General features: G+C 46.2%; 33 protein-coding genes. 20 read left to right on the top strand and 13 right to left on the bottom strand.

The features are described 5' to 3' along the window. From H509_RS28100 to H509_RS0123820, 8 genes are all read left to right on the top strand, one after another. On the top strand, positions 1 to 393 hold a 393-nt coding region (locus tag H509_RS28100), incomplete at its 5' end, for a DUF6385 domain-containing protein (RefSeq protein WP_245596243.1). 100 nt (positions 394 to 493) lie between these two features. Beyond that, positions 494 to 2,701 carry a TPR domain-containing glycosyltransferase gene (locus H509_RS0123850; protein ID WP_028547270.1) on the top strand — a complete coding sequence of 736 codons (2,208 nt, stop codon included), beginning with the start codon at positions 494 to 496 and terminating at the stop codon, positions 2,699 to 2,701. Further along, complete coding sequence (locus H509_RS0123845; protein ID WP_157277939.1) at positions 2,655 to 4,181, top strand: glycosyltransferase; 1,527 nt, start codon at positions 2,655 to 2,657, stop codon at positions 4,179 to 4,181. The genes H509_RS0123850 and H509_RS0123845 overlap by 47 nt, the downstream gene beginning before the upstream one ends. Beyond that, positions 4,174 to 5,757 (top strand): glycosyltransferase, encoded by a 1,584-nt coding sequence (locus tag H509_RS0123840; protein ID WP_028547268.1) that lies wholly within the window; start codon positions 4,174 to 4,176, stop codon positions 5,755 to 5,757. Before H509_RS0123845 ends, H509_RS0123840 begins: the two co-directional genes overlap by 8 nt. A gap of 286 nt (positions 5,758 to 6,043) precedes the next feature. Continuing rightward, positions 6,044 to 6,511, top strand: coding sequence for a MarR family winged helix-turn-helix transcriptional regulator (locus H509_RS0123835; protein WP_051287557.1), 468 nt, complete (start codon positions 6,044 to 6,046; stop codon positions 6,509 to 6,511). Between the two features lie 121 nt (positions 6,512 to 6,632). Next, positions 6,633 to 7,031: a DoxX family protein gene (locus H509_RS0123830; RefSeq protein ID WP_028547266.1), complete on the top strand. Its 399-nt coding sequence runs from the start codon at positions 6,633 to 6,635 to the stop codon at positions 7,029 to 7,031. A 330-nt stretch (positions 7,032 to 7,361) separates the two neighbouring features. Then, entirely contained in the window at positions 7,362 to 9,056 is a 1,695-nt protein-coding gene (locus H509_RS0123825) for a phospho-sugar mutase (RefSeq protein WP_084159371.1), read from the top strand. Positions 9,057 to 9,352: 296 nt separating this feature from the next. Then, positions 9,353 to 10,432, top strand: a complete 1,080-nt coding sequence (locus H509_RS0123820; protein ID WP_028547264.1) for a M42 family metallopeptidase — start codon at positions 9,353 to 9,355, stop codon at positions 10,430 to 10,432. A 202-nt stretch (positions 10,433 to 10,634) separates the two neighbouring features. Here the strand turns inward: H509_RS0123820 and H509_RS0123815 are convergent, their stop codons facing one another. From H509_RS0123815 to H509_RS0123805, 3 genes are all read right to left on the bottom strand, one after another. Next, the gene (locus H509_RS0123815; protein ID WP_028547263.1) at positions 10,635 to 11,825 is read right to left on the bottom strand and encodes an MFS transporter; all 1,191 of its coding nucleotides are present in this window, start codon (positions 11,823 to 11,825) and stop codon (positions 10,635 to 10,637) included. A 272-nt stretch (positions 11,826 to 12,097) separates the two neighbouring features. Further along, positions 12,098 to 12,739: an NAD(P)-dependent oxidoreductase gene (locus H509_RS0123810; protein ID WP_028547262.1), complete on the bottom strand. Its 642-nt coding sequence runs from the start codon at positions 12,737 to 12,739 to the stop codon at positions 12,098 to 12,100. A gap of 324 nt (positions 12,740 to 13,063) precedes the next feature. Next, positions 13,064 to 13,855 (bottom strand): AAA family ATPase, encoded by a 792-nt coding sequence (locus H509_RS0123805; protein WP_245596242.1) that lies wholly within the window; start codon positions 13,853 to 13,855, stop codon positions 13,064 to 13,066. 160 nt (positions 13,856 to 14,015) lie between these two features. On the opposite strand from H509_RS0123805, the gene msrA reads away from it, so the two are divergent. The 3 genes from msrA to H509_RS0123790 all read left to right on the top strand — a co-directional run bounded on the left by msrA (position 14,016) and on the right by H509_RS0123790 (position 16,455). Further along, on the top strand, positions 14,016 to 14,567 hold the full coding sequence (msrA, locus tag H509_RS0123800; protein WP_211234378.1) for a peptide-methionine (S)-S-oxide reductase MsrA: 552 nt from the start codon (positions 14,016 to 14,018) through the stop codon (positions 14,565 to 14,567). Between the two features lie 227 nt (positions 14,568 to 14,794). Further along, positions 14,795 to 15,847 carry an NADH:flavin oxidoreductase/NADH oxidase gene (locus H509_RS0123795; protein ID WP_028547259.1) on the top strand — a complete coding sequence of 351 codons (1,053 nt, stop codon included), beginning with the start codon at positions 14,795 to 14,797 and terminating at the stop codon, positions 15,845 to 15,847. A 182-nt stretch (positions 15,848 to 16,029) separates the two neighbouring features. Beyond that, on the top strand, positions 16,030 to 16,455 hold the full coding sequence (locus H509_RS0123790) for a MarR family winged helix-turn-helix transcriptional regulator (RefSeq protein WP_028547258.1): 426 nt from the start codon (positions 16,030 to 16,032) through the stop codon (positions 16,453 to 16,455). A gap of 282 nt (positions 16,456 to 16,737) precedes the next feature. Here H509_RS0123790 and H509_RS0123785 read toward each other — a convergent pair whose 3' ends face one another. The 4 genes from H509_RS0123785 to H509_RS26530 all read right to left on the bottom strand — a co-directional run bounded on the left by H509_RS0123785 (position 16,738) and on the right by H509_RS26530 (position 21,431). Further along, positions 16,738 to 17,715 carry a diaminopimelate dehydrogenase gene (locus H509_RS0123785; RefSeq protein ID WP_028547257.1) on the bottom strand — a complete coding sequence of 326 codons (978 nt, stop codon included), beginning with the start codon at positions 17,713 to 17,715 and terminating at the stop codon, positions 16,738 to 16,740. A 373-nt stretch (positions 17,716 to 18,088) separates the two neighbouring features. Continuing rightward, on the bottom strand, positions 18,089 to 19,384 hold the full coding sequence (gene hcp / locus H509_RS0123780; RefSeq protein ID WP_028547256.1) for a hydroxylamine reductase: 1,296 nt from the start codon (positions 19,382 to 19,384) through the stop codon (positions 18,089 to 18,091). 75 nt (positions 19,385 to 19,459) lie between these two features. Then, positions 19,460 to 20,446, bottom strand: coding sequence for a LacI family DNA-binding transcriptional regulator (locus H509_RS0123775; protein ID WP_028547255.1), 987 nt, complete (start codon positions 20,444 to 20,446; stop codon positions 19,460 to 19,462). Between the two features lie 253 nt (positions 20,447 to 20,699). Then, positions 20,700 to 21,431, bottom strand: a complete 732-nt coding sequence (locus H509_RS26530; RefSeq protein ID WP_051287556.1) for an N-acetylmuramoyl-L-alanine amidase — start codon at positions 21,429 to 21,431, stop codon at positions 20,700 to 20,702. 350 nt (positions 21,432 to 21,781) lie between these two features. Between H509_RS26530 and H509_RS0123765 the strand changes: the two genes are divergently transcribed. After that, the gene (locus H509_RS0123765) at positions 21,782 to 22,393 is read left to right on the top strand and encodes a hypothetical protein (protein WP_028547254.1); all 612 of its coding nucleotides are present in this window, start codon (positions 21,782 to 21,784) and stop codon (positions 22,391 to 22,393) included. Positions 22,394 to 22,502: 109 nt separating this feature from the next. On the opposite strand, the gene H509_RS0123760 is transcribed toward H509_RS0123765, so the two are convergent. After that, a complete protein-coding gene (locus H509_RS0123760; protein WP_028547253.1) occupies positions 22,503 to 22,988 on the bottom strand; it encodes a GAF domain-containing protein in 486 nt (161 codons plus the stop codon). Between the two features lie 245 nt (positions 22,989 to 23,233). On the opposite strand from H509_RS0123760, the gene H509_RS0123755 reads away from it, so the two are divergent. Together H509_RS0123755 and namA are read left to right on the top strand one after the other, a co-directional pair. Next, positions 23,234 to 24,172 carry an alpha/beta hydrolase gene (locus H509_RS0123755; protein WP_028547252.1) on the top strand — a complete coding sequence of 313 codons (939 nt, stop codon included), beginning with the start codon at positions 23,234 to 23,236 and terminating at the stop codon, positions 24,170 to 24,172. A 136-nt stretch (positions 24,173 to 24,308) separates the two neighbouring features. After that, positions 24,309 to 25,319 (top strand): NADPH dehydrogenase NamA, encoded by a 1,011-nt coding sequence (gene namA, locus H509_RS0123750; RefSeq protein WP_028547251.1) that lies wholly within the window; start codon positions 24,309 to 24,311, stop codon positions 25,317 to 25,319. A 150-nt stretch (positions 25,320 to 25,469) separates the two neighbouring features. Here the strand turns inward: namA and H509_RS27005 are convergent, their stop codons facing one another. Further along, a complete protein-coding gene (locus tag H509_RS27005) occupies positions 25,470 to 29,474 on the bottom strand; it encodes an S-layer homology domain-containing protein (RefSeq protein WP_051287555.1) in 4,005 nt (1,334 codons plus the stop codon). 384 nt (positions 29,475 to 29,858) lie between these two features. Here H509_RS27005 and H509_RS0123740 point away from each other — a divergent pair, with 384 nt between their 5' ends. The 3 genes from H509_RS0123740 (at position 29,859) to H509_RS0123730 (ending at position 31,887) form a co-directional block, all read left to right on the top strand. Beyond that, complete coding sequence (locus tag H509_RS0123740; RefSeq protein WP_028547250.1) at positions 29,859 to 30,758, top strand: manganese catalase family protein; 900 nt, start codon at positions 29,859 to 29,861, stop codon at positions 30,756 to 30,758. 375 nt (positions 30,759 to 31,133) lie between these two features. Further along, positions 31,134 to 31,319 carry a hypothetical protein gene (locus tag H509_RS0123735; protein WP_028547249.1) on the top strand — a complete coding sequence of 62 codons (186 nt, stop codon included), beginning with the start codon at positions 31,134 to 31,136 and terminating at the stop codon, positions 31,317 to 31,319. Positions 31,320 to 31,389: 70 nt separating this feature from the next. After that, entirely contained in the window at positions 31,390 to 31,887 is a 498-nt protein-coding gene (locus H509_RS0123730; RefSeq protein ID WP_028547248.1) for a VanZ family protein, read from the top strand. 166 nt (positions 31,888 to 32,053) lie between these two features. Here H509_RS0123730 and H509_RS0123720 read toward each other — a convergent pair whose 3' ends face one another. After that, a complete protein-coding gene (locus H509_RS0123720; RefSeq protein WP_028547247.1) occupies positions 32,054 to 33,235 on the bottom strand; it encodes a hypothetical protein in 1,182 nt (393 codons plus the stop codon). A gap of 171 nt (positions 33,236 to 33,406) precedes the next feature. Then, on the bottom strand, positions 33,407 to 33,736 hold the full coding sequence (locus tag H509_RS0123715) for a hypothetical protein (RefSeq protein ID WP_245596241.1): 330 nt from the start codon (positions 33,734 to 33,736) through the stop codon (positions 33,407 to 33,409). 803 nt (positions 33,737 to 34,539) lie between these two features. Between H509_RS0123715 and H509_RS0123710 the strand changes: the two genes are divergently transcribed. The 3 genes from H509_RS0123710 (at position 34,540) to H509_RS0123700 (ending at position 40,103) form a co-directional block, all read left to right on the top strand. Further along, positions 34,540 to 36,894, top strand: a complete 2,355-nt coding sequence (locus tag H509_RS0123710) for a ribonucleoside-diphosphate reductase subunit alpha (RefSeq protein ID WP_028547245.1) — start codon at positions 34,540 to 34,542, stop codon at positions 36,892 to 36,894. 122 nt (positions 36,895 to 37,016) lie between these two features. Then, positions 37,017 to 38,069: a ribonucleotide-diphosphate reductase subunit beta gene (locus tag H509_RS0123705; protein WP_028547244.1), complete on the top strand. Its 1,053-nt coding sequence runs from the start codon at positions 37,017 to 37,019 to the stop codon at positions 38,067 to 38,069. Positions 38,070 to 38,225: 156 nt separating this feature from the next. Beyond that, entirely contained in the window at positions 38,226 to 40,103 is a 1,878-nt protein-coding gene (locus H509_RS0123700) for a bifunctional metallophosphatase/5'-nucleotidase (protein ID WP_028547243.1), read from the top strand. Positions 40,104 to 40,262: 159 nt separating this feature from the next. On the opposite strand, the gene H509_RS26520 is transcribed toward H509_RS0123700, so the two are convergent. Continuing rightward, positions 40,263 to 41,750 carry a methyl-accepting chemotaxis protein gene (locus tag H509_RS26520; RefSeq protein WP_036698752.1) on the bottom strand — a complete coding sequence of 496 codons (1,488 nt, stop codon included), beginning with the start codon at positions 41,748 to 41,750 and terminating at the stop codon, positions 40,263 to 40,265. A 38-nt stretch (positions 41,751 to 41,788) separates the two neighbouring features. Next, a complete protein-coding gene (locus H509_RS0123690) occupies positions 41,789 to 42,352 on the bottom strand; it encodes a hypothetical protein (protein ID WP_028547242.1) in 564 nt (187 codons plus the stop codon). Positions 42,353 to 42,493 lie beyond the last annotated feature (141 nt).

Below are 42,493 nucleotides of genomic sequence, written 5' to 3'. Positions count from 1 at the left end.
ACCATCTCTAGCGTGCTCGGCGCTACGATTACTGCTGGTACTTTATCGAGTGTTACTTCCATCTCCCAAAAAAGCTTTGTAGAACAATCCACCTCAAACGTGCAAGTAGGAGCCACATCATTCACTCCCCTCCCTGCTATCACCACAAGTAATCTGGGCGTATACTCCTTCTTTGTATACAACCGCCAGGGCGGCTCAATCACAACCGTTGTGGAAGTCAGTGCAGATGGAACACACTATTACAGCGATACCAACGGAGCTACCATTGCAGCCGGAGCAACAGATGTCATCGTACCAGCAAGGTTCCTAAAATATACGCGTCTGTCCTATCGGTCAACCTTGTTAGCTGCACCCGCTACAATTGACGTCTTTTTTAACGCACAAGGCACTTAATATTCAATTTGGGCATACGATATATCAATATCATTGGCATAAGCACATGACCATCATGTGCTTATTTTCATTTTACAAATCATAAAGACGAGGTGATTCGATGTTTCTTCGTCGCCCAAAGTGCGCTAGTCGCCTTGGCGTGCTCATACTGGCTAAAGATGAAGCTCCATACATCGGTGCGTGTATCGCAAGCACGATCGGAGCAGACGAATTATTAGTAGCAGATACAGGATCAACAGACGGCACGCAACAAATCGCACAAGATCACGGAGCATATGTCCTTTCTGTTGAATGGCACAGTGATTTTGCCCGCGCGAGAAATGAAGCCCTCTCACATATGACTTCTGAATGGGTACTAGTCATTGACGCAGACGAGAGATTAACCACCCCAATCCATGAGGTAAAAGAATGGATTAATCACTCGCACATAGAAGCATACACAGTGATCATCCATAACCAATTAAGTGAACAGCATGAATGGCACACACTACAGCATCGCACCATCCGCCTGTTCCGCAGACGACCAGAATATCAATACGAAGGCAAAATTCATGAAGATGTCGGCCCTGCCATTTTACATCATTCAGGGCCCGCATCCATCGGCAACAGTACAGTTCAAATTCATCATCTAGGTACAATAGCGTCACATATACACGCCAAACAGAAGTTAAAACGAAATTATGACATTTTGGTCAACTCTTTAGAAAAGCCGTATGAATTATCTGACCCTTTTGTCTTATACGGTCTGGGGGTAAATTCCACTCAACGCGGAGAGTTGGTTGAAGCCTCACAGTGGTTTGAGATGGCTAGGAGAATTGTACCTCCACTTGCTGCCTATCGACCCACGTTGATCCGGGATGCCGCTAAAGTGCTGCTAGCTCGCAACCTCCCCCATTTGGCTGAGGAGTGGACACGCGACGGATTAGAGTCTTTTCATGATTACGCCGACCTTCATCTCGTTCACGGGCAATCATTAGAGCAACAAGGATTGTGGGATGAAGCATTACAAGCTTATACCAGTGCTAGTAAAGCCACATCTGATCAATATGTGTCAGAAGCAGGGGCAAGCACATATCTTGCACTTACAGCGATGGGAAATGCCCTGCAAGCTCTCGGTCGGCATCAAGAGGCTGCTCAGCAATACGACGCCGCACTACGTACACGCTCCCATTATAAACCAGCTTTACTAGGGCTAAGCGCATCATTATCTGATATGGAGGTCACAGAAGAAGAGATCGTCGCCCATCTTGAGAATGAATGGGGCGAGATCCATTTCCCAGAAGCTTCCACACTGGCACATGTATATGCAGAGGCTGGATACGTCAGCGCACTTTCAAAGTTATGCTCGGCTCATCTCTTTGCACCAGACGCCATACGAGGATTGGCCACGGCGTGGCTTCATATGGGTAGATATGCGGAAGCACATGAGCTTTTACGTCATCTGCTTCATGCCGCACGAGTTCATCCAGAAGACCAGCATAGGCTGGTGTCTCTACATGCGATATGCGCTTGGCAGGCATATATTCAAGGAACCATTCAAGTACCCTATCGCGACAAATGGGACCCTGTTACCTCCGAAGCATACGACTGGTTGATTAGTCTAGCCAATGTTTATTCGGACGTCCGCACAGCGAGTACCAGTTCTATCCTTCAACCAGCAGCCGTCGCTGTCGCAGATCGATCGGAAGTAGAACCTCCTTACACGAATGGAGATGAAGCTTTATATGAACTCGATCCAATTCAAGGTTGTTCACTAGAGGCAGAACAATTACTATCCGAATGGGTTAATCTTCTAGGAAGTGAAGGCTTGGTCGGCCCACTGCGCCAATGGATTCAGTATCAGGCACCGTGGGACGTATGCTGTGCCAAGGCACTATTCCAAGCCGGTGATCCTTACACAGCAGTGCACTATTTATTGGAAGCAATGAATGAACAACGATTGGATGCAGAAGGAGCTATAATCGTCGGTGAAATGTTAATGAATGCAGAGCAATGGCGCGAGGCTGTTGATCTGCTCGAGGGGGCTCGTCGACTACAAGAGCAGAGCGAATCATCTGGCGCAAATACGATTCGGCGTGACCGTATGCTAGCACTAGCTTATTTAAAGCTAAGCGAAAACCACCTGATGCAAGCCGTATCACTCGAACCGGATTCCGCTGCTTGGAAGGAACAGCTACAGGCGCTGCAAAGCTCTATTGCTGCCGTTCAACGCATTCCTTGGCAAACGGAGCGAACTACGCTGCAAAGGAGGAATATGCGCCTTGTCACCAAAACCTCTGTTATCGGTGTGCATGATCGTCAAAAATGAGGAGCGTCTGCTGCCCGATTGCCTGCTAAGCATCGCTGATGTCGCCGATGAGGTCATTATTATTGATACTGGCTCAACAGATGACACCATTGCAATCGCTGAACGATATGAAGCCAAAGTGTCGCTTCATCCGTGGTCCAACCATTTTGCTGATGCTCGTAATGCTGCACTGCAACAAGCTTCAGGTGAATGGATCTTGTCGCTTGATGCCGATGAACGGCTTGTCCCAGAAGACCAGGTCGCTCTCAAGCAATTGCTACAGCAAGCCGATTGCACGAGCGAGGGCTGGTTTCTGCAAGTAGAGCACACCTTATCAGAAGACCCGAAGGCAATTCCAGTCAGTGTAAACCCGCTGCTGCGCGTGTTTCGCAACCGCCCTGAATATCGCTTCGAAGGTGCTATACACGAGCAAATCGCGCCTGTTATTTTGCGCGAACGTCCGCAAGCCGTGTTGGGCTTCAGCGTTATAAGGTTACGGCATATCGGTTATCAGCCGGATATAGTCCGCGATAAGCGCAAGATAGAGCGTAATGCTGAACTATTGGAGCAAACGCTAGCTCGTGAAGGCCGAGAGCCATTTCACCTGTTTAATTTGGCAGTAGAACGCATCAGGCAGGGGAAGATGGATCAAGCGCTCATGCTGCTGCGCGAGGCCCGTGCTATTACACCCATTACTGCAACCTTTGCCCATCTCATGGTAAAATATGAAGCCCTATCATGTGCAGCGCTAGGTCTATATGAAGACGCCATACAGCTTTGTGCGGCAGGTATTAAGCATTATCCAGACTATACAGATCTCCACTTCGCAAAGGCGATATATCATGATGCCGCTGGCGACCGCGGGGCAGCCCTTCGAGCTATGCGTGAAGCAGCACGTCTAGGCCCCCCGCCACCTCATTATCATACCGAGGGTGGAGTTGGCACCTATCGTGCCTCCGCGCAGCTTGCAGCATGGGCACTAGAGTCGCGGGCTTGGGATGACGCAGACGCCGCGTATCGCGCTTCTCTGGACGATACGCGGTGTCCCGCATCGGTATGGCTTGCTTGGCAGCGGATGCGGGTGATCTCCGAGATCGCACCCGCTGCTGACGCCTCGCACACAGCATGGCTTACGGCTCAAACCCAATCGCGACAGCTTACACTTCAGGATGCACAAATGCGGACGCTAGCGAGCAACGAACAAGTGGAGGCAGCTACATGCCCCCTCTTTTCAGAGTCCGCCGCTTCACATCAAACAATGTCGCCATTGAACTTTTTGCCGGGTCAGGAGGATACGCCACACCCGCCTCCCTTAACAGGTCATGCTGCCATTGCTTATGCAGAAGAAGCGCTTCACCTCATGCACCAGGCTGACATGGCATTAGCCCGTATGCAACAGCAGCCCTGCGCATCTGCGGCCGCGAAGCTAAACCGCTTAGTGATACCGATTGGAACATTGGCACTAACGATTGCCGAACAGGAGGCACGGCCACATGAATAACGAAGTGCATCATCCCGTGCATAGCCACACTGCACATTCGTTACAAAAAGGCCAATGCTACACCTTACAAGATTCGAGCCAAAAAAATAGAATCGATCATGTCCCCCCCCACGCACACACAGCATTCATTGAGACTAAGGGTCACCATACTACACCAACTCCATATCCTATTGCAGCAACCCCTATTTCACAGACGATGCCTGTTGAGAAGTGTATGCCACATACTTCTCTGCTTCCGATTACACTTTGCCTGATTGTCCGTGACGAAGCCGATGTTATCGGCCGTTGTTTAGCCTCAGCCGTACCGTTAGTAAGGGAGATCATCGTCGTCGACACTGGCTCGACAGACGATACTCCCCATATCGCAGCAGCATACGGCGCTGCGGTACACTACTTTACTTGGGCAGATGATTTTGCTGCCGCCCGCAATGCCAGCATCGTCCTTGCGCATCAACCGTGGATACTCGTACTGGATGCAGATGAAATCATGGACCCTGTATCGTGGCAAGCTGAAAGCGTATTGCCGCTTCTGCTCCAAGACAGGGTCCACGCTTATTACGTCCGCTGCGTTCACCTTGCAGAGCGCTGGCACATCGGTCAGCCCCGACCGGATGCATTAGCCGTCGACATGGCTTGTCGTCTATTTCGTCAAGATCCGCGCTTTCGCTTTCAAGGATGCATTCACGAGGAGATTGCCGCTTCTGTACAGGCGGCTTACCCTGACGGGCTACAGTGGGCCCCCTTAACGTTGTGGCACGATGGATATGCACCAGAAGTGCTTCGTCTCAAGCACAAAAGCGATCGTAATCGTCAGCTTCTGTTAAAACAGCTGGAAAAATACCCTGATGAACCTTTATGGTGGTACGCCTATGGCACGGAATTATTTCAGGACGAGCAATATAAGGAATGCTTGCCTTGGCTTATGCGCACATTATCAATCCTGACAGAACCAGAACCATTCGATATGCCAGGCTACATGTCTGATGTATGTCTTAAATCTGTCTACGCTCTACAAATGACAGGCCAACTGGACCAAGCGCTTGAATTGGCGCACCTCGGCAATGAGCTCTATCCGAACTTCCCTGATTTACTGGAGCTTCACGCTTATTTGCTAGGAGCCTTAAACAGGTTCGAGGAAGCCTACAAATGCGCCCAGAAAGCGACATGCTGCGGCAGTATAGAACATTTATACACCACTACAGAAGGGGCTGGAGGGTGGCGTTCTCACTGGACCGCGGCTTGTATGGCTGAACACCTTCACCGCTCGGGGTTGGCCGCAAAACACTACGAGGCAGCCGCAAAAGACTCTAAGCAACCTGCTTTACGCATGATGTTAACCGCTGCGTCAGCTGCACACCGATACGATTTCCATGCTGCAATACAATACATGCTCCTTGCGCTCAACACAACCGCGGCTTCCCCCTTTTCTGCTTTTGCCGCTCATGTGCATGCTGCACTTTCCATGCTCTACTCGATGCTGCAACGACAGTTGGTTGGTCAGTCGCACACAGATACACAACACAAGCTGACTATGGGAATTCAAATGGCACCCTACATTCGTCCTTTTATTAAATAAACACCCCATACTATTTGCCGCTATTAACCACCATGAAGATGACATACAACTCGATGCTCCCCTTAACCAAACAAAAATGAGGATTCACACCTTGGCAAAGTGTTGACATCCTCATTTTGTTATGCTATATTTATCTCAATTTCAAGATGTTATTTTTCGAGAATATGAATTCAGTTTCTAATGCAGACTACATTCTAACGATGTCGGTATTTTTCGCGCCGACTCTCCATGTTCGTATCATCTGCTGTAATATCAATATCCTTAATCATCAAGGTGGTGAACAACGATGAATAATAATACGCGGTTTGATGTATATGCACCTGAGATCCAACGCTCGCTAAAGTTGTTTGTTGTCCTGTCGCGCGCTTCTCGTTCATTAATGGATTTGGCGCAGCTTGACATCAAGCGATATGGCTTGAACCCTTCTGAATTTGCTGTGCTAGAGCTGCTGTTCCACAAAGGGCCTACTCCGATCCAGCAAATCGGCAGTCGCATTCTATTGGCCAGTGGTACGATGACCTATGTCATTGATAAACTTGCAGCCAAGGGGCTAATTGTAAGGCAGTCCTGTGAGAGTGATCGACGTGTTATTTATGTGCAATTAACACCAGATGGCGAAGCCCTGATGGAGCGTATCTTCCCAGAACATGCGCAAGTACTGCACGACGCGATCGGCACACTATCAACAGATGAACAAGAGAAGCTGGTTGAATTGTTAAAGAAAGTCGGCAAAGGTTCCGTTTCCCCTTCCTAGCTCATCTAGGATTGGGATTCGGGTTTTGCCTCTCTTATATCTCGATATCAAGATATATTAATTATAGTTATTTTTCACACTTCCCCCGCCTGTCGGGACGATCAAAGGAGAAGAGATGAATATGCTAGCAGATTACGGACTATTATTTATTCGTGTCATATTAGGGTTAACGATGATGGGCCACGGAGCTCAAAAATTGTTTGGCTGGTTCGGAGGCCACGGTCTTAAAGGTACCGGGGGCTGGTTGGAATCAATCGGCATTCGCCCCGGTGTACTGATGGCTTTTATAGCTGGAGCGGGTGAACTATTAGGTGGATTGTTATTTGGCCTTGGCCTGTTCACTTGGATTGGAACGCTTCTTATTGTAGGTACTATGGTGGTTGCAATCGGATCTGTACATGGCAAAAACGGGTACTGGGTCACGCAAAATGGGTACGAATACAATTTGATGCTAATCGTCATCGCCATTGCAGTTGCAATGATCGGTGCAGGCAGCATCTCGCTGGACGCGATTCTCTAATTTAGTTAGTTGTAACTTCGGTGAACGTCGCATCCAATGAATAGCTAACCCCAGGTCTCCTCATCCGATCTGGGGTTAGCTATTTGTTCTAAAGAGACCTAAAACCAAGTGCTGCCTATACTAGCAGCCTAATCAAACAATTAAGGACGAATAGCGCATGTAATTAGCTCATACGCTGATTTTAGAGGTCCCTAGCCTGTAGAGGGTTTCATTTTGTCACATGCATCTAGCTACAAAATCGCTTACAATAAGACTTATGTAAAGTTTCGGCATTTCATATTGCCGTCTAAGGAGGATATTACATTGGCAACAGAACGTCATGCTCAACAAATGTACGAGATGTGGCTGAACGATCCACTCGTGGACACAACCACAAAAGAAGAATTGCGTGCGATCGCAGATCAGGAACGGGAGATCATCGATCGTTTCTATACAGACTTAGAGTTCGGCACAGGTGGCCTGCGTGGTGTTATCGGTGCAGGAACCAATCGCATCAATGTATATACCGTCGGGAAAGCAACTCAAGGCTTGGCTCAGTATTTAAAGGAACAAAGCAACACTCCTGCTGTAGCAATCGCCTATGACTCTCGTCATTTCTCACCAGAGTTTGCATTAGAGGCTGCGCTTGTACTAGCGGGCAATGGCGTGAAAGCGTACGTGTTCGAAAGTCTACGACCAACGCCAGAGCTGTCTTTTGCGGTTCGTCGCCTGCAAGCGAGTGCGGGGATCGTTGTGACGGCAAGTCATAATCCGCCAGAATATAACGGATACAAAGTATATGGCCCAGACGGTGGACAAATTACGTCCGACACAGCCAAGCGTGTCATCGGTGAGATTCGCGGCATCTCTTCTCTAGCTGAAGTGAAAAAGCTATCCCGCGCTGAAGCGGAGGCTCAAGGTCTGCTTGTATGGCTTGGGGAAGACATGGACGAGGCTTATGTTTCCGCCGTGGCAGCTGTCAGCCTTAACCCAGACGTTATCCGTGCCACAAGCGATTCATTCCGTGTACTTTATACACCACTGCACGGTACAGGCAACCTCCCTGTTCGTCGTGTACTGGAACGTGTTGGCTTCCAGCAGGTGAACGTCGTCGCTGAACAAGAGCAGCCTGACGGCAGCTTCCCAACTGTAAAGTCACCCAATCCGGAAGAGCGTGATGCGTTCCGAATCGCAATTGAACAAGCAAAAGCATGGGATGCCGATATTATCATGGGTACAGATCCGGATGCAGACCGCATGGGTGCTGTTGTAAAGGATGCCAATGGGGAATATGTGGTACTAACGGGCAATCAATCAGGTGCGATTATGGTGCACTATATGTTAGATAGCATGAAACAAGCTGGCACACTACCTGCTAACGGTGCAGTAATTAAAACGATTGTGACTAGCGAATTAGGCGCATCTATCGCAGCCTCATATGGGATGACCGTGATGAACACGTTAACGGGCTTTAAATATATCGGTGAGAAAATGACACAGTTTGATGCAACTGGCGAGCATACTTTCATTTTTGGATATGAAGAAAGTTATGGATATCTGGCAGGCAACTACGCTCGCGATAAGGATGCGGTCATCGCAGCGATGCTGATCTGTGAAGCCGGCGCTTATTATAAATCCAAAGGATTAACCCTGTACGATGTGTTGCAGCAGTTGTATGCACAACACGGACATTACCTTGAGGGCTTGCAAACCCGCACGCTCAAAGGGATGGAAGGTGTCGCCATTATCCGTGGCATTATGGAAGATTGGCGCACAAATGCCCCTGCTGAAGCAGGCGGTATTCGGTTCACGAAGACAGAGGACTTCTCGCTTGGTCTCTATGACCTACCTAAAGAAAACGTATTGAAGTTCCATCTCGAAGACGGAAGCTGGTTCTGCTTGCGTCCTTCCGGCACCGAACCGAAAATCAAAATGTATTTTGCGGTAAAAGGTACAGACGGCAAGGATGCAGCCAATCGACTTGAGCGCGTAACCGCAGATGTAATGGCCCATATTGATGCTTACGTTGAAGCTCATCAGGCATAAACACGAACTAGGAGTCTTAACTTTATATGGCGTGCAAGGTGTTGTATCGTCAACCAAGAAGCCTCCTCACGATAAGCTGACATCTATATTCAACAGATGTCAGCTTATTTTATTTGCTGTAGCGCTCATGAAGATGAGGGCTGCTCGTAAACAGACATCGTCGTTCTTTCGTAGCCCAAGCAGATGACGTGCTTCGCTTGCTTCCTTATCCCAATAAGTTCATACTAGTTGTATACGTTATACCTAATTAACATCAGATCCAACTCACAATACCTGTCTGCAAAGGAGCTACTGTCATGCAACAAGAGACGTTAGATTTATTTCGCAAGTTAACTGAATTTCCCGCGGCTTCCGGCTTTGAAAGAGAACTGCGCGGTCTGGTGAAAGAAGAAATCTCCAAGTACACAAATGAGATCATCCATGACAATCTCGGTGGTGTATTTGGTGTTGTCCGTGGCAATGAAGAAGGTCCACGTGTCATGGTAACGGGACATCTGGATGAAGTCGGCTTTATGACTACCCAAATTACAGATACAGGTATGCTGAAGTTTACAACGTTAGGCGGCTGGTGGGGACAAGTCATCTTGGCGCAGCAAGTGGACGTAATTACACCTAACGGTCCTATTCGTGGTGTCGTCGGCTCCATCCCTAAGCATCTGCTTGATGAAGCTACCGCGAACAAACCTGTTGACCCGAAGGTTATGTACATAGATGTAGGTGCTGATAACCGTGAAGAGGCTGAAGCAGCAGGCATTCGCCCAGGACAGCAGATCGTGCCGGTATGCCCGTTCACGCCGATGATCAATCCTAAGAAAATTATGGCCAAAGCCTGGGACAATCGTTACGGTGTTGGCCTTGCCCTGGAATTGCTAAAAGAGGTCCATCGTCAGAAGATCGAGCTGCCCAACATTCTGTTTGCCGGTGCAACCGTACAAGAGGAAGTTGGCTTACGCGGGGCGCGCACAGCGGCCAACCTGATCCAACCTGACATCTTCTATGGTCTCGATTGCAGCGCAGCCAACGATATGACAGGTGATCGTAATTCGTTTGGCCATTTGGGCAAAGGGGCTTTGCTGCGCATCTTTGATCCGACTATGATCACACACCGCGGCTTGGTGGAATTCGTACAGGATATTGCAGATACACACAAAATCCCGTACCAGTACTTTGTATCTCCTGGCGGAACAGATGCTGGCCAAATTCACGTCAGCGGCAATGGCGTACCTTCGACCATTATCGGTGTCGTAGGTCGTTATATTCATACACCTGCCTCCATCGTCCATACAGACGACATTGATGCTGCCAAAGAATTGCTCGTTCAGCTTGTAAAGCATACCGATCGCACAACCTATAACACAATTATCGAGCGTTCATAAGCATTCGTTTTTGGAACGAGATCCCATAACGATCAAGCTTATACGCTCTTGGAACCTAACTATCCCCTAGCTGCGTGCGGACTTCGATTCCTTGCACGGCTAGGGGATTTTGATAGACAAGGAACCGATACGAGCCTTGGCCGTCTTATTCATGTCACTAATCGATAAACGCGCGCCTAGTGGACGCTAGCGACGTGTGGGCTCAGACCTGAAGCGCTTGCCGACGTACTTTCCATTTTTCCCATCCGATTACACCTCCAATCACTCCTAACGACAGCGTCACTAATGCTAGCGGAATAATAAAGATCGTCGGACTATACCCTGCTATAAACAACGGGAACATGTAGCCTATAAACGTAGCAGACTGTGAAATAAAAACGTACAGACTGGAGCCGAATCCCGTTCGATGCTTAAACATCCGCTGTACGTAGCCCATCGCAACTCCGTACAATACGGACACAAAAAAGGAGTAGAGCGGCTGGACAAGGAAGAACAAAAATAGAGACGAGGAAAACGCGTAAGTTGTGTAAGCAAGAAGTGCGCCGATACCACCAAACCAGATCACGTTTCGACTCCCATAACGAGCAGACCAATACCCTGCCAAAGTCATAAATAGCAGTTCAAACACCGCCTGGACACTCCAAATATAGGACATCAGCTCTGGTTTTCCAAATAGATCCTTAACCACAAGTGGCAAATATAATCCACGAATCGCATCCGCGCACGAGAGCAGAAGTAAAGCAAACAGCATAATAAGTGAAAAGGCTTCGCCTCCCGAACCGCCCTCCACCTCTGCAACTGCCTCATGCTCCTTGTACAAGAGCAATAAGAGCAGCAGCATCCCGTATCCGGCCATGTTTCCCCAGAGCACGCCCTTAAAGCCTGCAAGCAAGTAAAGGTTAGCCCCTAACAATAATCCTATAAAAAAGCCTACGCTAAGCCCTGCACGCAGCCAGATCTGCCCAATCTCTACAATCTCAGGTGCTAACCGCTGAAAATGATTTCGTGACATAGCAAAAAGTTGACCCATAATGAGCCCTGATGGGGCAGAAGCCATACACATCCCTGCTAAAGCTGTGCCGTAGGTGGTCGCCTTCATATACAGGATAAGTCCAATCAGGCACAGCGCAGCGGCTATAAGCGCCAATCGCTTCTTATGCTTTATTCTGTCGCTGATGAGTCCGACCAATATCGTCATGGTCATGTTAATGGCTAGCGAGATCGAGAAGATGGATACAATCTGCCCTTTTGACAAGCCAAGGCTGTCGCTTAAATAAACCGAATTCATCGGCGCCAAAATACCTAGACCAATTCCATAACAAAATAGAGCGAGCAGTAAGCTGCTCGCACCTTGTACATGTAAAAACTTTCTCATATCCGACAGCACATTCATACCTACCATACTCCTTTATTAGGAATACAACGTCCTACAGACGTCTTCCTCCTATTCAGATTGCGGTTGCCAACCATCGTTATACTCATGATTTGAAAATTTTTACTCTTTAGGACAAATCATAGTAGTCGTGATCGGTTTGGTCAAGCACAACCTTTCAGATGACATCCCGCCTGTAACACAAAAACAGACATCCGTGATCGTTCATTACGGATGTCTGTTTAGATGATGAGTATGCGCTCAACTATTTCATTATTTATATATACTCTCTATTACTCAGCTTCGGAACTTACCGTGAAACGTTGGTTTACATGCTTTGGATTCTCGATCTCATCCAATACCGCAATCGCATAATCAGCGTAGCTTACATAACTTTGTCCACCAGCGTTAATTAACAAGTTGTCTGCACCCAACTGATAGGCGCCTGTTCTCTTGCCTTGCGGATCAAAAAACGCAGATGGACTAATAAACGTCCATTGAATTCCTGTAGAGTGTTGAAGATCGCTTAAGTTTTTGCCTTGATTTTGTGCAGTAGCCAAATACTCAGCTGGGAACTCAGGCGTATCCATTACACGTAATGTTTTCGCTTCATCTACGAATAAGCTGCCTGCACCACCAACTACGATTAAACGAGTAGCAGGAGCACCTTTTAATGCCTCAATCAATACACGACCAGCCTCTACATGAAGATGTTCGTTGCCTGGAGCTGCACCGAATGCATTCACCACAACATCAAATCCTTTAACATCATCAGACGTAAGCTGGAATACGTCTTTTTCCAATACCGCAACTGTATTGTTAGTCAATTTTGTTGCATTTCTAACAATGGCCGTCACGTTATGCTGTCTGTTGATAGCTTCTTTTAAAATAAAATCTCCTGCTTTACCTGTAGCTCCGATAATTGCTATTTTCATCATGGTTCCCTCCAAAAATTATGAGTTAAGTATTCCCTGAACAGGGCTAAATATGTGAATCACACGGCCCTATCCTATTAAATGAGTGAAATGAAACTGTGCTGCACTATGCTGGCGCGCTTGTTTTCGAATTGTAATCAAAACAGTTACAACATAGCCAAAAAAAATACATACTCATCTACAAGTGCAATTGAATGGCTAATCTGCAAGTACAAATTGCAAGTTTATTGCCCGATGTAATCATTATAGTTACAACACAAACAAGAGTCAAGTCCTTTTCTCGAAAAGGCTTGTCTGCTTCTGTACAAACAATTCCGTCTGAACTCATTCCCCCTCTCGCAGTAATTGACGCAGCATACCTTCACGATCATTCATAAAACCGCGTGTAACCACATAATGGTCTATATCTTCAAGCACAGTCTGTCGCATACCCGTTTGATCCAGCATATAAATGTCAGCCCCCGGATAAGACATCAGGATAGGCGAATGTGTAGCGATAATAAACTGGGATTGTTGCTGCACCAATTCATGTATACGAGCAAGGAGCGACATTTGACGGATCGGTGATAACGCAGCTTCCGGCTCGTCCAGCATGTAAATACCGTGTCCACCAAAACGATGCACAAAGGTTGAAAAGAAGGCTTCGCCGTGAGACTGTTCATGCAGCGATTTCCCTCCATAGGACATGTTGATTAGCGGCATTGCCACTTCTTCTACTTTATCCTCATCCAATAAATCGATCTGTGATGCGACGTTGTAGTAGCTCTCCGCGCGGAAGAAATAGCCGTCTTTCGCTTTCTTGACACCCCTCGCAATTCTCAAATAATGATGTAAATCAGAGTGTGAAGATCGGGTTGCAAACTTTATATTTGTGGAGCCACCCTCTGGATTAAATCCGTATGCTACAGCAATTCCTTCAAGCAAAGTAGATTTACCTGACCCATTTTCCCCAACTAGGAACGTAACGGGCTTTGTAAATGACAGCTTGTCAAAAGTTCGGACTGCATCCAGATTAAAGGGGTATACGTCGAATCGCGGTACCGCTTCGCGCTTTAATTCGACATGTTTAATATATGCGGTGTTGGAAAAGTCGGAGTCCACACGTCTCTTGTTCACCACTTCATCACCTCTTACATCTCATTAAATGGGTGCAGCAACTCAACATGTTCATTTGCAAAATACAAATACGATGCTTCACAGAACAGGCTCGTCCGCTGTACACTATTGTTATTTATATACGATGACATTTGCCATAAAGTAACGAAGGAGGCTACCGATGACGAATCAAGCCCAATTATCCTCTTCCTCTTTGCAGCTTGCTACCTTTGCAGGGGGCTGCTTCTGGTGTATGGTAAAGCCATTTGACCAATGGGAGGGAGTACATGCTGTTATATCCGGTTATACCGGAGGCCATGTGAAAAACCCAAGCTATGAGCAAGTAAAATCCCAAACAACTGGACATATAGAGGCCGTCCAGATCACATTTGATCCAAGCCTTATTTCGTATGAGCGCATTTTGGAGGTGTTCTGGGCGCAAATTGATCCAACTGATGCGCACGGCCAATTTCAGGACCGGGGCGAGTCTTACACAACAGCTATATTTGTCCATCATGAGGAACAACGACAACAAGCTGAACGATCCAAACGGTATTTAGCGGAGAGCGGACGCTTTGACAAGCCGATCGTAACTCCGATTCGGGATGCAGTTCCATTTTACCCAGCTGAGGACTATCATCAGAACTATTACCAGAAAGAACCTGACCATTACAAGCAGGACCGTGCTGCATCGGGAAGAGACAAATTTTTGGATATGTATTGGCAGTCATAACCATAATCTACCCTCGACGTGTAAAATATCTCTCCCTCCGCTCCTAAATCGAGGGAGGGATATTTTTATTTGCAGTTGCGAAAGCACGCACTGCTCGAAAAAAGTGTTGACAGAAAAGACTTCATTTATTAAATTATATGCATGAGCATGCATTTATTTATTTGGACATGTTGTTCATCCTATTTAAACGTGCCAATTACAAATCGTATATAAAGAGGAGATAAGTCATGACGGATTTATTTACCCCCTATACCCTAAAAGACTTGAAGCTGAAAAATCGTGTCGTTATGCCCCCTATGTGCCAATACTCTGTTAGCAATAAAGATGGGATCGCTACAGATTGGCATTATATGCATTATGTGAGTCGGGCTGTCGGAGGAGCCGGATTGATTATTATCGAAATGACGGATGTTGAACCCGATGGCCGCATCTCTGATTTTGACCTTGGGATCTGGTCTGATGAACAAATTCCTGCGTTAGCTAGAATCGTTGAGGGTTGTCATGCTTATGGAGCCAAGGTGGGCATTCAAATTGCCCATGCAGGACGTAAAGCTGAAGATGCAGCGGTTCCAGTAGCGCCATCAGCAATACCGTTTGACGCCAATGCTACCCCGCCAAGAGAGCTAACGAATGCAGAAGTGAAAGCAATGATCGAGAAATTCCGTCAAGGCGTAGCACGAGCGGTCAAGGCGGGGGTTGATGTTATTGAGCTTCACGGTGCACACGGCTATCTTATTCATCAGTTCCACTCTCCTTTAACCAATCTTAGAACGGACGAGTATGGACAAGATTTAACCCGCTTTGGCTCCGAAGTCATACGTGCTGCCAAAAGCCAAATGCCTGCTGGTATGCCTCTCATCATGCGTATTTCTGCCAAGGAATATGTAGAAGGTGGATACGGACTTACTGACAGCCTAAAGTTCAGCAAAGCCTATAAAGAAGCGGGAGTAGACATCTTTCATGTGAGTACAGGCGGTGAGGGACCTATTGGAGTCGGACCTATCGCTACAGGTGAGAAGCCCGGGTCCCATGCAGCTTATCAAGTACCGTTAGCAAGCGCAATTAAGCACAATCTCGATGTTCCCGTGATAGCGGTTGGCAGGTTGGATGAACCCATTCTTGCCGATGCGGTACTTGGTAATGAAGAGGCAGACCTTGTTGCGATTGGACGGGGGATGTTAAGAAATCCTTACTGGGCATTGGAGGCTGCCGCGCAGCTCCATAAAGAAACAGACATTCCTAAACCATATATGTTTAGCTTTCCAAGAACATCAAAATAAAATCATTAGATCATTTTTCAAAGACCAGCAGGGATAGCTCAGCTGGTCTCTTTTTACACTAGCTTGCTGTTATATCGGTACAGCTTTGAATCAGACAACTTTGCTTATTAGTGCTATAATGCTGAAAGAATAATTAAAATTCATTAGGATTGGTAACTTACACTCAGGAGTGAAATTGCGGGATGGAAAAGTCGCATAACAATGACCTTATATCGAATTGGTTAACCTTGACTCAAATACAAATAAACGTAGCCAATCAACTGGAAGCAAGTTTACAACAGAAGTATCAGTTGTCTTTAAATGAATTTTATTTGCTTTTGTTTTTGTCAGAAGCGCCAGAAAAAAAATTGAAATTGCAACAATTGGAGTCAATGGTCGGTTTAAGCCAAAGCGCGGTATCCAGACTTGTGAGCCGATTTGAAGCGAAGGGCTGCGGAGCCTTAAAAAGAATTGCCTGCCACAATGATCGCAGAAGTATCTACACTTCTTTGACCTCAATTGGCCAAGATAAGCTCGACAAGGCAAAAGTGACCTTTGAGGAAGTATTAGTAACGGTTTTCCCTGAAAATCAAATAAAGCAGCTGCTACAGCATATGCCTTATGCCTAACAGACCTTAATCCAACTACGATGGCATTTAGCGGCCTTGAATCCCCTAGACTGACCATAACCCAAACCACTTTATACGAAGTGGTTTATTTGTTTTTCATAGCGGCGCTTCGTTACGTAAGGAGTTAGGAAATAAACCGCCCTATATACATGCGCCTAAAAAGAAACACCTCCCTGTCATCGTAAGAACGATTCAAGGAGGTGTCAGCAGGATAGGCTAATCCGTTTCTATATGAGCAACTCGAAACGAGTCGTTCCCATTATGTTGTACGCTTAGATTAACTTACAGCAATCCTTGTCTCAGTTCTGCTGCCGATTTCGGTGACAACAGCCCAAACGGGATATCAAACACGGTACGCGCCCCGTTCTCGCCCCGTTGTGCCAGACGATAAGCTGCACGTGCATAAGCTACCAGTACGCTGGATGTAAACTCTGGATTGCTACCTAAATTCAAGCCAAACTCCATAATCTGCTTAGTGCCTTCGCCTGTAATCCCGCTGCGGAATACGAGTCCGCCATGAGGTATGGCGCTGTGATTGGCACGCAGTTCTTCTTCGGAAATGAAGTGTACAATCGTATCATAATCCGCAAAATAGTTCGGCATCGTCTTAATTTCTTGCTCAATACGTGCTTGATCTGCTCCGGCTTCAGCTACGACAAAGCACTCGCGCAAATGCTTGTCACGCGTCGTCAAAGTTGGATTGTCCCCGCGACGCACTTGAGCTACCGCCTCGTCAGAAGGAATTGTGTACTGCACGCCTGCTTGCACACCTTCGATACGACGGATCGCATCCGAGTGTCCTTGGCTTACGCCACGGCCCCAGAATGTATATTCATTGCCTTCAGGAAGCACAGCTTCAAAAAGAAGACGGTTCAAGGAGAACAAGCCTGGGTCCCAACCTGTAGAGATGACCGAAACATGTCCACTTGCTTCGGCTGCACGGTTCACGCTGTCAAAATATTCAGGGATACGGGCATGTGTATCAAAGCTGTCTACCGTATGGAAAAGCTCCGCTAATTGAGGGCCTTGCTCTGGAAGGTCTGTTGCCGAACCTCCACACAATAACATAACATCGATACGATCCTTATAAGAATGAGCTTCGCTTAAAGCCACTACCGGTACACTAGCTTGTACCGTTTCCGGTTGGCGTCGCGTAAAGACGGCCACAAGCTCCATGTCAGGATTTTGTCGAATGGATTGTTCGACCCCTCTTCCTAAATTACCATAACCCACAATACCAATACGAATCGGTGCTTGCATCTAAGCTCCACTCCTTTGTTCTACTGATCATCTTTTACTTCCATCTAGTATAAGGCAGACGGCCTGCTTTTTACAGCATAATCTTACAAGAAATGTCGGTTTACCGTACTTAAAATGCAAGAACACCCGTTCAACAACACAACTGCTCCTCTGCTTCATTTAGAACATCTAGCTCAGATCAGCGGGGCCCGAATGGCCTCTCCTGCACAAAAAAGTCCTCCTGAGCCGTTACTGCCGTTAGGCAAGGTTACGGCTCAGGAGGACGTGACGATAGGTGTATATATAATCATTACACCATTCTCTTTACAACATCCAATTTATAAGAGTAAGTACACTAATCAAATCAGGCAGACATTCCTTTGATCACGGCAGCTTAATGTGCCAGCTGCATCATCGTTTGAATATCCTCTTGCGCATCACCAATTAACTTTAATCCAAATGTCTCAACCAACACATCCATTACACCTTGCGAAATAAATTCCGGCGGCTTCGGCCCAATTCGGATATCTTGAATGCCCAAGCTAAACAGTCCGAGCAGGATAGCGACTGCCTTCTGTTCAAACCAAGAGAGGACGATTGACACCGGCAGCTCATTAACTGTGCAGCCAAATGCATCTGCCAAGGCTAGTGCGATCTTCACCGTAGAGCCCGAGTTGTTGCACTGGCCTAAATCGATGTAACGTGGAATATCTGTGCCAGGCACAGTGCCATAGTCCACATCATTAAAGCGGAATTTCCCGCATGATGTGGTCAGAATGACCGTTTCTGGCGGCAGTGATGTCGCCAGCTCGCGATAATATTCTCCGCCTTTGCCTGGAGCGTCACAGCCTGCGATAACAAAGAAGCGCTTAATCTGGCCCGCCTTCACCGCTTCAATAATTTCGGGAGCCAAGCCAATAACTGTCTCGTGATGATAGCCTGTTGTCAGCACTTGATCAGAGGATATCGTCATAGATGGCAGAGCTAAGGCTCTTTCTATTAATGGCGCAAAGTCATCGTTCTCTATCTTGGCGACCCCTTCTAAGCCTGCTACCTCATAAGAGAAGAAACGGTCCGCATACGTTCCCTTGATCGGCATTACACAGTTGGTAGTAGCCAGTATTGCACCTGGGAATTGTTCAAATAAACGACGTTGATCATACCAAGCCTTGCCGATATTTCCACGGAGATGACCGTATTTCTTCAAAGCCGGATAGCCGTGTGCAGGAAGCATTTCCGAGTGTGTGTATATATTGATGCCTTTTCCCTCCGTCTGCTTCAAGAGCTCCTCAAGTGCGTACAGGTTGTGACCTGTCACCACAATAGCATGACCTTCAACTGCATTTTGTGATACGGTGACTGGCTCTGGAATACCAAAACGATTCGTATGCGCCTGATCTAGCACATCCATAATACGAACGGCTGCACTCCCCACCTTCAACGCCATTTCAATATGCTCCTGCACGTTAAAGTTTGAATTGGTAAGTGTCATATATAAAGCTTCATGCGTAATACGATTCACTTCTGAATCTTCATATCCGAGCTGACGTGCATGCGTTGCATAAGCGGCGATTCCTTTTAAAGCGAAAATAATCGTATCTTGCAAACTGGCTACTGTCTCGTTCTTTCCGCAAACACCAATTACTTTGCATCCCCCGCTTGGTGTCTGTTCACATTGATAACAAAACATATCCGTTCCCCCTCACCTTGGATTGGTTGTTATATCCAGTTTATCAAGGGAAGCGATTGCAAATTGTGCGTACGATCACTTTGAATTTGAATCCTTTATGACAGGATGGACCGAATCACCTTGCACCAAGCTCACATAAATACGTTCGTGCTCCACCTCTTCTTCAGAAATAAGCTTAATCAATTGCTCAGCCGCAAGTGCGCCCCACTTTCGCTTCGAATAATCAATCGTTGACAAACGCGGTGTAGTGTAGTGTGTTAATTCAATATTGTCAAAGCCGATAATATGAATATGCTGTCCGATGACATAATTCGTTTCTTTTATGGCGTTATACAAGCCGATCGCCATCTCATCATTCAAGCAGAAGACAGCTGCCGGTTCTGTATACTCGCTCAAAATTTGTTCAGCGGCTGCCTGCCCTGCCGCCTTATTAAAGTCGCCTTGAATCGGTATGTACTCAAGCGGCTGATGACGCTCAACGGCTTGACGAACAGCCTGCAAACGCTGCATCGAATCAAACGAGGCGTCTGGTCCCGTGACCACATAAATTTTGCGGTGCCCCGCTTCTATGAGATATTCCATTGCCAATGTGGCTCCCGCTTTATTATCAAGTAATACCTGATTAATATGGGGATGGTTTAGTTCACGATCCAATACTACCAGCTTGTGACCGCGGTTTGCGTATTGAAGCAGTTCATCGCTTGGAAAAGAAGCATCCAACACAATCGCACCATCAATCATCCGCTCTGGCAACAGCCGGTGTGATTGAGCTCCGCTGCACACAATCAGGTCATACCCCTTTTTGTTGGCCACTTCTTTAATGCCTTGCAAAAGCTCACCGTAAAATGCTCCGTCAAAATCCGTTAGAAACGCCCCCACAATTTTGGTCTCCCGCTTCTTCAAATTGCGGGCGGCCGCGTTAGGTACATAGTTTAACTCTTTTGCAACTGCTAAGATGCGGTTACTTGTTTCCTCTGTTACTTTAGGGTTCCCGTTTAACGCATAGGATACCGTGGAGATGGAGACCCCCGCTTTCTTAGCGATATCTTTTATACTGACCACAACATTCGCCCCTATCGTTAATCCATCTTTTCCCTTAACTATACCAAATATATGTGCGCCTCCGGTAGCGTGCTTCACTGCCATTTTTAAACCTCTACTCCCGTTCATCTTCATTAAAAGAGGTTCCCTACTACCTTGCCCAGCAGACGCAGTCAAAAATCCCTCATGCTTATACAGTTCGTGACGAGCACCGACTGTATATTCAAAAGGGATCATCATCTCGCTTATCGGAGAGTACCGTGACGTCTACAGCCTACTTTGTCTTAATGTCTACCCTTCTCTCCGCTTGATTCCAACTTACCGTTGCACCAAGTGACTCCGCCACTGCTCTGACCGGCGCATACGTGGTCCCATTCATATTGATGCCCGGCGTAATCACTTGCCCGTCCACCGCTATAGTGACCGCATTCGGGTCAGAGGGCTTTTGAATCAAGCCGAGAGTTTTGGCAACCCCCAAAACATGACCGTTCACAAGCGCATCTATAACAGCAGGATTTTTGAGCTTGGCAGCATCCGAAGCCACATCAACAAAAAGATTTTCCGTGAGCACCGATGGCATCTTGCTCTCGCGCAGCATATGAAAGTTTTCTTTTTTTTGACCTCTATCGATTACCGAAAATGGTTTTAGTTGCGTCATCGTTTCCGTATGCAGCACATTTTGCAAATAAGCAGTCATATTATCCGATGTGCCTGAATACGTATAGGATTCAAACCCACCTGCCCCCCCACCTGAGTTGCAATGGATCGAAACGAGCAGGGATGCTTTAGCTGCATTCGCTAGATCAGTGCGTGCGCTTAACTCTACAAACACATCAGTTGACCGAGTCATATAACTGGTTACGCCAATGTATTGTGCCATTAAACGCTTTGCAGCCTCTGTTGCGATGCGCAGTGTGATGTCCTTTTCCATTAGTCCGTTGCCTACCGCCCCCGTATCGATACCGCCATGTCCCGGGTCCCAGACCACTATTTTGTTAGCCGCCATATTATAACACCACCCTGTTAAATATCCTCGGTTCGCCTCAACTATTTCTCTATCTATTGATAGATTATGTGAAATAGCTGCACATCAACAGTGTGTCAGCCCTGTCCCACAGCCCAATATACTCATATGGAATACCGCATCAACCCTATCATAAGTCACAGTTTGTAATGATACTGACAATGTCCTCCCCCTTAGTTAGGTACAAAAAAAGAGGTTCTCTAGTTACGAGAACCTGCTTTATGGTATCCCTTTGGCCATATGATCCCGTATATATCCGTCTTATGATACAATAGAAGGATATAAATGGACATTCATGCGGCTGCACGCCGATGATTCACCCTAAAGGAGGGTTGAACATAGATACAGCTAAATTAAATTTGTTACTTACCTATCTCATTTACGGCATGTCCGCCCTTGTAATTTTGTTCGCGGTGGTGGACACTTGTAACTATTTTGTATTTAAGAACAGGCTGTATCGCCCGATTAACAAGCTCATTGCAGAATGGAGAACGACGCTCTCGCCCCGTAATAAAGCGATTGATCTGATGACAGAGGGGCATTTATATGCCTACAGACAATTAGAGACGGACAAACTGACCGTCATTCACTATTACTTAAAAGGTTTTGAAGATGAGCCTAATGTGCCGCACCAGTTTACAGATCTGCTAACGAAAATTTTTATGCCGGTGATCATCCTGTTACTGGGGATATTTATTACGATCGGGTTTAATGCGTCCAGTCTGGTGAAAGCTCCCCCTAGCGAGCTTGAGCAGTGGATGAATTCGTTTACACCATATCTTACGCAAGCTATTGATTTATTTCCCTCCCTGATCGTATTGCTGGCAGCTTTGTTAGTCGCAGCATACACCAAGTCGGAAATTATTCATTCCCGTAAAAAATTAATGAATCAGCACCGTTTTATTATCGCAGATCAGCTTAAAGCGCGAGGTTCCCTTTCCTGACGATACGCAACCTGAAAAGACGCTTCAGCTAGGGTCAATCCCTTAGACTTAAAGCGTCTTCTGCTTATTTCACAACATTCGCCACTTGCAGGCAGCTGCTCTGTATAAGCTAACCTTCTCTCATTAACAACTGTGCAAGCTGCTCCAGCCATATCTGGTCGATTTCGTGAAAGCGTTCCTTGTTCGGACTGTCAATATCCAGTACACCGATCAAGCGGCCACCTTGTACTAGTGGGACTACGATCTCCGATCGCGAGCGTGCATCACAGGCGATATGACCAGGGAACTCGTGCACGTCAGCTACGACTAATGTCTGCTGTTTCTGTGCCGAAGTGCCGCATACCCCTCTGCCAAGTGGAATACGGACACAAGCTGGCATCCCTTGAAAGGGGCCCAGCACCAACTGTTTCGTTGCTTCTTCATATAAGTAGAAGCCCGCCCAGTTAATATCTTGAAGCCCGTGCCAGAGCAGCGCGGCTGCATTAGCCAGATTAGCGATCAGATTCGGCTCATCCTCGATAAGCGCGGCAAGTTGGGCGCGCAGCAAAGGATAATCTTGTTCCGGAACACCGCTGTACAAAGTAGGTTCAAACATGGGCATGACCTCTTTCTCGTTCATTTGCAATATTTTGACTACCAAGCATCTTTTCATCTATCGCCTGACTGACAATGCTCCTATCATAGCATAAATAAAGAATGGCAACTGCAAACTAGCATCGAACAGCACATCAAAAGCGCACTAAGAGCTCATTCATATCGTAGGTTTGTTTAAATGGGTGAGTTGAATGTTAATAGCGTGCAGCGTGTCCAGTCAAACACACTTATAGGAGGAACATAAGAATGAATACAACAACATTTACCCTCGAAGGTGCCAACGGTGGCCGAATTCACGTTTATAAATGGGAGACCGCACACAAAGACATGCCGACACGCGGCATTATTCAGATTGCACACGGGATGACAGAAACCGCACTACGTTACGAGCGCTTTGCAGCAGAATTAATTCAACAGGGCTACATTGTGTATGCAAACGATCACCGTGGTCATGGCAAAACAGCATCCAGCCCAGAACAGCTTGGGCACATGGACGAAGGGGATTTCATCGGGATGGTACATGATATGGGCCAATTAAGCCAATATATCCAAGAACGTCATCCGAATGTGCCGCTTGTATTGTTTGGCCACAGCATGGGCTCCTTCTTATCACAAATGTACATTACAAAATATGGACATTTACTGCATGGTCTAATTTTATCGGGCAGCAATGGACCACGTGGACTCGATCTGTCCGCAGGTGTCCGTATATCCCAAGTCATCCGTGCTCTTAAAGGATCTGCACACCGCAGTGAACTTATTAACAATTTAGCTTTCGGTGGATTCAACCGCAGCTTCAAACCAAGCCGTACGCCATTTGACTGGCTTAGTCGGGATGAAGAGGAAGTCCAGAAATATATCGATGATCCTATGTGTGGTTATGTGTGCACAGTCGGATTCTATTATGAATTTTTCCGTTTCCTAAAAGAAGTGCATCATCCTTCCACCTTGGCCAAAGTACCTTTACAACTGCCCGTTCTAATCGTATCCGGTAGTCAAGACCCTGTAGGTAACTTCGGCAAAGGACTCCACAAGCTCGAACGTCTGTACAAGCAGCTTGGTGTTCAAGAGGTAACGCTTATTTTGTATCCGGGGGCCCGTCACGAACTGCTGAATGAGACGAACCGCGACGAGGTGACTAGTGACTGCATCGGATGGTTGAACCGCCTGTTGCCGCGATCATAATGCGCGTTCAACGTGATCATAATGTGCGTTCAATTAGATAGGTTTGTATCGCTCTCGCAGACAAAGGTATAATATAGTAGTTGGACTTCATACAAACGTTTTCTATAAATGGAATAAGGATGGAGGTAGTAGAGTTATGCCAAGTTTGTTAGATCCATTGACGATTCGCGAGGTTACCTTCCCTAACCGGATTGTGATGTCACCGATGTGTATGTACGCGTGCAAAGAGGAAGACGGGAAAGTGAATGATTGGCACTTGGTGCACTATACTTCCCGTGCTGTTGGTCAAGTAGGCCTCATTATCGTCGAGGCATCTGCTGTACAAGCGAACGGGCGCATTAGCGCGCAGGACTTGGGTATATGGAGCGATGAGCATATAGAAGGCTTGCGCCGGCTCGTGGAGATGGTGCATGCTCAAGGTGCTCGAATAGGCATACAGCTTGCGCATGCAGGACGTAAAGCGACGGTTTCTGGAGCTATCGCACCGTCTGCTGTTCCGTTTAGTGAAGCGTATGCCGTGCCAGATGAGATGACGCAGGAAGATATCCGCAAGACGATCAAGGCTTTTGCAGACGCTGCACGCCGCGCTGAATTAGCAGGCTTTGATGTAGTCGAAATTCATGCTGCGCATGGTTATTTGATTAATGAATTTTTGTCTCCATTAACGAACAAACGGTTGGACGGTTATGGCGAGAATATAATCGGCCGTTATCGTTTCTTAGAAGAAATTATTGATGCTGTTCGTCATGTATGGACAAAGCCACTCTTTGTACGAATCTCTGCACATGAATACCACAAGGATGGCAATACACTGGAAACGTTTATTGATTACGCTCGTCGCATGAAATCACAAGGTGTCGATCTCATTGATTGTAGCTCAGGTGCAGTCGTGCCCGCGGATATTAACCTGTTTCCAGGGTACCAAGTTCCCTATGCTGAAGCGATACGCCAATCTGCGGGAATCGCAACCGGAGCTGTAGGTTTGATCACAGAGCCTGCACATGCCGAGGACATCGTACGTAATCATCGTGCCGATCTGGTACTGCTCGGTCGTGAGCTGCTGCGTGATCCATACTGGCCTCTCCGTGCCTCAAAGGAACTTCACGCAGACATTCCCGTGCCAAAATCGTACGTGCGCAGTTGGTAACGAGATACTACGACGTATTTTTAAATAGATACAGCTTCTTAGATATAAAATAACCTTCACCCCAAAGAAATGAGGTGAAGGTTATTTGCATTTAAGCTTTCTTTACACGTTTGTGCTCAAAGGTGCAGCAAATGAAAGCAGAATTTTATTTTAAATAAAATGCAATTGCTGTAGCATGCGGCGAACAACTGCCGCCACTTCAGCCCGCGTCATATTGTCCTTTGCTCCAATATGATCACCGCTGCCTTTTACAATACCATGTTGAATGCTGGCTGCAACCGAATCTTGTGCCCACATGCTCACTTGTGACCCATCCTTAAAAGCTTGAAGCTGCAACTGAGGTTCACGATCTGTCATCTTCATACCCGGATTCATCAGCTTTGCCGCTCTCATCAAAATAACGATAGCTTCCTCACGACTAATGTTGTCATTCGAACGGAAAGTGCCATCCGCATACCCTTGAATTAACTGGTATTGTGAAGCGATTGATACAGCATCGTAATACCAAGCAGCAGAAGCAACATCCTTAAAGCTGTCTTGGCCTGTTCCGCTGTTCATCAAACCTAATCCCTTGACGACTATAGCCGCAAATTCTGCACGTGTAATATCGCGTTGAGGTTCAAAACGGTTATCACTTGTTCCCGTTACGACCAAACGTGAACCTAAATCATTCACTTCCGCCTGTGCCCAATGTTGATTCATATCGTCAAATGACAGCGGATTCCACACGACCGCAAACGTACCATTAATACGATTATTCATTTTTACAAAGACGTTACCGTCAACCTTCGTGACTACAGTTGGAATATGAGATAACGTACCATCTTTATTCAAAAATACAGCTGTTGTTACTTGCGCCGCATCCGTTTGCTTAGGCAGGGCAACCATCCGCTCCACATAACCGTTATGTTTGCTAAGCGCTATCGTTTGAGTACCGTAAGAAGCCGTTACCTCGAAGCGAGTTGGTTCACCAATCAGCTTATAATGCTGCTTTTCGGCCGCAAGCTCAACCGCACGTGCTCCTTCACCTGTTGCCTTCTGAATGTTAATTTTATATTGGATGTCGCTTGGCTTCGCTTTGTCGCCAAACGAAGTCGCAATGGCGCTATCATCCAGTTGAGACAACGGCAGCTTGTATATGCCTTGTGTTGTTTTCATTTCCAACACCGCTTGTTGCTGCTTCAACTGGCTGACGATGTTTCCGTTAAGGATCGTCGTTCCATATCCGGCATCAACAAATGGTACCGTAATGACTGCATTGGAGCCTGATTTGCTTAGCAGGTCTGCCAATTTAGAAGGATCAAGTGTAAATGAAGTTGTCTTTTGACCGTCCTTTTCCACGATCTCAACGGTTCCACCCAATTCTTTCTTCCCATTGACCTCTATGTTTGCACTTTTATCTGCTGGTGTAGGGCTAACGACAACATGACCATTTCCACCCGACGTTGCTGGAGCAGACGGTGTTACAGCTGGCGATGGTAAAGAAGCCGTCCCAGCTCCGTTAGCATTCATGGCACTCACCGTAAACGTATACGCTGTTCCATTTGTTAAGTTCGGGACTGTAGCCGTTGTGGCCTTCACATGAACAACGACATTGCCTGGTTGAGCCGTCAATACATAAGATACAATTGGACTTCCTCCATTATCAACAGGCGCTTTCCATTGTACAGTTGCTTGGCCATTGCCCGCAGTTGCGATAACGTCTGTCGGCGCGGCAGGGACCGTGCTAGGTACAGCACTTGCTTCAAACGATGCAGGGCCATCTCCCCCCGCTGTCGTAGCGCGAACAACAAAATAATAGGTTGTGCCATTAACAAGCGGAGTGACATCATAGCTGTACACATTCCCCGTTACAGTAGCTGTTTCTGTTCCATAGGCACCTTGTACCGTACTGCTGTAAATCTTATAAGCGGCAGCCTGTTCTACACCGCCCCAGTTCAGTGTGACCTTGCCGTTCCCTGCAAGGGCCGTCAAATAAGCAGGAGCATTAGGTGCAGGTACTTGCGGTGTTGCCGTAGCTTCATTGGAGCTTGCACTTTCTACCTTGCCCGCAACTGCCTTGACGACAAAGTAGTAGGTTATGCCGTTCGCTAAATAGTTCAGTTCATAATTGTATACGGAGCCTGTCACCGTAGCTACCTCTGCCCCATAGGAGCCCGATGTCGTACTGGCATAGATTTTATACGAAGTCGCCTCTGGAACTCCTCTCCAAGTTAATGCCACTTTACTGTCCCCTGCAATGGCAGTTAGCGCGGTCGGAACGGAAGGAATGATTACCCCCGTCAGGTTCAAAGCTGAACTTACAACTGGTGCAAGGCCTTCTGATTGGAAAACTACTTGAGCCCCCGTGACGTCGTTAACGTAATCTGGCAGCAAGCCACTAAAGGAAACTGTTCCAGCTCTTGCTATGACGGTTGCTGTGCCCTTGAGCTTCCAGTCGCCACTGTCCTGCTTCGACACGGTTACACGTGTAGAATAATCACTTGTCACCACGTTACCATATCCATCTGTAAGGTGAAGCACGGGCTGTTGCCCAAAAGGCTGGCCATAATCTGCTGGAGCTGCAATATCTCGCTGCAGGAGAAGCTTCTCCTTTGAAGCAAGCGGCGTAATCGTTACCTTATTTGTTAGTGGTGTCTTGACATCTGCGACGCTGAATTGAATTTGCTGCCTGGCAGCATGGTGCAACTGCAAGGGAACGATTGCTTGTCCATCTACAAAGTTCACGGGCACTACTTGACCAGCACCAGCTGCGTCTGCATCAAGTATCGTGCCATTAAAGCTGCCATAACTGCCATCTGGGGCAGCGGACACACCTGATATCGTTACGTTTTTTGTACCGCTAAAACCGGTATATACTTGACTGAAGGCGTCCTGTACACGAAGTTGAACATTAGCAGCTTCTTTAGTTAAAGGCCTCGCTTTATCCACACTCGCTTCTACAACAGAAGCTTCCGCAACTACCTGATATCGAGCTACTATGCTGCCCCCAAGCATAAAGCCTAAATCTTTCAGTCCATCTGCATTAAAGTCTGCAATATATAATTGCGTGGCACCGCTAGTTGTTTTAAAGCTAGAATCAGGAACTCCCTTGAATAAACCTTGACCTGCATTCAGGTAAATAGACGTATTTTTTTCACTATAAGCAATCATATCTGCCCATGTATCATTATTCATATCCGATAAGGCTACATGATTATATTTGTTGTTCGTTGATTTAGTGATCACTTTCTTATCAAAGGACGCTCCAGTGCTGGTAAACAGTATAATTTCGTTGTCTACAGGCTCATTATAAGCTCTCGAGCGAAGCAGTATAAAGTCTGTTTTTCCATCCTTATTAACATCACTGACATCTACAGCAAGTCCGTATAACTGATCACTAAAGTCAGCCTTCACCATTCTGAACTGGCCCGTGCCGTCACCATATCCGATAACGTATCCGCCACCCTGAACCAAGTTTGCCCCCACAAAATCGAGGTTTCCATCTCCGTCAAAGTCCCCAACTCTTGTTGTAGCATTGCCGCTATTAATTTTTCCCAAATCGAGTCCAATATCACGGATCTGAGAGAACGAAATATGATTCGCAACTGTTGTGTTATTAATACCTAAGTATGCTTTATTTCCAGCAAACCACAATACGTCCGTCTTGGAATCGTTATTAAAATCTCCCGTCACAATGCCCATACCATAGAAGGCAACTTGATTCATCGTATACGTCGATCCTATTTTGGTATACTTCATCGGAAAGCTTGACGTTTCGTCCCATGCGTAAACGTTGTTAGGACTTACACCAGACCCATTAGGTCCTCCCGTTATAAAATCAAGATCCCCATCGCCATCCAAATCAGCCAAAGCCGTCGCATAAAAGGGATCTGCCTCTGGGATAACAGAAGCATCTGCAGCCTCTTGATGTGGAGAGCCTGCAAGATCAAGCACTACACCGACCTTCTTGGTATAAGCACCTCCGACAAGATCCAGCTTGCCCGAATGTGTGATATCTCCAATTGAAATCGTATCATTTCTCATACTTGTTATTGCAATTGTTGCATCATTCGGGCTAAATTGCACCGATTGCGCATAACCCTTTTCCGGGACGAGCAGCTGCAAAAAAGCTAAGCTGCAGGACAACCATATAATAAGCATTTTTTTAGACATGAACTTATCTCCTGTTCTATGTATGTAATAAAACATCATAATTCGACATATTACTGGACAACCTCTAAAAAAATACTGAACAGAAGGTCTTTTGATCCATATAAATATAGACTTGTATAGGAAAAAAAGCACATTTTCTAGTTTTATATCTAAATACCGCCTTATATAGCGCCATATATTTTTTGGTCTTTGGTTTAGATATTGGAAAATTTTAATTTGGAGATCTACTCCACTGTTCAATTTGTCATAGGACGAATATGGCTTCGCATAGGTGTTAAACGATGAGTGTCGTTGACGTAAATTACCGAACCCAAAGTCGGCGGCTAGAAGCCGACTATTCACTGCACATACATTTGAGCTTGATACCCTAAAGGAGGTCATGACGTGTTTAAGCGTATCAATCGATTGGCTATTGAATTGCCTACGCCAAAAAATGGGGACCCCAATGCAGCGGCTGCTGTACAGGAGCTGCTAGGCGGAAAATTCGGAGAAATGTCGACTTTAAATAACTATTTGTTCCAATCCTTTAATTTCCGGCAAAAAAAGAAACTCAAGCCATTTTACGACATTGTAGCAAGTATTACCGCTGAAGAGATTGGGCATGTCGAATTGGTTGCGAATACGATTAACCTCGTATTGGCTGGTTCGACCACTCCAGGAAATCCCAATTCTACGCCGCTTGCCGTCGGTAAAAATGCTCGTAATACGTATCAATTTATTGCAACTGCCCAGACTGCACTTGCAGGCGACTCGATGGGCAGGCCTTGGGCTGGTGACAACGTCTTTAATAGTGGCAATCTAGTATTGGACCTGCTTCATAATTTCTTTTTGGAATGTGGAGCACGCACCCATAAAATGCGAGTGTATGAGATGACGGACCACCCCACTGCCAGGGAGATGATTGGTTATTTGCTTGTGCGAGGGGGCGTGCACATTGTGGCTTACGCCAAAGCGTTGGAAATTGCTACTGGCGTAGACGTAACCAAGATGCTGCCTATTCCCGATTTGGATAATCGTCAATTTGAGACCACACGTAAATTTGAAGACATGGGGCTTGGGCGTATCTTATATACGTGGAGTGATAACGACTACAAAGATATTGGATTGATCTGGAGCGGCAAGCACCCGCTAGACGGCGGTCCGCTTATAGTCAAGGAAGGGACGCCAGAAGGGGCCCCTATCCCTGACTTAGAAGATCTGCCAGAGGAATTTGCTCCGGGGATTTCGCAGGAGGACTTTAACGAAATTGTTAAGCGCCTGAAAAAAAATGCCGGCATTCCTTAACTCCTCCGACATGCCCTGAACGATAACATATTTGTGAAGCCGCAACTCTGCTGTCTCCTTTTCTGCTTGACGTCTATGTTGACCTTGCCCTCTCCCGCCATATTGATATAGCTTTGCCATAATTCAAGCGCGCGCAGACCTTTAGTTAGTTCTATAAAGCGTCTGCGCTTTTTATATAAAGAAGCATCATCATAGTATAATCCCCATAATGCCCCCGTTCCACATACAAAACATGAACATATGTACAAAGTCATACCAAAATATACATCTTATCTTTTCATTTGACAGGTTTGTATAAGGAGCGTATTGCTCTAAATGCTCACAAATGATAGTCTAAAAATGATAACTGCATTTGATGCAAAGTAGGTGGAAACGATGACAGAAGAAAATCAACCTAAAAAGGTGAATTTGGCTGACGCCATGAAGGAAATGCTCGCAAAGAAGAAACAACAGCAACACGACCAGAAGGGCAACTTTCAGGGCAATGCAGGTACCAAAGCGTTAAAAAGTCAAAATACGAAAAAGCCGAACAACCAACGACGCCGCACAGGCGGGTCCTAGTCCAGCACTAGCGTAGCCGAATTCCGCATCTTACGGGGTTCGGCTGCTTGTGTTATAAAGGAGTTATCATATGACCGTTTTGCATAAACGCAGCTTTTTTATTTGGCTTATACTAGCCGTTTTGTGGATGGGTTTTGTATTTTATAAATCTTCACAGACCTATGCGGATCAAGACTTGCGCCCTTCGTTTGCAGCTTTTATTACGGAGGAGACACTCCAGAAGTACATTCCACATATCGAATTTGACTATGACGGCCAGCACGTAACCTGGAAGCAGCCTTACGATTTTGTAGAGTATTTTATAAGAAAGGGAGCGCACGTTGCTGAATTTGCACTGCTCTGCTTCCTCATTGTGAAGACGTTATATGCGACCTCACTCTCGGCCCCAAGCACGATCGCGATTAGCGGCGTTGTTGCTTTTTTGTACGCCTGCTCAGATGAGTGGCATCAATCTTTTGTGCCTGGACGAACGGGCCATTTTCAAGATGTATTGGTCGATTCAATCGGGATTGCCCTTGTAATGTTAGGGTTCTGGTTGGCGAGAAAACGTAGAAGAAAGCCCCATTAGGTAACAGAAAAAGGAGCCGCAACGTCATGTTGTGACTCCTTTTTCCTATTGGACATGCTCACATCCAAAACATCAAATACAAACATGCTTAAACCGCCGACACCCTCAACAGAGCCAGATTCCCGCAAGCATTGCATACGCTTGCCTTGTTACCACCAGCGCCTTATCATTTCATCTGCCGCTTCGGTGATACTGTCACACCTGGATAACCAAGCGACGTCAATTGTCCACGTGTCATATACAGCCGCTCGTTTAACACTTGGCTATTGTCAGGTGTCAACTCGACTCGATGCTTATCTGCACGAATACCATAACGGTATTGCGACGCCAGCACATTTTCCGCTTCCACCTTCCACCCCATCGCATCCGCAAGCGGCTTCACGGGAATCCATAACGTGCCACCCCGTTTATAAGTAAAAGGAACCTCTATCTCTTTGCCGCCGATATGCACCACATGCTCCATATCTTTAGTAATCGCCACTGTTTTTAAGGGCAATGCAGCGATATCGAGATCCTTATCCAACTCTGGAGCTTGTTCAAGCTGCTTCCACTTCTGATCTGTAAACAACGCACGTTCCGCCTCATCGGTCAATAGATGGGACATCTGCGTCTGAAAGTCATATACCCATTCCAGTCGCTGCGGTTCATTTTGCACATACAACATCTTACCTTCAGCAGCACGGTAGCCCCTCATCGTACCATTCAGAACATAGCTCCACTGCGCAGTAGCAGGGTTGTATATGGATATCTCATTTTGCTTTCGGTTCTCGCTGTAACGATTGACTAACAACCGATTATCGGGCATCCACACAGCCTTCGTGTACAACGTAGACGTGTACCATTCGGCCACTTCCCCAGAAATCTGATCTTTTAACCAATAACTTTTGAGACGACTGTAGCCGCTGCCATTGGTCGATAGAACAGGTCTCCAGAAGTCATGATTAGTCAGCGCCCATCTGCCGCTAGGCGAGTCCTCGTAGGCTTGCCCCTTATGGATCGTGCCATCCTTCACCTCATAATAGAAATGAACAAACGGACTCATATCATTTCTCGCTTTAGGATTCAGGATAATGCCGGGGGCTGCTTGCCCGCTGTCGTATATCCCCCCAATCTTATCGTCCCAGCGCATTAATGTTCCGTCTGGTGCACGTTCAATGACCAAATTACTCGCGGCTGTACGATCATATACGCTCACGTTGTAAAAAAGCGTTCCATCTATTTCATTTCGATAGCCTATTGATTGATACTGAATCTTCGATTGCACCGTCGATTCTGATAGTGCCTGCAACATACGTTGTTGACCCTGGTCTGATTCCGCCTTAGCCGGGGCGGCATCAACTAACAGCATAAGACATAACGCTGCCAGCGTTATCCAACGCAGGCTCCCCGATTTAGCATAATGAGTACTATGAGTATTTATAGCGTCCACTCCTTGCTATTCCCTTTCGAATCTATCTAGTTAGACGCCATGTCGAGTCAAAGGTTGCAGGAGGCTCGGCGAAAAAGGATATGTGATCTTCTAGTCATCCCGTTTTTTGCGGCGACGTAAGGATAGTCCTCCAAAGCCACTTATAATTGCTATGTAAAAACCAAGATCATAAGCCCATCCCGTATTAAATATTTCATACACACGAATATCCGATTTAAACAACCCTATAATCAAACTAATGGGCGCGACCCAACCATGCCATATCCCCCAAAAAAAACCTGCTGGATCAGCAGCACTGTAGCTGCCATCTCCCGGCACACAGCCAGACAGCATGACCATCGAAAATAAAGCTGCGATGAGCATCACCCCTCTTGCCCCAATGAGTGGCCTAACTGTCATTACTCGCTTTTGACTTTTCATGTTATTTGTCTCCTTTCAATTGCGTTCCGTGTTTTTACACCGCGTTATTACAATACATGCATGCATTCATCAGCCATCCTGTTAGCCAAGTACACCCACTTCTTGATTTTAATCCCTATAATATATGACGAAATGTTTTAGAATAAAACGTGGCCTCTGACCTTAATTACCCTTCTCAGATGCTTGCATAAACAAGTGCCGTAAGCTGCTTTCTTTACACCCAAACCCACGTATGAATTATGAAAAAATATGCGCTATCATCTATTAGTTTCAATAAAAGTGAAAAACGGAAGTTATCCACATTGTGTATAATTCGTAAATTACCTTTATCCGTTAATTATCCACACTTGTTTATAACTATTGGATAACTTATTTCCGAATAATATTTCCCTATTTTTTATTAAATATATGTAAATTATATGTTAAATAACTATGAAAATCTTTCAAGACAACCACAACAACAGAAAACGCTCCCTATCAGCCTGTCCCAATCTTATCCACACTTGTCCACATAAGATCTGTATCACCTACAGCCTATTTACACACCCTATATGTTGTAGTATATTTACGGAAGTTCAACAATATATTGAATTTCCCGCATTTCCCATCCTTAATTCTCCTTAAATCACCTGTTTATCTTTATCTAATCCCACACTCCCTTATTTTAGAGCTTAAGGAACTGCACATAAAGCATGCACAAGCTGCCGCTGTACAGAACAGTTGTACATAGAGGTGATTTATTTGCGTGCCAACCCGCTGTGCCCAAATAGAACAAATACGACTCGCTATAAGGAGGAACTAAGATGTTTACGCCACCTGTTCGCACTGTGCATACCGTATTAAAACCTAACAATCGTTCGCTTACATTTGATGAAGACCGCTTCATACGTTATAGCGAGCGTATGTTAGAAGACTATCCGCATCTGGATCGTTCCCGTTGGCATCGCAGCGTTATGAGCAAGCTCCGTCAGCCGTCTGTACATGCGTCAGATATTACACAAGCCTGCATCATGACTGCGTTAGAACTTGTCACACGCGAGCAGCCTGACTGGAAGTTTGTAGCCGCCCGCTCCTTACTGACGAAATTGTATAAGGAAGCCGCCCTTAACCGCAGTTACAAGGCTTATGCTGATAAGCCTTATGGCGATTTCCTGAAGCTTATTCGCTCCCTTGTTACGACCGGGGTCTATCGTGAAGAATTGTTGCTGTGTTATACACCTGAGCAAATTCGTGAATTAGGTGCGACAATCGCCCCCCAGTGCGATGAGCTGTTTGACTATATTGGCTTATTAACACTGCGTGAGCGCTATTTGGCAGCCGACTTTGAAGGACGTACGATGGAGCTTCCGCAAGAGAGGTATATGGTAATTGCCATGTACTTGATGCACAAGGAACCCGAAGAGCGCCGTGTGCAATTGGCCAAAGAAGCTTACTGGGCTATGAGCAACTTATACATGACGGCCGCTACGCCTACAATGGCCAACGCTGGCAAAAAAGTAGCCGGCCAGCTGTCAAGCTGCTTTATTGACACCGTTGACGATTCCTTGGAAGGCATTTTTGATTCCAATACAGCGGTGGCTCGCCTGAGCAAGATGGGCGGCGGAATCGGTGTCTATTTAGGTAAAATTCGCGCACGCGGCTCCGACATACGCGGCCATAAAAATAGCAGTTCCGGCGTTATCCCGTGGATTCGCCAGCTGAACAATACAGCGGTCAGCGTTGACCAGCTTGGCACACGTAAAGGTGCAATTGCTGTGTACTTGGACGTATTTCATAAGGACATCCTGTCTTTCCTCGACTTGAAACTAAATAACGGCGACGAACGGATGCGCGCTCATGACATTTTTCACGGAATTAGCATTCCAGACTTATTTATGGAGGCTGTAGAGCAGCGCGAAGATTGGCATCTGTTTTGCCCACATGAAGTAAAGAAAGTGATGGGATGGACAGACGACAACGGCCGGCCAGTTGGCTTGGAAGATTTTTTTGATGAGAAACTTGGCGAAGGTACCTTCCGCGAGCGATATGCGGAGGCAGTGGCGAACCCTCGTTTGTCCCGTATTACGCTGCCAGCCATCGATATTATGAAGCGTGTTCTCAAATCTCAATTGGAAACAGGCACACCATACATGTTCTATAAGGATTGTGCAAATCGTAGTAACCCCAATCAAGCACATGGCGTAATATATAGTTCAAATCTATGTACTGAGATTATGCAAAATCAGTCGCCGACTGTTGTGGAGCAAGAAGAGCTTGTTGTTCGCGATGGGCAGACTCGAATTGTCATTACCAAAGTTCCTGGCGATTTTGTAGTTTGCAACTTAAACTCGATCCATTTAGCCCGTGCTGTTCGTGCAGATGTACTGGAGAGACTTATTCCGATTCAAGTACGCATGCTGGACAATGTCATTGACATTAATAACATTGAAGTGCTGCAAGCCCAATACACCAATCATCGCTATCGGGCAATTGGACTCGGCACCTTTGGTCTCCACCATCTCTTGGCACTCGAAGGGATCGCTTGGGAATCCGAGGCGGCAGTAACCTATAATGATCACCTATATGAAAAAATACATTACCTTGCGATCCAATCCAGCATGGCATTGGCCCGAGAGAAGGGAGCTTATCCACTCTTTCAGGGTTCACAATGGGAGTCTGGACGTTATTTTGAACAGCGCGACTATACAACAGCTAACCGCCCAGGTCTATACGTGTCCACTGAGCAATGGCGGAAGCTTGCAGACGCGGTGAAAGAGTATGGCTTGCGTAATGCATGGCTAATGGCAGTAGCTCCTAACGGCTCAACGTCTATTATTGCAGGCTCCACGGCGAGTGTTGATCCTGTATATGAACTTCTAAGCTACGAAGAGAAAACGACCTATAAGATTGCCAATCCAGCTCCAGATTTGTCCGAGAAAACAATGTGGTACTACAAGACGGCATTCCACATTGATCAGCATTGGTCGATCCAAATGGCAGGGGCACGTCAACGCCACCTGGATCAGGGGCAAAGCTTTAACCTGTATGTGCGTCCCGATATTCGAGCGGTTGAGTTCTTGGCGCTGCACCTTCACGCATGGAAGGCTGGACTGAAATCAACCTATTACGTTCGCAGTCAAGCCCTTACTGTAGAAGAATGCGAAGCTTGCAGTTCCTGATGTTGTCGATCCATCTGTTCCGCTTTCACACGAAGAAATAGCTGAATTGCTCGCGATCGCACGATCTGCATCGTTTATACGCCTTATCATGATGCAGCCAACACTAGAAAGGAAGTGCTCGTATGACCTTGCTTCCTGAACAATTAGGCCGCCAGCTTATCTTTAATACGGAAGCACCAAACAAATCAACACGCATCATTAACGGGCAATGCTCCGGTATCTTGAATTGGGATGATATTCGCATGCCACACATGTATAAATTATATAAAGTGCTGCTCCTGAATCATTGGATTGCAGATGAGATTCCGATGTCAAAAGATGCGCAGCAATTTCCATTGCTTGCTCCGGAAGAGCAACAAGCGTTTAAGATCAACATTTCCCTTTTGGCAGTGCTTGATTCGATGCAGACGATGTTTGTTGGTGACGTAAAAAGTTACTTTACAGATTCTTCTCTTGAGGCTATTGCCGCAATTATTGCCCAGCAAGAAGTTGTGCACAATCAATCATACTCCTACGTGCTCTCATCGATAGTTTCCTCCGAGGAACAAAAACAAGTGTTTGAATATTGGAAGCACGATCAAGTGCTATTGGAACGTAACCGCTTTATCGCTGACATTTATCAAAAATTCCGCAACAACGCCACTCCGCAGACGTTTTTTGAAGCGCTTGTGGCCGACTTAATTTTGGAAGGTATTTTCTTTTATAGTACGTTTGCCTTTTTTTATAATCTGGCTCGCGATCAGAAGATGATGGGGACAAGTCAGATGATTTCCTATATTCAGCGTGACGAGAATCAGCATTGTTATTTCTTCGGAGAAGTATTTAAGCAGCTATTAGTGGACTTTCCGGAGTTAAACTCAAATGAGAATCGAGACTATGTGTACAAAACTATCGATCGTGCTGTTGAATTGGAAACCAACTGGGCCTACTACACCCTAAATAACATCACTGGCATTGACTTACGTGAATTGTCCGCTTACATCAAGTATATCGCCAATCGCCGCTTGTCTATGATGGGCATGGACAAAGCATATAATGGCGTTGATGTGAATTGTATGCCTTGGATCAAGCCGTTCTCTGATGAAGCTTTAAACGCAACAAAGACCGATTTCTTCGAAGCCAAATCCCGCAACTATGGTAAAGTAGGCGACGAGAATGGCTTTGATGAATTATAAATTTGACTTTAGACTGGGCATCCTTAATTTAGATCCAGCTCGTGAACAATATGAACTTAACAATATATTTAGGTTACGCTTACAATTGCTGCATATATTCACTTAGCAGCTTATGATACCATCTATTTGTACGAGCAAAATTATTGGAGGTGTCATATGATTCGGACCAACAAACTTGGACTCACATTATCTTTAACCGCCATTCTGGCCTCCGTTATCGCAGGACCACTGGCAGCTGCCCCTTTGCAGCCCATTCAACATACGGACTGGATGCAGCAGAAGGCTTACATCAACGGTGCCAATGACGGGCTCGCATTAGAACGTCCAATCACATTGGTAGAAGCTGTCGTAGTTCTGGCTCGCGTACAAGGAGAAGAAGCTAAAGTCAAAGCAGTGGATACATCCGTTAAGGGCAGTTGGGCAGCCCGTGCTTTAACATGGGCCAAGCAAAGCAGCATCGTAAACACGGAGCAGTGGACACGCCTACATAAGACTGCCGATGCGGCTACACTGAACGCAGTTGCCAAGCAAGCCGGCATCGAATTAAAGCTGGATGGCAGCACAGTAACTAGACAAGCGTTTATCGACGCGCTTGGAGAAGCCATCACGCTCCATCTCACGATCGGGCATACCAATGATGTCCATGGACATATTATGGATGATGAAAAAAATAAAGAAATGGGTTATGCCAAACTAGCTACCCTTATGAAATCTCTCAAAGCCGAGAACCCGAACACGATGCTTGTTGATGCAGGAGATATGATTCAAGGTACTATATATGTGAACTTATCCAAAGGCGAAGCAGCTGCCAAGCTTGTGAACCCGCTCGGCTACGATTTTATGGTGGCAGGCAATCATGAATTTGACTTTGGTCATGAACAGCTCGTCAAAGTATCAAAGATGTTCCAGTTTCCTGTATTAGGGGCTAACGTCTTTGATGCTAAAGGTGATCCTTTGCTCAAGCCCTACGTCATCAAAGAGATCGAAGGCAAGAAATTTGCGTTCCTTGGCTTAATTACCGAAGAAACTCCAATTGTGACGCATCCTGACAATGTCAAGGGATTAAAGTTCCTTAATCCGGTGACCGTTGCTAAGGAATGGGTTCCTAAGCTACAGCAGATGGCCGATCAAGTGATCATCGTCTCGCACTCCGGCTTGACTGAGGATCGTGAAATCGCGAAGCAGGTAAAAGGAGTAGACCTGATTATCGGTGGTCATTCCCATACCAAATTAAGCACACCAGAAGTTGTAAATGGTGTTTACATCGTACAAGACTGGGAATATAGCAAATCCCTTGGTCGTGTCGATATGTACTATCATAATGGAGAAGTTGTGCATTTCTCCGGAGGGTTAATTGAATATAACAAAGATATTAAGCCGGATGAAGAAACAGCAGCACGAGTTGCCGAACTGCAAAAGAGTACGGATTCGTTGTTAAATGAAAAAATTGCAAAAACGGCGGTGAAGCTGGAAGGCGACCGTACAAAGATCCGTGCCGAAGGAACCAATCTCGGCAATCTAATTGCAGACGCGATGCTGGAACGTACCCGTTCCATGCCAGGCTTCGAGGCAGATGTTGCCTTGACTAATGGCGGCGGCATCCGTACAACGATCCAAGCAGGCGATATTACGAAGCGTAACTTGTATGATGTACTGCCATTCCCGAACACGCTTGCTGTAGTAGAAGTAAAAGGCAGTGAGCTGCGAGCTGCTCTTGAAAGTGGTGTCAGCGAGATCGAGTCTGGCGCAGGGCGTTTCCCTCAGATTGCAGGTATGTCCTTCACTTTTGATATGAAGCAGAAGGCGGGCAGCCGTGTGACCGACGTTAAAGTAGGCGGTAAAGCGCTTGAGGATAACAAAACTTATCGTGTTGCTACCAATGATTTCATTATTGCAGGTGGAGATGGATACTCCATGCTCAAGAAGGATGCGCTAAATACAGGCGTAACCTTATATGAGGTCGTAGAAGATTATATCATCAAAAAAGGCGACGTATCTCCTAAAGACGACGGACGGATCAACAAGCTTAAATAAACTACTTAAATAAACAATTAGGAGATGCTCTCTATCAGGCATACAATTTAGAGACTCCCCCTCTAGGCAGAGCATTCCTTACCCCTAGCCTAATCAAATAATAGAAAGAACCTTCATGCCCCATTTACATGAGCTTGAAGGTTCTTTATTATGATTGATTTAAGGACGTGTATCCTCTTCTGCCAGCTTATTCAAAGCTGTAACCCGTTCATCCAGCCGTCCATAGCCTTGAACTAGTGCATGGATCTGACTATCCTGATGCTCCATACTGGCCAGCACTTCTTCAACAGCACCCATATGCTGCTCCGTACTGCTTGCAATGGACACCATACTGTCTGACATCAAGCCATATTGCTCCTTCAACTCCGCAACCGCAGTACGCATCAGTTCTGCTTGCTTGTTGACCTGTTCCGTGTTGCCTGAGATGTCCTTTACGATCTTCTCTACCGCTTGCGTAGCTTGTGCGCTGGACAAGACTGATCCTTCGCCGCGATTGACATGTCCCGCTGCAGCAGTAATTTGCTGACGTATCGCTTCCAAGATGGAGGCGATCTCTTCTGTCGCTTGCTGGGTATGATCCGCCAGCTTGCGTACTTCACCCGATACAACAGCAAAACCTTTACCGTGCTCACCTGCACGAGCGGCTTCAATCGCTGCATTTAACGATAACAAATTCGTCTGCGCAGATATTTCACTAATCGTACTTACGATGCTGCCCACTTTTTCTGTCTGCGTGCTTAAAGCGTTCATAATTTGCACCGTCTCACGCACCATCGTTTGGACACGGCGCATTTCTTGTACCAACGTCTCAATCTCGGCATTCCCTTGCCCTGCAAGCTTTAGCGTCTCCGACGATACACCGTCTAACTGCTCAGTCCCCTGAACTACATGACTAAGAGACTGCTCCACCAACTGCACAGAGTCATTAATATGATGAATATTAACGGTCTGCTGCTCAATCGTCGAAGAAATTTCAGCAAAAGTGGATGTCACCTCACGGGATATATTGCTAGTCGTCACTACCCGTTCTTTCTGCTCCTGACTGAAATTGTTCAGTATCGATACTGAGCTATGAATTTCAGACAACATGTCCTCTGCCCGCAGCTTAGCTTTCAGTGCCTCCGTACTATGCTCCAGAACTTGCTTTTGGAGCCGTTCGCTGAAAATAGCAGCCGCACATAAAGCGATCGTAGCGAACGCAAGATACAACAGCAAGTAAAGCAGCGGTTCCTTCTTATACAACACCTCATGAATAACAGGATCGTAAAATACATATATAGTTGCAATCGCACTCAGCACTCCCGCTGTAAGTACAGGGCGATAATTGGAGTACAGCGCCATCACACCCATATTTACATAAAACAGCACATATGTACTAAATATCGGATTAGGGTCCGATTTGATCAGAAATACCGTCAGCCCTGTCATAATGACAGGTATCAAATACATAATGGAGCCTGGTGCTATACGCTTGTATGTCATAAATGTAGCCACACCACAAGCAAGCGTACCAATAACAGCTAACATATAAAGCATGCTTCCTGTCACGTTAGCCGCGAGATTCGCCGCGATGCCAAGTCCAAGCATCCCCCAAATAATTTTAACGAGTAGCCTATTTCTTAGATCCAATATGGAAAGTTCGTTCAAAGAAGACGACCTACTTTCTAAAGTATAAAATAGTAAGACTAGACTACCACTGTATTATTGCTTACAGAAGGTGCTGTGTCGGCAATTATCCAAGAATAGAGGTGCTTGTTCCTTCTGACCTTGCCTACATCTATAATCGTTGGTATGACATCATCTCCTTTATAGGCGACACGATCAGATATTTGACGCATGGGAATTTGAAAGGATACCCTCAGCGCACGTGCAAATACGGGCTCCAACAGACAAACAAAGTAATCCTTATCGTGCTTGTCCGCGTAGTGCAGCATTGCAGAAATTAAGCGGGCTATATTCGGCCCGCGATGTTCCCTAAGAAGCGCCACTTTATCTATTTCCACGACACGAGCTGGCAATGCCATCTCCGGTTGGTCTTGGAAATCAGCGACGCGGTGAATCGGATTATTTGTTAAATGGTACGGTTTATATTCGATAGTTCCCACACAATGACCTTGTTCATTCGTAATGAGCATCTGGTGCAGCACTTCTTGATCAGATTCCAATTCAAACCCTTTCTCTTTCCATACGGTTCTCCAGATTGATTGGAACATAGAGGCTTCTACAGAGTTGCGGACATAAATATACACAGGAAGCACCTCTCCACTCTCATTTTCTATTTATATAAGTACATGTTCGTTGGTACATCCAAACTATAAGTTATTTTCCATTCCAACACACTAGGTCTATATTCTTAGTTCAGTTGTAACCACTTATTGCTTTAAAGTATA

This window comes from Paenibacillus taiwanensis DSM 18679, assembly GCF_000425125.1.
GTDB lineage: Bacteria > Bacillota > Bacilli > Paenibacillales > Paenibacillaceae > Paenibacillus_B > Paenibacillus_B taiwanensis.
Note: the sequence above shows the minus strand (reverse complement) of the source record. Positions and strands in the feature narration are given on the sequence as shown.

Coding starts and splice junctions, on each gene's coding strand:
- H509_RS0123850 (WP_028547270.1), top strand. CDS start 494: ATGTTTCTTCGTCGCCCAAAGTGCGCTAGTCGCCTTGGCGTGCTCATA.
- H509_RS0123840 (WP_028547268.1), top strand. CDS start 4,174: ATGAATAACGAAGTGCATCATCCCGTGCATAGCCACACTGCACATTCG.
- H509_RS0123835 (WP_051287557.1), top strand. CDS start 6,044: ATGAATAATAATACGCGGTTTGATGTATATGCACCTGAGATCCAACGC.
- H509_RS0123830 (WP_028547266.1), top strand. CDS start 6,633: ATGCTAGCAGATTACGGACTATTATTTATTCGTGTCATATTAGGGTTA.
- H509_RS0123825 (WP_084159371.1), top strand. CDS start 7,362: ATGTACGAGATGTGGCTGAACGATCCACTCGTGGACACAACCACAAAA.
- H509_RS0123820 (WP_028547264.1), top strand. CDS start 9,353: ATGCAACAAGAGACGTTAGATTTATTTCGCAAGTTAACTGAATTTCCC.
- H509_RS0123815 (WP_028547263.1), bottom strand. CDS start 11,825: ATGAATGTGCTGTCGGATATGAGAAAGTTTTTACATGTACAAGGTGCG.
- H509_RS0123810 (WP_028547262.1), bottom strand. CDS start 12,739: ATGAAAATAGCAATTATCGGAGCTACAGGTAAAGCAGGAGATTTTATT.
- msrA (WP_211234378.1), top strand. CDS start 14,016: ATGACGAATCAAGCCCAATTATCCTCTTCCTCTTTGCAGCTTGCTACC.
- H509_RS0123795 (WP_028547259.1), top strand. CDS start 14,795: ATGACGGATTTATTTACCCCCTATACCCTAAAAGACTTGAAGCTGAAA.
- H509_RS0123790 (WP_028547258.1), top strand. CDS start 16,030: ATGGAAAAGTCGCATAACAATGACCTTATATCGAATTGGTTAACCTTG.
- H509_RS0123785 (WP_028547257.1), bottom strand. CDS start 17,715: ATGCAAGCACCGATTCGTATTGGTATTGTGGGTTATGGTAATTTAGGA.
- hcp (WP_028547256.1), bottom strand. CDS start 19,384: ATGTTTTGTTATCAATGTGAACAGACACCAAGCGGGGGATGCAAAGTA.
- H509_RS26530 (WP_051287556.1), bottom strand. CDS start 21,431: ATGGCGGCTAACAAAATAGTGGTCTGGGACCCGGGACATGGCGGTATC.
- H509_RS0123760 (WP_028547253.1), bottom strand. CDS start 22,988: ATGTTTGAACCTACTTTGTACAGCGGTGTTCCGGAACAAGATTATCCT.
- H509_RS0123755 (WP_028547252.1), top strand. CDS start 23,234: ATGAATACAACAACATTTACCCTCGAAGGTGCCAACGGTGGCCGAATT.
- namA (WP_028547251.1), top strand. CDS start 24,309: ATGCCAAGTTTGTTAGATCCATTGACGATTCGCGAGGTTACCTTCCCT.
- H509_RS27005 (WP_051287555.1), bottom strand. CDS start 29,474: ATGTCTAAAAAAATGCTTATTATATGGTTGTCCTGCAGCTTAGCTTTT.
- H509_RS0123735 (WP_028547249.1), top strand. CDS start 31,134: ATGACAGAAGAAAATCAACCTAAAAAGGTGAATTTGGCTGACGCCATG.
- H509_RS0123730 (WP_028547248.1), top strand. CDS start 31,390: ATGACCGTTTTGCATAAACGCAGCTTTTTTATTTGGCTTATACTAGCC.
- H509_RS0123720 (WP_028547247.1), bottom strand. CDS start 33,235: ATGCTGTTAGTTGATGCCGCCCCGGCTAAGGCGGAATCAGACCAGGGT.
- H509_RS0123715 (WP_245596241.1), bottom strand. CDS start 33,736: ATGAAAAGTCAAAAGCGAGTAATGACAGTTAGGCCACTCATTGGGGCA.
- H509_RS0123710 (WP_028547245.1), top strand. CDS start 34,540: ATGTTTACGCCACCTGTTCGCACTGTGCATACCGTATTAAAACCTAAC.
- H509_RS0123705 (WP_028547244.1), top strand. CDS start 37,017: ATGACCTTGCTTCCTGAACAATTAGGCCGCCAGCTTATCTTTAATACG.
- H509_RS0123700 (WP_028547243.1), top strand. CDS start 38,226: ATGATTCGGACCAACAAACTTGGACTCACATTATCTTTAACCGCCATT.